General features: G+C 27.9%; 50 protein-coding genes and 1 rRNA gene (1 of these 51 running past the window's edge). 32 read left to right on the forward strand and 19 right to left on the reverse strand.

From position 1 onward, the window contains the following. Nucleotides 1–323: 323 nt before the first annotated feature. The 5 genes from ACMZI9_RS00915 to ACMZI9_RS00935 form a co-directional block, all read right to left on the reverse strand. Nucleotides 324–1,070, reverse strand: coding sequence for a PQ-loop domain-containing transporter (locus ACMZI9_RS00915; protein WP_323680319.1), 747 nt, complete (start codon nucleotides 1,068–1,070; stop codon nucleotides 324–326). 119 nt (nucleotides 1,071–1,189) lie between these two features. Beyond that, complete coding sequence (locus tag ACMZI9_RS00920) at nucleotides 1,190–2,017, reverse strand: Cof-type HAD-IIB family hydrolase (protein ID WP_323176765.1); 828 nt, start codon at nucleotides 2,015–2,017, stop codon at nucleotides 1,190–1,192. A 4-nt stretch (nucleotides 2,018–2,021) separates the two neighbouring features. After that, nucleotides 2,022–2,354, reverse strand: coding sequence for a histidine triad protein HinT (gene hinT, locus ACMZI9_RS00925; protein WP_323176764.1), 333 nt, complete (start codon nucleotides 2,352–2,354; stop codon nucleotides 2,022–2,024). Then, nucleotides 2,354–3,583, reverse strand: coding sequence for a HinT-interacting membrane complex lipoprotein P60 (locus ACMZI9_RS00930; protein WP_416099060.1), 1,230 nt, complete (start codon nucleotides 3,581–3,583; stop codon nucleotides 2,354–2,356). The genes hinT and ACMZI9_RS00930 overlap by 1 nt, the downstream gene beginning before the upstream one ends. Further along, nucleotides 3,583–5,736 carry a HinT-interacting membrane complex protein P80 gene (locus ACMZI9_RS00935; protein ID WP_416099061.1) on the reverse strand — a complete coding sequence of 718 codons (2,154 nt, stop codon included), beginning with the start codon at nucleotides 5,734–5,736 and terminating at the stop codon, nucleotides 3,583–3,585. The genes ACMZI9_RS00930 and ACMZI9_RS00935 overlap by 1 nt, the downstream gene beginning before the upstream one ends. 89 nt (nucleotides 5,737–5,825) lie before the next feature. Here ACMZI9_RS00935 and ACMZI9_RS00940 point away from each other — a divergent pair, with 89 nt between their 5' ends. Beyond that, a complete protein-coding gene (locus ACMZI9_RS00940) occupies nucleotides 5,826–6,371 on the forward strand; it encodes a hypothetical protein (RefSeq protein WP_416099062.1) in 546 nt (181 codons plus the stop codon). 55 nt (nucleotides 6,372–6,426) lie between these two features. Here ACMZI9_RS00940 and rrf read toward each other — a convergent pair. The 4 genes from rrf to rpmH form a co-directional block, all read right to left on the reverse strand. Beyond that, nucleotides 6,427–6,532: ribosomal RNA gene (gene rrf / locus ACMZI9_RS00945) — 5S ribosomal RNA — on the reverse strand. Nucleotides 6,533–6,610: 78 nt separating this feature from the next. Beyond that, nucleotides 6,611–8,659 (reverse strand): membrane protein insertase YidC, encoded by a 2,049-nt coding sequence (gene yidC / locus ACMZI9_RS00950; RefSeq protein WP_416099063.1) that lies wholly within the window; start codon nucleotides 8,657–8,659, stop codon nucleotides 6,611–6,613. After that, nucleotides 8,659–8,982 (reverse strand): ribonuclease P protein component, encoded by a 324-nt coding sequence (gene rnpA / locus ACMZI9_RS00955; RefSeq protein WP_416099064.1) that lies wholly within the window; start codon nucleotides 8,980–8,982, stop codon nucleotides 8,659–8,661. The genes yidC and rnpA overlap by 1 nt, the downstream gene beginning before the upstream one ends. Before the next feature lie 9 nt (nucleotides 8,983–8,991). Next, entirely contained in the window at nucleotides 8,992–9,138 is a 147-nt protein-coding gene (gene rpmH / locus ACMZI9_RS00960; RefSeq protein WP_257089135.1) for a 50S ribosomal protein L34, read from the reverse strand. 208 nt (nucleotides 9,139–9,346) lie between these two features. Here rpmH and serS point away from each other — a divergent pair, with 208 nt between their 5' ends. Further along, nucleotides 9,347–10,612 carry a serine--tRNA ligase gene (gene serS / locus ACMZI9_RS00965; RefSeq protein WP_416099065.1) on the forward strand — a complete coding sequence of 422 codons (1,266 nt, stop codon included), beginning with the start codon at nucleotides 9,347–9,349 and terminating at the stop codon, nucleotides 10,610–10,612. Nucleotides 10,613–10,739: 127 nt separating this feature from the next. Next, nucleotides 10,740–11,867, forward strand: a complete 1,128-nt coding sequence (locus ACMZI9_RS00970; RefSeq protein ID WP_323176758.1) for an HAD family acid phosphatase — start codon at nucleotides 10,740–10,742, stop codon at nucleotides 11,865–11,867. A 35-nt stretch (nucleotides 11,868–11,902) separates the two neighbouring features. On the opposite strand, the gene ACMZI9_RS00975 is transcribed toward ACMZI9_RS00970, so the two are convergent. The 3 genes from ACMZI9_RS00975 to ACMZI9_RS00985 all read right to left on the reverse strand — a co-directional run bounded on the left by ACMZI9_RS00975 (nucleotide 11,903) and on the right by ACMZI9_RS00985 (nucleotide 14,775). Continuing rightward, nucleotides 11,903–12,115: an RNA-binding S4 domain-containing protein gene (locus ACMZI9_RS00975; protein ID WP_323176757.1), complete on the reverse strand. Its 213-nt coding sequence runs from the start codon at nucleotides 12,113–12,115 to the stop codon at nucleotides 11,903–11,905. A gap of 2 nt (nucleotides 12,116–12,117) precedes the next feature. Next, nucleotides 12,118–13,245: a DNA polymerase III subunit beta gene (locus ACMZI9_RS00980; protein WP_323176756.1), complete on the reverse strand. Its 1,128-nt coding sequence runs from the start codon at nucleotides 13,243–13,245 to the stop codon at nucleotides 12,118–12,120. A gap of 123 nt (nucleotides 13,246–13,368) precedes the next feature. Then, entirely contained in the window at nucleotides 13,369–14,775 is a 1,407-nt protein-coding gene (locus ACMZI9_RS00985) for a DnaA ATPase domain-containing protein (protein ID WP_323176755.1), read from the reverse strand. Between the two features lie 263 nt (nucleotides 14,776–15,038). Here ACMZI9_RS00985 and ACMZI9_RS00990 point away from each other — a divergent pair, with 263 nt between their 5' ends. From ACMZI9_RS00990 to ACMZI9_RS01015, 6 genes are all read left to right on the forward strand, one after another. Next, nucleotides 15,039–17,321, forward strand: coding sequence for an AAA family ATPase (locus ACMZI9_RS00990; protein ID WP_323176754.1), 2,283 nt, complete (start codon nucleotides 15,039–15,041; stop codon nucleotides 17,319–17,321). Next, the gene (pth, locus tag ACMZI9_RS00995) at nucleotides 17,321–17,878 is read left to right on the forward strand and encodes an aminoacyl-tRNA hydrolase (RefSeq protein WP_323176753.1); all 558 of its coding nucleotides are present in this window, start codon (nucleotides 17,321–17,323) and stop codon (nucleotides 17,876–17,878) included. The genes ACMZI9_RS00990 and pth overlap by 1 nt, the downstream gene beginning before the upstream one ends. Continuing rightward, nucleotides 17,859–18,734: a tRNA lysidine(34) synthetase TilS gene (tilS, locus tag ACMZI9_RS01000; RefSeq protein WP_323176752.1), complete on the forward strand. Its 876-nt coding sequence runs from the start codon at nucleotides 17,859–17,861 to the stop codon at nucleotides 18,732–18,734. Before pth ends, tilS begins: the two co-directional genes overlap by 20 nt. A 57-nt stretch (nucleotides 18,735–18,791) precedes the next feature. Next, nucleotides 18,792–20,888, forward strand: coding sequence for an ATP-dependent zinc metalloprotease FtsH (gene ftsH / locus ACMZI9_RS01005; protein ID WP_323176751.1), 2,097 nt, complete (start codon nucleotides 18,792–18,794; stop codon nucleotides 20,886–20,888). Between the two features lie 93 nt (nucleotides 20,889–20,981). Further along, entirely contained in the window at nucleotides 20,982–29,390 is an 8,409-nt protein-coding gene (locus ACMZI9_RS01010) for an ABC transporter permease (protein ID WP_416099066.1), read from the forward strand. After that, a complete protein-coding gene (locus ACMZI9_RS01015) occupies nucleotides 29,390–30,343 on the forward strand; it encodes an ABC transporter ATP-binding protein (protein ID WP_323176749.1) in 954 nt (317 codons plus the stop codon). Before ACMZI9_RS01010 ends, ACMZI9_RS01015 begins: the two co-directional genes overlap by 1 nt. Nucleotides 30,344–30,476: 133 nt before the next feature. Here ACMZI9_RS01015 and lysS read toward each other — a convergent pair whose 3' ends face one another. Both lysS and ACMZI9_RS01025 read right to left on the reverse strand, forming a co-directional pair. Then, complete coding sequence (lysS, locus tag ACMZI9_RS01020) at nucleotides 30,477–31,940, reverse strand: lysine--tRNA ligase (RefSeq protein WP_323176748.1); 1,464 nt, start codon at nucleotides 31,938–31,940, stop codon at nucleotides 30,477–30,479. Nucleotides 31,941–32,151: 211 nt separating this feature from the next. After that, on the reverse strand, nucleotides 32,152–32,688 hold the full coding sequence (locus tag ACMZI9_RS01025; RefSeq protein ID WP_323176747.1) for a hypothetical protein: 537 nt from the start codon (nucleotides 32,686–32,688) through the stop codon (nucleotides 32,152–32,154). A gap of 61 nt (nucleotides 32,689–32,749) precedes the next feature. On the opposite strand from ACMZI9_RS01025, the gene ACMZI9_RS01030 reads away from it, so the two are divergent. Beyond that, entirely contained in the window at nucleotides 32,750–33,364 is a 615-nt protein-coding gene (locus tag ACMZI9_RS01030) for a ribonuclease HII (RefSeq protein ID WP_323176746.1), read from the forward strand. 65 nt (nucleotides 33,365–33,429) lie between these two features. On the opposite strand, the gene ACMZI9_RS01035 is transcribed toward ACMZI9_RS01030, so the two are convergent. After that, nucleotides 33,430–33,714 (reverse strand): hypothetical protein, encoded by a 285-nt coding sequence (locus ACMZI9_RS01035; RefSeq protein ID WP_323176745.1) that lies wholly within the window; start codon nucleotides 33,712–33,714, stop codon nucleotides 33,430–33,432. A 209-nt stretch (nucleotides 33,715–33,923) separates the two neighbouring features. On the opposite strand from ACMZI9_RS01035, the gene ACMZI9_RS01040 reads away from it, so the two are divergent. From ACMZI9_RS01040 to rplS, 9 genes are all read left to right on the forward strand, one after another. Continuing rightward, on the forward strand, nucleotides 33,924–34,478 hold the full coding sequence (locus tag ACMZI9_RS01040; protein WP_257089104.1) for an inorganic diphosphatase: 555 nt from the start codon (nucleotides 33,924–33,926) through the stop codon (nucleotides 34,476–34,478). 128 nt (nucleotides 34,479–34,606) lie between these two features. Beyond that, complete coding sequence (locus ACMZI9_RS01045) at nucleotides 34,607–34,894, forward strand: hypothetical protein (RefSeq protein WP_323176744.1); 288 nt, start codon at nucleotides 34,607–34,609, stop codon at nucleotides 34,892–34,894. A 332-nt stretch (nucleotides 34,895–35,226) separates the two neighbouring features. Further along, nucleotides 35,227–36,024, forward strand: a complete 798-nt coding sequence (locus ACMZI9_RS01050; protein WP_323176743.1) for a GNAT family N-acetyltransferase — start codon at nucleotides 35,227–35,229, stop codon at nucleotides 36,022–36,024. Between the two features lie 84 nt (nucleotides 36,025–36,108). Continuing rightward, nucleotides 36,109–36,909, forward strand: a complete 801-nt coding sequence (locus tag ACMZI9_RS01055; protein WP_323176742.1) for an energy-coupling factor transporter ATPase — start codon at nucleotides 36,109–36,111, stop codon at nucleotides 36,907–36,909. After that, complete coding sequence (locus tag ACMZI9_RS01060) at nucleotides 36,900–38,147, forward strand: ATP-binding cassette domain-containing protein (protein ID WP_323176741.1); 1,248 nt, start codon at nucleotides 36,900–36,902, stop codon at nucleotides 38,145–38,147. The genes ACMZI9_RS01055 and ACMZI9_RS01060 overlap by 10 nt, the downstream gene beginning before the upstream one ends. Then, nucleotides 38,147–39,172 (forward strand): energy-coupling factor transporter transmembrane component T, encoded by a 1,026-nt coding sequence (locus ACMZI9_RS01065; protein ID WP_323176740.1) that lies wholly within the window; start codon nucleotides 38,147–38,149, stop codon nucleotides 39,170–39,172. Before ACMZI9_RS01060 ends, ACMZI9_RS01065 begins: the two co-directional genes overlap by 1 nt. Nucleotides 39,173–39,293: 121 nt before the next feature. Then, the gene (gene rpsP, locus ACMZI9_RS01070; RefSeq protein ID WP_257089094.1) at nucleotides 39,294–39,542 is read left to right on the forward strand and encodes a 30S ribosomal protein S16; all 249 of its coding nucleotides are present in this window, start codon (nucleotides 39,294–39,296) and stop codon (nucleotides 39,540–39,542) included. Next, a complete protein-coding gene (trmD, locus tag ACMZI9_RS01075; RefSeq protein WP_257089092.1) occupies nucleotides 39,542–40,228 on the forward strand; it encodes a tRNA (guanosine(37)-N1)-methyltransferase TrmD in 687 nt (228 codons plus the stop codon). Before rpsP ends, trmD begins: the two co-directional genes overlap by 1 nt. Beyond that, nucleotides 40,218–40,574, forward strand: coding sequence for a 50S ribosomal protein L19 (rplS, locus tag ACMZI9_RS01080; protein WP_257089090.1), 357 nt, complete (start codon nucleotides 40,218–40,220; stop codon nucleotides 40,572–40,574). Before trmD ends, rplS begins: the two co-directional genes overlap by 11 nt. Before the next feature lie 76 nt (nucleotides 40,575–40,650). Here the strand turns inward: rplS and ligA are convergent, their stop codons facing one another. Then, nucleotides 40,651–42,795, reverse strand: a complete 2,145-nt coding sequence (gene ligA, locus ACMZI9_RS01085) for an NAD-dependent DNA ligase LigA (protein ID WP_416099067.1) — start codon at nucleotides 42,793–42,795, stop codon at nucleotides 40,651–40,653. Between the two features lie 130 nt (nucleotides 42,796–42,925). Here ligA and ACMZI9_RS01090 point away from each other — a divergent pair, with 130 nt between their 5' ends. The 5 genes from ACMZI9_RS01090 (at nucleotide 42,926) to rpmA (ending at nucleotide 46,743) form a co-directional block, all read left to right on the forward strand. Continuing rightward, nucleotides 42,926–44,071, forward strand: coding sequence for a trigger factor-related chaperone (locus ACMZI9_RS01090; protein WP_323176738.1), 1,146 nt, complete (start codon nucleotides 42,926–42,928; stop codon nucleotides 44,069–44,071). A gap of 220 nt (nucleotides 44,072–44,291) precedes the next feature. Then, nucleotides 44,292–45,674 (forward strand): YitT family protein, encoded by a 1,383-nt coding sequence (locus ACMZI9_RS01095; RefSeq protein WP_323177729.1) that lies wholly within the window; start codon nucleotides 44,292–44,294, stop codon nucleotides 45,672–45,674. Between the two features lie 54 nt (nucleotides 45,675–45,728). After that, nucleotides 45,729–45,971, forward strand: coding sequence for a hypothetical protein (locus tag ACMZI9_RS01100; protein WP_323177730.1), 243 nt, complete (start codon nucleotides 45,729–45,731; stop codon nucleotides 45,969–45,971). 204 nt (nucleotides 45,972–46,175) lie between these two features. After that, the gene (gene rplU, locus ACMZI9_RS01105; RefSeq protein ID WP_257089080.1) at nucleotides 46,176–46,475 is read left to right on the forward strand and encodes a 50S ribosomal protein L21; all 300 of its coding nucleotides are present in this window, start codon (nucleotides 46,176–46,178) and stop codon (nucleotides 46,473–46,475) included. A 7-nt stretch (nucleotides 46,476–46,482) separates the two neighbouring features. After that, nucleotides 46,483–46,743 carry a 50S ribosomal protein L27 gene (gene rpmA, locus ACMZI9_RS01110; protein WP_257089078.1) on the forward strand — a complete coding sequence of 87 codons (261 nt, stop codon included), beginning with the start codon at nucleotides 46,483–46,485 and terminating at the stop codon, nucleotides 46,741–46,743. A gap of 56 nt (nucleotides 46,744–46,799) precedes the next feature. On the opposite strand, the gene ACMZI9_RS01115 is transcribed toward rpmA, so the two are convergent. Beyond that, nucleotides 46,800–47,525: a DNA-processing protein DprA gene (locus ACMZI9_RS01115; RefSeq protein WP_416099068.1), complete on the reverse strand. Its 726-nt coding sequence runs from the start codon at nucleotides 47,523–47,525 to the stop codon at nucleotides 46,800–46,802. 167 nt (nucleotides 47,526–47,692) lie between these two features. Between ACMZI9_RS01115 and ACMZI9_RS01120 the strand changes: the two genes are divergently transcribed. From ACMZI9_RS01120 to ACMZI9_RS01130, 3 genes are read left to right on the forward strand one after another with little or no spacing between them, the layout of a single operon-like run. Beyond that, nucleotides 47,693–48,730, forward strand: a complete 1,038-nt coding sequence (locus tag ACMZI9_RS01120) for an NAD(P)-dependent oxidoreductase (protein WP_416099069.1) — start codon at nucleotides 47,693–47,695, stop codon at nucleotides 48,728–48,730. After that, nucleotides 48,708–49,799 (forward strand): aquaporin, encoded by a 1,092-nt coding sequence (locus tag ACMZI9_RS01125; protein ID WP_416099070.1) that lies wholly within the window; start codon nucleotides 48,708–48,710, stop codon nucleotides 49,797–49,799. The genes ACMZI9_RS01120 and ACMZI9_RS01125 overlap by 23 nt, the downstream gene beginning before the upstream one ends. Nucleotides 49,800–49,856: 57 nt before the next feature. Then, entirely contained in the window at nucleotides 49,857–51,998 is a 2,142-nt protein-coding gene (locus tag ACMZI9_RS01130; RefSeq protein ID WP_416099071.1) for a Tex-like N-terminal domain-containing protein, read from the forward strand. 43 nt (nucleotides 51,999–52,041) lie between these two features. Here ACMZI9_RS01130 and ACMZI9_RS01135 read toward each other — a convergent pair whose 3' ends face one another. Together ACMZI9_RS01135 and ACMZI9_RS01140 are read right to left on the reverse strand one after the other, a co-directional pair. After that, the gene (locus ACMZI9_RS01135; protein WP_323176731.1) at nucleotides 52,042–52,731 is read right to left on the reverse strand and encodes a ribonuclease HIII; all 690 of its coding nucleotides are present in this window, start codon (nucleotides 52,729–52,731) and stop codon (nucleotides 52,042–52,044) included. Continuing rightward, nucleotides 52,731–53,639: a Cof-type HAD-IIB family hydrolase gene (locus ACMZI9_RS01140; RefSeq protein ID WP_323176730.1), complete on the reverse strand. Its 909-nt coding sequence runs from the start codon at nucleotides 53,637–53,639 to the stop codon at nucleotides 52,731–52,733. The genes ACMZI9_RS01135 and ACMZI9_RS01140 overlap by 1 nt, the downstream gene beginning before the upstream one ends. Before the next feature lie 311 nt (nucleotides 53,640–53,950). Between ACMZI9_RS01140 and pyrH the strand changes: the two genes are divergently transcribed. The 5 genes in view from pyrH to rsmA are tightly spaced (at most 54 nt apart) and all read left to right on the forward strand, a layout consistent with a single transcriptional unit that may run on beyond the window. Then, a complete protein-coding gene (gene pyrH, locus ACMZI9_RS01145) occupies nucleotides 53,951–54,670 on the forward strand; it encodes a UMP kinase (RefSeq protein WP_323176729.1) in 720 nt (239 codons plus the stop codon). Beyond that, the gene (gene frr, locus ACMZI9_RS01150) at nucleotides 54,670–55,221 is read left to right on the forward strand and encodes a ribosome recycling factor (protein WP_323176728.1); all 552 of its coding nucleotides are present in this window, start codon (nucleotides 54,670–54,672) and stop codon (nucleotides 55,219–55,221) included. The genes pyrH and frr overlap by 1 nt, the downstream gene beginning before the upstream one ends. 54 nt (nucleotides 55,222–55,275) lie before the next feature. After that, nucleotides 55,276–56,643 carry a tRNA uridine-5-carboxymethylaminomethyl(34) synthesis GTPase MnmE gene (gene mnmE / locus ACMZI9_RS01155; RefSeq protein WP_323176727.1) on the forward strand — a complete coding sequence of 456 codons (1,368 nt, stop codon included), beginning with the start codon at nucleotides 55,276–55,278 and terminating at the stop codon, nucleotides 56,641–56,643. A gap of 1 nt (nucleotide 56,644) precedes the next feature. After that, nucleotides 56,645–57,448 (forward strand): TatD family hydrolase, encoded by an 804-nt coding sequence (locus tag ACMZI9_RS01160; RefSeq protein WP_323176726.1) that lies wholly within the window; start codon nucleotides 56,645–56,647, stop codon nucleotides 57,446–57,448. After that, nucleotides 57,448–57,671: the 5' portion of a 16S rRNA (adenine(1518)-N(6)/adenine(1519)-N(6))-dimethyltransferase RsmA gene (gene rsmA / locus ACMZI9_RS01165; protein ID WP_323176725.1), read on the forward strand. Its footprint extends 556 nt past the window's final position; only the first 224 of its 780 coding nucleotides appear in the window; its start codon is at nucleotides 57,448–57,450; the stop codon falls past the right edge of the window. The genes ACMZI9_RS01160 and rsmA overlap by 1 nt, the downstream gene beginning before the upstream one ends.

The raw sequence follows: 57,671 nt of genomic DNA on the forward strand, positions 1-57,671 counted from the left end.
CTTTAGGGTTGTTTCTTTTATATAAAATGTAATTGCTCATTCCTTAATTATACACTATTATCATTGTAATCATTGTAAAAAATAAAAATTTTTTGATTTTTTACTTATATACATAGTATATAAGTAGAGTTTAAAAATTATAAAAATGAGCTTCCAACTTGGAAACTCAGGATTAGAATACTTTTATGGTGAAGACTTCTCTGATACTGTACGTTCAAATATGACTTTTGGAAAGCTTACACAAATATAATCAAAATTACCTACACAATATTTGTGTAGGTTTTTTGTAAAAAAACAACCAAAATTGGTTGTTAATTCAATTATTAAGCACGGTGTGAATGTCTTACTGTTGTTTTTTGTGTTGTAAATTTATCGTGTAATGTAAATCCTAATTGGATTGAGAATAGTGTTAATGAAATTGATTGTCATACTAATCCACCGATAGCTGATGTGATTGAGTACCCTTTAGATTTATTAATAAGGATTAATAAAATTCAGTAAACTATTCAAATAATGTTGTTTACAACATATAAAACATACATTCAGTATGAAACACCTTGTCATTGTTTTGTTTTAAACGATGTTATTAACTGAGGCAAGAAAGCAAATGTAGTAAATGCTGGGAAAATGAATCCCATAACAGTTGAAATTGAATCATGTAATTTTCCAATTATATATGGATTATTTTGGCTACCATCTCTACCATAATCAATAATGTAAAATACAGTAAATATTCCAGCAATAATTCATGTAGCTAAAACAGCAAGATATCCTTGTAATTTTTGTTTATTAGTAAATTCTTTTTTGTAGTAGTAAAGTAAACCTGTCATAATTCCGTTTACAAGTATACCCACTCCATCTGCGACCATAACAGTTATGAATTTTTCATTATTCTTATCTGTTGCACCTCAAATTACTCAAAGTAAAATCCCAATATGGAAAATTCAGAATGACACAAAGTTAACAGGTCCTGTCTTTTTATCTTTAAGAATTTTCAATAATTGAGGAATACTTAATGAGATAACAGTAATTGCACAAATTCATTTAATAATTTCAAATGCAGTTGACATAGTATTCCTTTCAAATATAAATTTTGTCCTTTAATATGATGTATATTTTATATTATTTTTTATTTTAAGTAAATAAAATAAAAAAGCACAAAATTTACTTTTGTACCTATGTATATGTGTTAAAAGTTTTCTGAAATGAATTGTCCAATTGTGTTTGTGTCATTATCACCAATAACAAAGTTAGCAGCTGATTTTGCTTCAATTGTTGCATTCCCCATAGCTACACCCACGTGTGCTTCAGAAAGCATGTGAACATCATTTCCACTATCACCAAACGCTACAACTTGATAATCTTTTAATTGTTCTAATTCAACAATTTTCATAATTCCAGCTCACTTAGAAATATTTTTAGGGTTAATATCTGTATAAACTGAGTTTGTCAAGTAAACTTCACAATCGAAATCTTTTAAACTACTCATAATGTTTTCTGTAGCTTCTTTAGCATTGTGTTCTTGGTTTCTCATAGCCATTTGAGTTATTTTTGTTTCAGGATTACTGATTGCTTCTTTTACTTGTTCAATTGTAGCTTCATTAAAAATGTTCATATTTTTAACTTGCTGTGGTGACATTCATTTTGGATAAGCTCCATTAGGTAAAATTGAGCCATTATAGTTATTTCCATCAACTGAAAGAACTAAATCATATTTAAGTGCATGTGCGTGAACTGTATCTAACATTTCTTTTGATAATTCACCTAATGTGTATGTTGTATTAGTTTTCATATTGTGAACTAACGCACCATTTGAACACACCAAATAATCAACAAATTTGAATGTATCGTGATTTAATGCAAGCATCTTAACTAAACCACGACCTGTTGCAATAACAATTTTATTTCCTTTAGCTTGCTCTTGAAGTAAAACTTCTTTTGTTGAAGGATGAATTGTTTCGCTTTTTGTAAATAATGTACCATCTAAATCGAATGTAAATATTTTTGTCTGCTGCATAATTTTATTCTCCTTGTTCTTTGTACGGAATTACGTGAATGTGTGTGTGGAACACAACTTGTCCTGCTTCTTTACCTGTGTTGATCAATATTTTAAAACCTGGGATGTTGTTATCTATAACTCTTTGCTTAGCTAACATTCTAGCAACTTTCATAGCGTGTAAGAAAGTTGCTTCATCGTGTTCTAAAATATTAGATTTCTGCTCTTTAGGAATAACTAAGAAATGCCCTTCTTGTTGTGGAAATGCATCTAAAATCGCAATAACAACATTATCTTCATAGATGATGTTTGAAGGGATTTCTCTTTTAATTATTTTTGTAAAGATTGAATCATTCATTATTCAAGACCTGCTGTTTTATCTTTAAGTTCATCAATAGATGAAATTTTGTAACCCATTGTAATGTAAGCTGCTTTTGCATTTTTGTATAAGTTTTCATCACTGATTGAAATGAAGATAGCTAATTTATCTAATGAATCTTTGTAAATTGTTTGGTCGAATGATAAAACTGTTTTTTCTTCTTTTGTGCCGTTTTCGTTTGTATCAACTGTAATTTTTTTAGCAACTGGAACAATTTTAGCAAAGTAAGCTACTTCGACTTTTTTACCATCTTTTGAAACAGGAATCGCTTCAGCTAATTGTCCATTTTCATCAACTGAAACTAATTTACCATTTGTTAAGTTATAGAAACCAACTAAATTTTCAGGTGATGTTGCTTTTAATAATTCATCGACAGTGTAGTCTGATTTGTAAGGGTTAGATTTAATACCTTGGTATCCACCCATTGTAGCTTCAAATTCAGCTTTAGCAGGAACATTATTGAAAATTAAATCTGCTGTTGCAATGTTTTGAGCTTCTTTAGAATTCTTTAATAAGTTATTGTAATCTAAAACGTGTTTAATAACTTTATTAGCATCTGTATACATTTCATTTACATTATCATTTGTGTAACTTCATAATTGAACTGTTTTATTTGAGATAACATATTTAATTAAGTTAAATTGCTTGTTATCGTATTTTTTACCATATAAATTAAATGAACTTGGATCGATTTTTTCTAATGTAACAACATCTGAAATAAAGAAGTAGTTTTTAACTAAAAGAAGTTTATTAACTGTGAAAGCCACACCTGTATTTTCGTTGTTGTATAAGATTTGGAATTGTTCATTTGTTAAGTTAATGTTGTAAACATCTCTATATAAAGAGTTCAATGCAGCTAATTCAGTTTCATTGAAAATTCCGTTTGATTTTCACTTGTTTAATTGAGTAGCTAAATATAAGTTATTCTTTTGTGATTCTGTAGCTAAAAATCCTTTGTAAGCAATTAGAGCTTCATTAAAGAATTTTTCATTTGAAAGTAAGTTTGTATTTTTTTCAACTTTATATTGGTCTTGTAAAACAGATTTTAATCATAAGTTTTCTGCAATAGTTGAAACTGCAGGTTTATCAAATAAAATGATTTGTTTATTTTTTTCTTCTGTGTTTTTATCAACTCCACATGAAAGTGCAGCCAATGGTGTGAAAGCAACTGGTGCTAAATATAAAGATTTTTTAAATATATTTCTCATTATTTGCTCCCTTCATTTTTTTCGAAGATTGAATAAACTAAGTCATTAATAACTTCGATAGCTTTTTTATCGCTATATACATTATCGTTATGGTTGTAAACTATTTTTGTAAGACCTTTATCAACTATAAAATTATAGCTGTTTCCATAGTTTAATTGTTTTTGAATGAACTCACTTACTGATGTTAATACTGAAATTAATTTGTTTGTGTCTTCTCCACTTTTTACACTATTAACTTTTGCTTGCAAGCTTGTTACATCAGCATCTGTATAGTTTGCTCCTGTAGTTGTATTTGTTTTTGTTTTAAGATCTGCAACAAATTTTTCATCACTTAAAGCTAATGAAAGAATTTGTGAACTTGATAAGTTATTTGAAATTTGTGCAGGTGTGTTGAAGTATGAAACATTTCCTAAAGCTAAGTTTTTAGCATCCTCAGCAATAAATTGTTTGAATTTATCTAATTCTGTAATTTGTGAATATCTTACAATTTGCACATTACTATCTGTAATTATCATAAATGCATCTTTCATATCTGATAATTTGAAGACATAAGGAATTAATGGATTATTTGTTGTTTGTGCATCTTGCACTTTTGAAAACATATAGTCAGCAATAACTTTGTTAATTGTGTTGAATCTTGATGGTTCAAATTTTAAGTCTTCTAATTTCTTATCGATTTGAACATCGTAATCTTTAACAATTCTTGCTGCTTCATCAAAGTTTGTAGCTGATGTTAAATCAGGTTGATCTAGAATGTTTAAAGCACCTTTGATTGCGTCAATTAATTCTTTTAATGAGAATTCAGGTAAGTTATTTTGTTCGTTAGCAAAAATTGAAGTTGCATTTACACCTAATGCAAGATCTAAATCTTTAGCAAATAAGTTGATATTTGATGTTAAACCTGGTGTTGCTAATTTTTCAACATCAGAATTTGTGATTGATGATAAGAAGTTTTTATATTTTTGAACTCTACTTACAAATTCTTCTTTAGTTTCATTTTCTTTTTGGAATGCATATTCTTCTGCTTTATTAAATTTTGTTAATGATGCAACGTTTGATTCTGCAATAAATGAATCAGCTGTTGGAGTTACATTTCATTTTAATAAGTTAAATAATTTCACTTTGTCATCATCAGATGAAATTTTTCATGGATAAACTACATCATTTTTAGAAATGGTTCCTGCTAATTTGTAAACTGTAGGAATGATGATGTTATTTTTGTTGAAGTATTCAGAAATGAAGTTTGCTGGTGATTTGAATTCTGTAATGAATGATTTTGTTGTTAATAAAGTAACTTTTGTTGAATCTGATGATGGAGCAAAGTAATTAACATTTTCTTCTAAATATGGGAAAACTTTGTCACCTTTACTGAATAATTTAATTGGTTCACTGTTTTCACCTTTAACTTTGTTTCCGTTTTTATCAAGTTTATAAATATCTTTTGTAGCAGTTCTATTTACAAATGTTCTATCAACAACTTTGTATTCTAATTGATATCTACGTGTAGCAATTTCTTCAACTTGTTTGAATAATAAAAAGTTTGTTGCATCTGTTTCATTAGCTGAATTTCCGTATTCATATTTTTTAAGTTCTTCAAAAAATTGTTTTTCTCAATTTTGGAAACCATAAACTTTTTTGAAGTTAACTTTTAAATCTTCAAATTTAGCTTTAATTTGTCTTTTGATTTCATCTAATGATTTAAGTTCGATTGAATTGTTAACTTCTTCATCATTTTGTAATGAACTATTGTAAATGTTTTGATATTGAACTGATGCTTCAACTTCTTGTTCATACATATAGAAAATCGCTTCTCTGTATGCATTTTTGATTTCATCTGAAACTTCTTGACTTTGTGATTTTACTAAATCTGTTAATTTACCAACTGTTAATGAGTTAAGTTCATTGCCTTTTGCATCATTAACAACAAAAGCAGATTTTTCTCCATCAACTGGTTGAATGTAGTTAACCTTTGTAGTTGTAATTGTTAAAGGAATTGTAATAGATGCAATAACTCCAACTGTTAAAGCAGAAAAAATACCGATTAAGGTTTTAGATCTTTTTGATTTGTTAGTTGAAGTTTTATGTTTCTTCTCATCATGTCTATCATTTAACTCAACTAAACGTTCAAAGAATGATTTTTGTCTTTTAGCCATTAATACCTCTTAGTTTTATAAAATTTATTTATTATGTAATAATAAATATTGTTTTAATTATATCAAATTTAATTTATTATAATTTCACTATGAAACAAGCAGAAATTAAAAATGTTTTTGAGGAATTGCTCAAAATTAGCACGGAAGAAAAATTCATTTTCTCCCTATTCTCTAGCATTTTAAGTCAAATTAAAGAGAAAAAAGAGTTAACTAAGCCAATTCAAATTGTGATTGATGTTTATGCATTTTTGAAATTAAAAAACAAGTTCCCTGAGTTAATTAACATCTCTAATAAAATGAATAAAAACGAGAAATTTCTGCCTATTTTTTCTTTAAATAACACCGATATTATCCTTAATTTACTGATTCAATCAACTGATAATAATGCTAAAAAGATTAATTTAGCTAAGAAAATTGTTGAAAAAGAAAATAACAAACAAAACCAATATTGTCATGAATTGATTGAAGTTTTGTTTTCACAAAACCCAAATACAAGGTTTTTAATTTCTAGAGATAAGGAAGCTAAACTAGTTATTTCTAGAGTTAAAAATCTTAACCCGAACTACTATGATATAGTTGAATTTGATGATTTAAAACTTCCTTATTTTCATATAGAAAATGTTGATTTAGATTAAAAATACCACCTGAAAAGGTGGTATTAAATTATTATTTTTATAAAAGGTATAAAAAAAGCAGCGGCTCCCTATTTTCACTGTAAAGCTATCTTCGGCACTAAAGGGCTTAACTACTGAGTTCGGAATGGATTCAGGTGATCCCCTTTGCTATAACCACTGCATATATTATAGCACTATTAAAATAAAGTCAAGTAAATTTTTTATTTTTTTAATACTTATTATTTAAATGAAAAAGTTATTTATCGAGTTTTCTTATTTATGAATTTCTCTTTAAATTTCTTAGAATGTATGAGTTTGTGAATAATTAATGTTTGCATAATTGTTCATATTGAACCGAATAATCAATAAACTTGAACACCAGCAGTAAAGATTAAGGTAATTGCTGTGAACACAAGCATCATAATCTTTTGTGTTCTTTCAGATTTCTTAAGTGCTTCAGTTTCTGCGATTGTTGTTTTACGTTTCATTTTCTTTCTATTAAGAAGTCTTGGTAAGAAGCTTGAAAGTAATTGGAACCCAACAACAAGTACTAAAATTCATAAGTAAACTCATTCTCCCTCAAACAATCTCTTATATGATGTTGAGGCGAAGTTAATACCAAGCCATGTTGTTTGTTTGATTTCAGGAATACTTTGAATAACTCTTCACATAGCAAGGAAAATCGGCATAGTAAGTAACATATTTCCGAATTGGTCTAATGGATTTATGTTGTATTTTGTATATAAAGCTTGAATCTCTTGATTTTTCTTAAGTTTCATAGCTTTATTATCTTCTAAACCTTTATATTTAGCTTCAATAGCAGCTTTTTTGTATTTAAGTTCTTCCATTACTGATTGCATTACAGTTGTTCTAAATGTAAATGCAAGCGTAATAAGACGTGAAATAATGATTGCAACTATAATTGAGATAACAGAAGCTCATCCAAGCATATCAGGCATTGATTGACGCATTGATTGCACCAACACTGAAAGTGGATATACTAATAAACCGTAAAATGGCCCATATTTTCAAGCTTCACCTCAAGTTGTAATAGATTGTAATGGTAAATCACCTCTTAAAGGAAGTGTGTTAATGTTTTCAGAATAAAGAATATTTGTATTGTAGTCATATTTATCAGTTCTATTTAATTTGTATTGATTTTGAACTTTTTCTCTTCTTTCTTTATATTCTTCAGAAGATGTGTTAGGAACTTCTCCATTAAAGAATCCTAATTCATTCATGTATGACTGCATTGTATTTTGATATTCAATAAGCAATTGGTATTGTTCTTGAGTTAAGGTAAATAATGTGTTATTGTGTTCTGAGATATTTTCTTCTTTAACATTTGCCGGAATGTTATCAACTAATTCTTTAATAAATAAAGAAGGTTCTTTACCTAATTTTGCAGCAAATTTAGATCCTTCACCAAATGAATATGTATATAACATTTGGAGAATATCTCTAGCAAACTTATTAGAAACAGATTCGTTTTCTGATGTGTAGTCATAAATTTTTTGAATACCTGAAATGTATGTAATTTCGTATTCTTTTGCATCAGTAAGAACAGGGATTATTTTATCTACTTCTTGTTTACCATTGACTTCTTTGTATTTTTTTTCTGTTTTGAAAGTCATGTAACTTTGAAGTTTACCTTTATCGTAGTTATTTTTTTCATCTTGTGGGAAAGTGAATGGGAAAATAAAGATATCTTTAGGTTCTTTTACAAAGTTGTAAGTTTTATCAGATGCTGTTGCAAATAAATAATTTTTAGCGTCATCTGAACCTGTGTAAATTAATTTGAATTTTTCATCAAATTTATATCCTGCGTTTTTAAGAATTTCAGAATCAAATGGAATTCTTAAAATAGACATGTATCCACCAGGGGTACCATATTCACCCTGATGTGATTTTGTTTGTTCTCTAAGTTTGTCTAATATCTCTTTATCAGTAACAAAAATGTTTGATTCAGTATCAAGTGCTAATCTGTCGTATTCAAATACTTCAGATGTTTTGTTTTCTCCGTTTGGATCTTGAAGTGTTACTAAATCTCTTTTTTGATTTGTGCTCTTTAAAGTATTAACTCTAGGTGCTATGTCACCTTTATCTCTATAAAACTCAAGTCCGTTACCTACGTTGTAAGAGTTTTTAATAACAAAGGATTGAACACACCCTGTTACAGTAAGTCCAAAAATTAACACATAGAAAACTATTTTTAATCATTTGAGGATTTTTTTAGTTAACTCTTTACGGTTAGTCTTTGGATCATTACCGTTAGTAAAGTATGAAAAATTTTTTGCGTTTTTCTTCATTATTTAAATTTCTCAAAGAGTTTTGCTATATGTTGTTTTTTGATAGCAAAATCTTCCTTCATAAATTCTTTACGAACAATTAAAACAAAATGATATTTGAGGTGATATAAATTCAACTCATGCATAATTGCTCTTAATTGTCTTTTAAAAAAATTACGACCTACAGCTTTTGCGAATTTTTTTGGAACTGTAATTCCTGCAGCGAAGTTTTTACGTCTCTTGAAATAGATGATTAAATATCTATTTGAAACAAAGTTACCTTGTCTTGCATTAATTACATCTTCAAATTCTCAATTCTTCTTTAGTCGATATTGTTTTTTCATTGTTTAGAATTATTTATCAGAAACTGTTAATCTTTTTCTACCTTTAGCTCTTCTTCTTGCTAATACTTTTCTACCATTTGCTGTTTTCATTCTAGCTCTAAAACCATGAACCTTAGCATGTTTACGCTTGTTTGGTTGATAAGTTCTTTTACTCATAATTTCCTCCTTATGTGAATAATTTTATATATTTTATATAAGCGTGTTTAAATTATAGCAAATGACTAATTTTTTAACATCTATTTTTTTAGTATCATTTTTTGAATTATTTTGCTTAATTTAAGGGTTAAAAAATCTATTTTCAACATAATAATTCATTAACTCTTTATTAATGTATAATTTAAACAATTCAAATTACGAGGTCGAAATGCTAGATATAAAATATGTTTTAAATAATGAAGAAAAAGTAAGAAAAAACCTACAAAACAGAGGTTTTAAAATTGAAATTTTTGATCAATTTGTTTCATTAGCTAAACAAAGAGGTAGCGTGATGAAACAATCACAAGATAAAAAAAGTGAATTAAACAATCTTTCAAAACAATTTGGTTTATTTAAAAACGATAAAGGTAAATTAGTTGAATTAAAAGCACAAATTGAAGTGGTTAAAAACGAAGATTTAACTTTATCTAACCAAGAGCAGGAGTTAAATAGCAGAATTAATGAATTAATTTTACAAATCCCTAACGAAACTTTAGAAGAAGTTCCTGTTGGAGAAGATGAAAATCAAAATGTAATCATTAAAGAGCATGATAAATTAGGTAGAGGTCTTGTTAAAGATGTGTTACCTCACTATGAAGTTGCTAAAAATTTAGGTATCTTAGATATTGAAAGAGCTGTTAAATTATCAGGTTCAAGATATGTAATTTACAAAAACAATGGTTCAAAATTAGTTCGTGCATTAATTTCATTTATGTTAGATTTACACACTTCAAAAGGTTATCAAGAATTCACAACACCTGTAATTGTTAAAGATAAAATGTTATATGGAACAGGTCAATTACCTAAATTCAAGGAAGATTTATATAAATTAGAAGGATTAGATGAATATTTAATCCCTACTGCTGAAGTTACATTAACAAACATTTACAATGATGAAATTGTTGATTTATCAACCCCTTTTAGAGCTACAGCATATACAGAATGTTTTAGATCTGAAGCAGGGAGCTCAGGTAAAGATACAAAAGGTATCTTAAGACAACATGAATTTAAGAAAATTGAACTTGTAAAAGTTACATCTGCAAAAGATGCTATGGTTGAGTATGAAAAAATGGTTGAAGATGCTAAAGATGTGCTTGAAAAATTACAAATTCCATATAGAGAATTACTTTTATGTACTGGTGACTTAGGGTTTTCTTCAAGAAAAACAATTGACTTAGAATTATGATTACCTTCAGAACAAAGATATAGAGAAACATCTAGTGTAAGTTATATGGGTGATTTCCAAGCTCGTAGAGCTATGATTAGATATAAAAATGATGAAGGTAAAACTGAATATGCTCACACAATGAATGGTTCAGGTTTAGCTGTTGATAGAGTAATTGCAGCTATCTTAGAAAACTACCAAAACCCTGATGGAAGCGTTTCTGTCCCTGAAGTTCTTGTACCATATATGGGTGGATTAAAATTATTATAGTAACGCTTATGCGTTATTTTTTACACATTTTATGAAAAAAATAACTATTTACTTAACTTATAGTTAAGTATGTAATAAAATGAATTTATATTTATTATTTTATTTACTCAATTTACTAAGGAGATTTATGAAAAAATTAAAATACTTATTGTTTGGAGCAGGTTCAATTATTTTAACTGCTGCACCTGTTGTTACTAACTCATGTCATTCAGAAAAAACACCTGAAGCGCCTAAAGTAAAAACATACACAGAAGAAGAAGTTGCTGAAAAAATTAAAGCAGCTCAAACTTTAATCGCAAATGGTGCAGGAATCGGTAGTTCAAATGCATGAAACTCATTCTCTGGAGAAAAACATGCTATGGGGATGCAAGTTTACAAAAATGCTAAAGCTGCTTTTGACAAAATGATTACACAACCAAATGTTGATTTAACTAAAGTTAATATTTCTGGTGATGAAATTGTTGTTTCAGCACCAGAAGAAGGTAAATTCATTCCGGTGGTATTCATGGATTTAGATGAAACTGTTTTAAATAACTTTAAATACCAAAACTATTTATTCCTTAACAATAAATCATACGATGGACGTGCATGAGATGATTTTGTTAGTCAAGCTATTTCTACAGAAGTTCCTGGGGCAATTGATTTTATTAAGCATGTTTACTCAAAAGGTGGAGTAGTATTCTTTAACTCTAACCGTTCTCAAAAATGACATAAAGAACCAAGTAAAACAAACTTAATTAATTTAGGGCTTGAGGCTAAATATATGCCTGATTTCATTTGATGAATGCAAGGTGTGGATTTAGCTAATAAACAAAAACCTTATTCATCAACAACCTCTACAAAATCAGAAAAAGAAGAAAGAATGCATCTTGTAAATAATAATAAAATTACAATTGGTGAAACACCAGTTCAATTCAAAGTTGTTATGAGAGTTGGGGATGATATTTCTGATTTCAATGACAACTTCACTAAAAAATCAGGTGTAACTTCTGAACAAGTTGTAGGTGAACTTAAATCTGATTCAAATAGATATGGTGACTTATTCGGAAATATGGATATTTCTGTAATGGGAACATACTATAACAAAGAAACAGGTGCTTGAGAAGATGAAACTCACTCTGAATCATATGTTTTAATTCCTGGAAATTCATCATATGGAAGTTGATTATCACATTTAATTGGTCAAAAAGGATACAACTACGCTAAGATTACCGAAAAATTAAAAGGATTTATTTACGTTCCATCAAAAAGTTAGTTAATTTAATATAAAAAATAAACCAATAAAATGGTTTATTTTTCTTTTTCAATTACATAAATTTGGTCGTTTATTCAAACAACATCACCTGGGTGTATTTTTGAAGATCTACCTTCAGGTTTTTTATTATTAATTTTAATATCATTTGTCTCGATAAAGAATTTAGCTTGACCACCTGTATCAGTCTCATTGATTTTCTTTAAAAATTGACTTAACTTGATTGAATCACCTGTTATTTTAATTGTCATAATTAATTGTTATAAAACTTTCTTAATGGTGTAATTAACTGAATATGTGAATTATCATTTTCTGTTAATAAAAGTACTCTATCTTCTTTTTCAGAAATGAAAATATTAATATTACCTGGTTCTAACTGTGAAACCGCATCCTTGATATAAATGTAGTTAAAGTCCATATCAATAGGTTTTCCTTCTAAAATTTGAAATTTATTCGAAACAGCCTTTCCTGTTCCGATTTCAGGAACTTCAAATAAAACTTTAATTTCATTTTCATTGAATGAGAATTCCATTTTTCTGTCTTTTTCTGTGATTTGGAATAAAGCTGTATTAATAACTTTTAATAATTCATCTTTTTCAATAAAAAATCTTCTTGTATATTTTGTTTGGAATAATGACGAAATATCGATATATTGAATTTTACTTACAGAAATATAAATTACTGTGTTTTCGTAAGAAATACCTATTTTATGCTCATCAAAGAATAATTGAACTTTTTCTGGTGCATCTTTTGTGATAAGTTTTTTAAGACTTTTTGCGTCAACTGTTAAATCGATGTCAACTTTTTTATCAACTTTTAAAATTTCAGTTGAAAGTCTATATGAATCAGTTGCTACAAATCTTACATTTTCTGAATTTTTAGATGTTATATTAATACATTTAAAAACTATTGAGTTTAATTTATCATTACTTATTGTTGTCGAAATAGAAACATTGTTAATAATTTTATCTAATCTCTGAGCGTCAATTTCAAGAGTATTTTTTTGATCTTCAAAATTTGTGTCAATATATTGTGTAATGTCATTTGTTGTTAAAGTAAATGAAGTTGAACCTTCATAGATATCAATTAAATTACCTCTTTGTTTAAAAGTGATTTCTTTATTAAATTTCTTAATAATGTTTTTTAATAAAGAAGCTAAAATACAAAGTTTTCCTGCTTTTTCAACTTTAATTTTATCTTCATCAACTTTGATAACTTTTCTAGCTGCTATAGATGCGTTAGCTGCTGTTAAAACTAAGTTTTGACTATCTAATTCGATCTTAATTGTTCTTGATAAATAATGCATATCATTATTATCAATATAATTAGAAATAAATTCAATCAATTGATCTATTAAATGTTTTGAAATTGTAAATTTCATATCTTCTCCTTAATATAAATATTAACAGTTGTTAATATGTTTATAACTTTCAAAAAGTTAAATTTTAGTGTGTTTTTCTATTATTTTTTAAGTTTTTAGTTAAAAATAAATGTTTATAAATTATTAATAATTCTTGCGCATCTTATCTTCTACTTCATTTATAACTTTTTTAACTTTAATGTCATCTTTAGTATTTATTTTCTTTAAAGCACTTAATATAGTTGAATGATCTCTTTTAAATAATTTACCTAATTCATTGGATGAATAATCTAAATGCTTTTTAATCATATAAATCGCAATTTGTCTTGCTAAAAAGATATTAGATTTTCTCGATGTGCTTAAAATATCTTTAACTGGTATTTTGTAATACTCTGAAACAGCTTTTAAAATTATGTCATCAGTAATTTCTGCTTTATCTTTAATAAAATCACCAAAAATATTTCTAATTGTTTTTATAACTAAAGTTTTTGGTAATGATTTAATTTCTTTTTCATAGAAACTTAATCTTTTTACAGCACCTGTAAGTGTTCTGATTGAATTTGAATGATTTCTTATGATGAAATCTTTTGATTCATCGTCTAATGTGTTTGTGTCGAAGTTGTTTTCTGTAAGTAAGAAATCCAAAATCTTATGTAAATCTTCTTGTTCAGGTTGTTTGATTTTTGTAATAAACCCAGATTGAATTCTCGAAACAAGTCTTTCATCAAATATTTTAGAAATTCCGTTTATATCTGTATCTGAACAAAAAATGGTTAATTTACCTTTTTCCATTCTACTATCTAGAACTTGAAAAATATAATCCTTTGTAGCTTTTTTATTCCCTGAACCATACAATTGGAAATCGTCAAACATTAAAACGTCGTAATTATCAATCAATTTCTTCTGAAATTTATTAAGAACATCAACTGAATTTTCTTTTAATAAAGGTTGAATTCATCGAATAAACTCAGTTGCATTAACAAGAAATGATGATTTACCTTCTTTGTTTAAAGCATTAGAAATAGCTTTTAAAAGGTGAGTTTTACCTAAACCAGAGTTACCTGTGATAAATAAAACTTCTAGTTTGTATTCATCATCAATAATTGATTTGCAAATATTTAAAGCTTCATCATTAAATGAACCATGAATATAGTTGTGAAATGTATATTCAATACCATCTGTTTTCTTTTTATTTGTTGTAGGTATCTGAATATTTAAGTTTTTACTTTGTTTTTCAGTTTCTTTAAGTGCATCTAAAGTCTCTTTATCAATTATTCTGTAAGCAACATTCGCTCCAAAAATTTCTTTGACCGACTTGTCAAAAACATTTTTGTAATAATTTTTAAATGAACTTAAATTAGGATGGACTTTAGGGAAATAAATAACAACTTCATTGTTTTTGAAACTAAGAATTGTTAAATTTTTAAAAAACGTTTTAAAAGCGAGATTATCTTGAATTTCATTCTTTATATACTCGATATAAAGTTCATTGTAAGAGTTTAATTTCGCTTCTTCTTTGTTTTTTTCTTCATCGAAATTATTAATATTCATAGCTAAATTTTATTACTATATAAAAAACATATTTAAAAATAAGTTATAAACAACTTTAACAACATAGTTATGCAAAAGTTATCCACAACTAAAGTGTCTAAAATGTAAGTAAAAAAGTACTTATTAACATATTTATATTTTATTGTTTTAAGTATGTGGATAACTTATCAAAAATAATCCAATTTGACACCTAAAATAAAGGGTGATATATAAAAATTAAATCTTTATAATTTAAATAAATAGATAGAAAGTAAGGAGAGAAAATGAAGGGTAAATTTATTAAGCAAATTAAAGGTGGTAAAGAATTAGGTTGAGCACTTATGTTGTTTTTACCTGAAGGTAAAAGTCAAACATTCTTAGTTTTTGTTACAAATGTTTTTCCAAATTTATATAAAAAATATGAAGTTGAGTTCGGAGACAATCCTAAAGCTAGTTACAAAAACTCAAAAATTATTAAGAATTTAGAGTTGATAATCGAAGATGTGCAAACAGATTGAGTTGATTATCTTTCAAAAAATGTACCTAACATCGGAAAATTAACTGCTAAAAAAATAATTGATGAATTTGGACAAGATTTATTTACTAAACTAGCAGATATTGAAAATTATAAAGATGAATTATTAAGTGTAATTACTGATAAACAACTAGAATCATTAGTTAAATATTATGAAGAAAATAGTGCAAGATTAAAATCACTACTAAACTTAACTGAAGAAGATAAGAAAAATATAAATTTATTTAATAACCCAAGAGTTAGTGATTTAGTTGAAAAATTAGCAACTATTCACGGTTCTAGAGAATTTAACTTCATTGAATATTACAAAAACAATTCTCCTTATTACTTGTTTATAGATAAAGTAATTGATGATATTTTTAAAGTTGATACTTTTGCATTCTTATTGAATTGAACTAAAGAAAATTACCAAAGATACATAGCTTACTTATATAAAGTTGTTTGAGATTTAGAAACTCAAAACAGTACAATTTTTGATTTAGATACATTGCAAGTGAAATTCAAAAAAGCTATTGAAGATGCGAATATAAAATGAAATTCATTAATAAATGAAGAAGAAAGTGATTTTGCATTCATAAAAGACGAAATTGATGTAGATATCATTTTTGAAAGATTTATTAGAGATGAACATTTAATTCAAGTTTTACCTGGTTTCTTTACTTTGAAAGCCACATTTGATAAAGAAGCATATATTTACAACAGATTAATGAAATTAGCTAATTCAGAATTAATTTGCAAATTAAAACCTGAAGCTATGATTGATTTGAAATTCTTATCAAAGCAACAAAAAGCTGCTTATGATAATTTCATAAACAAAAATATTTCAATAATAAGCGGTGGGCCAGGAACAGGAAAAACATTTGTTATTAAGCATATTTATGAAACATTAAAGAAAAACAAGGTTAAAGCAAATGAATTCGCTATCTTAGCGCCAACAGGTAGGGCTGCAACTAATGTTTCTATAAAGATTAAACATCAAATTAGAACAATTCACAGCTACCTACAAATAGCTAATACTGATGAAAAAATTTCTGTAACTAATTTAGAAGAAATTGTTGATTTAAGAATTTTAATTATTGATGAGTTTTCAATGATTGATGTTAACTTATTAGATAAATTGTTAAAAGCAAGTCCTAAATTAGAAAAGATCGTTTTAATTGGGGATGCTTTCCAGTTACCAGCAATTGGACCAGGTAACCTATTAGATGATTTAATTTTTTCACAAAATATACCTACAACATACTTAACTAAGTTTTATAGAAGCGATTCAGAAACAATTTGAAAACATTTTTCAAATATTAACAGAGGTGAAGTTGATGATTCAATGTTTAAACCTTCTGAAGTTGATTTAGTTAAAGTAGATAACAAAAACTTTCATAATGATTTATTAACGCTATATACAAAAGAAGTTGAAAAATTCGGAATTAATAACGTTATTATCCTTATTCCAACTTACAGACACCAATATGGAATTAATGAAGTTAATAAGAAAATTCAAAATGCAATAAATAAAAATGATGTTTTTGCAACAAATTGAAAAAACTATAGTCAAATTGAATATAGAATAAACGATAAAGTTATGCAGTTAGAAAATAGAAATAACGAAAATATTTCTAATGGTGATATTGGTTATATAACTGATGTTGTTTATGAGGATGCAACCTCTAAATCAGGTAACAAAAAAGTTAAGAAAATTAAAGTTACTTTCTATAGAGGGGATGAATGAAAAAAAGAAATTGAGTATTCATTAAGAGAATTTCAAGAACAAATTCAACTTGCATATAGCACTACAATTCACAAATTCCAAGGTAGTGAAATTGACTCTGTTATTATGGTGGTTCATAATGAACACGCATTTATGCAAAGCAAAAAAATGCTTTATACAGGTGCATCAAGAGCAATTAAACACTTGCAAATATTTATTGACCAAAGTGTTGATTACAAAAGTTTAATTGAAAGAATACACGCAACAAGTGCTAATCAAGTGCATACAAACTTAAGATTCTTTATCCAAACAGAAAGAAGGGTGTAATGAAATTAATAGTTGGTTTAGGAAATCCAGGAGATAAATACAAATACACTAGACACAATGTTGGTTTTATGGTTATTGATAAAATCTGTAAGCAAATGGGTGTCGAGTTAAACAAATCTAAATTTAATGGTGAATATGTTAAGTTAGATGATTTAATAATTGCAAAACCAATGACTTATATGAATAAATCAGGTGAATTCGTTCAAGCAATAGCTCAATTTTTCAAAATTAATCCTGATGATATTTTGGTTATTCATGATGAAAAAGACTTTCCACTAGGAAAAAGTGCAATTAAAATTGGTGGTTCAGGAGGAAGTCATAACGGTGTTTTAAACATTGTTCAAATGCTTAATACTAAAGAATTTAAAAGATTAAAAATCGGAATTAATACAGAACACAGAGAAACATTAAGAGATTTTGTTTTAGGTAATTTTACACCTGAACAAATGTTGGTTTTAGAGCCTGTGTTAAATAAAGCAGCAGAAGCTTCAATTTCATTTGTCTACAATGATATCCTAACTGTTATGAATAAATACAATGTCAAATCAAAAAACTAAATATTTACTAGCTGTTAGTGGTGGACCAGACAGTATGTTTATGTTGAATGAATATAAAAACAAAAACATAATTGTTGCTCATGTTAATTACAATCAACGTACTGATAGTGGTTTGGATCAAAAAGTAGTTGAAGATTTTTGTAAGAGTCATAATATCAAGCTCTATGTTTTAGAGTTATCTAAAAATGATTATGTTAAAGGTAACTTTCAATCTTGAGCTAGAGAGCAGAGATACAAATTTTTCAAAGAAGTTTATGTAAAAGAAAATTGTGACAAATTGTTAATTTCTCATAATAAAGATGATTTTTTCGAGACTGCATATATGCAAAAGCAGTCTAAAAGAAATGTTTTATTCTATGGAATAAAACAATCAAATCTTATTGATGGAATTAATATTTATAGACCTTATCTATTTAAGTATTTTAAAAATACAATAACAAAGAAAAATCAAAAAAATCACACACCTTTTTGTTTTGATTACACGAACAATTTACCTAAGTATTCAAGAAATAAAATAAGGTTAGATTTCGCTAAAAAAACACTCTATAAAAATACATTTATAGCTTGTAAACTGGTAAAAAACTTCTTTTTAAGTTTCAAAAGAAAAAAAATTCAAAAAGAATTTCAAATTTGAAAAGAATCAAGATTTAAGCAAGGTGTTTTTGAAAAACTCAAGCACAAAAAACATTTAGTTTATCAATACATTCACACATATTTTTCTGATGAAAACATTGAATTAAGCTCATCGAAAATCAAATCAATTATTGATTTTATTCTGTCTAAAAACAGAACTTCAAAATACCTTTTAAAGAACGGTTTATATTTTGTCAAATTAAAGGGTGAATTGCTAAATTAATAGGGTATAATATAAAAAAATATTAAATAATAAAACATCTCAAAGAAAGGAGATAAAATGCCAAGAAAAAGACGTTGACCTGGTATATTAATAGCTTTTGTTGTTGTTTTAATAATATCAGTTGGACTTTACTTAATTATCAGTAAGTTAACAGGTCCTCAAAATATTTCAACAAGCAAATTTGTTGAATTCATCAAGGATGCAGCAAATAGTCAAGATGATGGAACATACTTTAAATTAATTAAGTTTGATCCCTTCACTAACCAAATGCACGGTACCCTTATAAAAAATAATAGTCAACTTGAGCTTGTTGCACCTGGTTCATTCAACTTCATAAATGAAGTGTTTGAAATCAAAGATCCTCTTAAAGAAGCGACAAAATTTGTAAATAATGGTGTGGTAAGTTCAGGAGAAATTCAAAATGCAGCAGCACCACAACCAGGATTCTTCTCAACATACATTCTTCCATTTATTCCTACATTATTATTCCTAGGAATAATGTTCTTTATTTTTAGATCACAAGCTAAAATGATGTCAGGGCAAGGTGGGGCTATGTTTGGTGACAATAGTCCTGCTCAAATTATTAAATCAGATAAAAAATTCTCTGATATTGCAGGAAATAAAGAACCAATTGAAGAAATTTCAGAAATAGTAGATTACTTAAAAAATCCTAAAAAATATGAAGTTTCAGGAGCTAGAATGCCTAGAGGTATCCTTTTAGGAGGTCCTCCTGGTACAGGAAAAACTTTATTAGCTAAGGCGACAGCAGGAGAAGCTGATGTTCCTTTCTTCTTTGTATCAGCATCTAACTTTGTTGAGTTATTTGTTGGTATGGGGGCTAAAAGAGTAAGACAAGTTATAGCAGAAGCACGTAAAAATGCACCAGCAATTATTTTCATTGATGAGCTTGATGCTATTGGTAGAACAAGAGGAAGTGGTATTGGTGGAGGGCACGATGAACGTGAACAAACACTTAACCAACTTCTTGTTGAAATGGATGGTATTAAAGAAAACTCAGGGTTATTATTTATTGCAGCTACAAACCGTACAGACGTTTTAGACCCTGCTTTAACAAGACCTGGACGTTTTGATAGGGTTATTACAGTTGGATTACCAGATGTAAAAGAACGTGAAGCGATTTTAAAACTACATGCTAAAGGTAAACGTATTTCAAATGATATTTCGTTTGAAAATGTTGCAAGAAGAACACCTGGTTTCTCAGGAGCTCAATTAGAAAACGTAATTAACGAATCTGTTCTTTTATCAGTTAGAGAAAATACAGGTATTATTACAAGAGATCAAATCGATGAGGCAATCGATAGAGTTATGGCTGGTCCAGCTAAAAAATCTAGAACTATTACTAAGGAAGAATTAACATTAGTTGCTTATCACGAAGCTGGACACGCTGTTGTTGGTATAAAAGTTCCTGGTGGTAATAAAGTTCAAAAAATTACTATTATTCCACGTGGTCAAGCCGGTGGATATAACTTAATGATGCCTGAGAATGAAAAATACAACTATACTAAAGAAGAATTATTAGCTTCTATAGCAAGTTTTATGGGTGGTAGAGCAGCAGAAGAAATTATTTATGGAGAAGATAAAATTTCAACAGGTGCTGCAGATGATATTTCGAAAGCAACAGCAATTGCTAGAAGAATGGTTACTGAATTTGGTATGTCTGATTTAGGTCCGATTAAATATCAAGAAGAAGAAGGATCTCCATTCTTAGGAAAAACTTTAGCTACAAGTTCATCAATTTCTAACCAAATTAGTCACGAAATTGATCTTGAAGTTAGAAAAATAATGTTAGAAGCTAAAAATATAGCTACAAAAGTTATTAAGAAAAATAGAGAACTTTTAGAGCTGATTAAAACTTCATTACTTGAAAAAGAAACAATTGTTGCAGAAGAAATCGAATACATTGCTAAAAACTTACAATTACCTCCTGAAAAAGAAAAATCAGAAGAAAAAGCTAGTGCTGTAGGTTTAGATGAATTAATTGAAATGACTTCTGACCCTAATATTGGACAAAGTACACAAACTGATTTTTACGATAATAAAGAAGAAAGTATTTCTGTTGACTTAGTTTCAGATGGAGTTATTGATAGTGATAATTTAGTTACAGAAGATGGAACTGAAATTGAAAAATTATAGTGATTAAACAACTGGTTTTCCGGTTGTTTTTTTATACAAAAATCCTTTATAATTAATAAATTAATTATAAGTAAATTTTTAAAGGTGGATTTTATGAAGAATTTGTTTAAAGAAGTCTTTAAGTCATTATTTAAAAACAAAGCTACTGTTATAGGGTTAACTATCCTTGTATTTTTAACGGCAGGAGTTTTCACTGTTTTAAATGATGCTGCTAAATCAATGAAGCAACAATATGAAGCTGCTAAGAAAAAATCAGTTTCACACAATATTACAATCGATTTAAATCTATCAACAAATGCGAAAGCATACAATGATGGGTATTTTGTTAACGGACTTTCTAAATCAGATTCACTTGTTTACGAAAATAAAAGTGTTTATGATAAAGGAATTAACTATATAACGGATAATTACAAAAAAGAAGGTTATGTAATTGACTTAACAAGAATTACAGATTCATTTATTCCATTAAGTTTATTTGTTGATGAGGAAAAATATAAAGACAAATACATTGATAGAGTTGACTTTATAAAAATCTACAACACTTATGACTTCAAGAATGAAAACGCAAGTTCATTAACATTAGATTTTGATAAAGCCATCAAAACAATGAGAATGAAAACTGATTTCATTGTTAACTTATACAAAAAAGAAAATGACTCATATTCACCTGTTACAACACAAGTTGTTTTAAATTTAAATGACCACTTTGTGCTTGATAAAACTTATAAATTAGAAGATATCGGATACATTACAACAGATACTGAAAGTAATGTTATTCTTTCTCAAGTTAAAACTTTATTCTTAAATATTGTCACAAAAGAAGCTACTTTTGACATGGTTAAAGGTAAAGAATGAATGTATGAAGGAGTTTGTTTAAGTGTTGAACCAGCAACACTTGCTGACAAACTTGGTTTTGATAAATATCAAAATAACAATTACATTTTCATTCTTAATAAAGATAAAAACTCAACTTTAATTAACATTCCAGAGGATGCTAAACCAACTGATGTTGTTAATGTTGAATTAAATTCAGAATTTGATTATTCATCTTTATATGATGAATCAAGAACATTAGACAAACCAATTCCATTTGTTTTTGAAACAAATCATACTTACAACATTCCTTTAAAATGAGCTGCAAAACAAGAGGAATACACATACTACCAAAGAAGAGTTTATGAATCAACATATGTAGATCCATTCAAGAAAAACTGAGATGGAGCATATGTTACATTTATGGAGAATTTAATTAAAGGAAACAATGGTGAATTACCATCAGAATTTAAAAAATTCTCATATTGAAATAAAAACTCACTTAAATACTTTATCCACTTTGATGAACAAGGTGTTTTAAAAGAAAACAAAGAGTTAATTTATGAGAACAATTCAGTTCTTACATATGATTTAACATACAATGAGCAACTTAGATTAGCTGATTTATCAGACCAACCAGGTTATTTAGATAGAGACTTTGCTATTAAAGAAATTATTATTAATGACTTAAAAACTCTTATTTTAAAAATTTATAACTTCACAAGAAAAGAAGTTGACAACCACCCAGAGTACAAGAGTAGAGTTCCAGAAATTGATGCATTAGCTAACGATGTAAACACAAGATTGCAAACTGCATCAATTAACAAATCACAATCAGTTTCAGAATTAACTGATATTTACAACAAGTTACTTAATGATGTAAGTGTTATTGTTCCAAACAATGTTTTACTTTTACCAGTGTTAAATTATGAAAAGAGAACGAAGATTCCTAATTATGCAGAATATGCATTTGATGGATATAAAACAATTGCACAAATTGAAACATCAAGAGATAGATTAACAGAAGAAGAATTTGACAAGTTATCTAATAAAAGAATCTGAGATATCACATTCACAAAAATTAAAAATGGTGCTTTAGATATTGTTAAAAAAGATATCTACAACCAAGTTTCAGAAAAAGTCGGTGTAGATAACATAGGTATCAAGAAATCAATCACAATTGATGCATTCGACACATCTAAAAATGAAAAATTCGTATATCACTTTGTTAATATGGGTGATAATGAACAAAAGATTGATGGAATCAAAAACAATGTAAACAAACTTTTCAATGAAATTGATAATCCAACAGGTTTATTTAATCTTTATTCAAATGTTGATGGTTACTTCAAAACTAGAGAATTACCATATTATGCAATTCACAATATTTTAACCCAAATTATTGGTAACGTCATTCCATATGAAAAATACGTTTCATTAGATATGACATATGGACAAGTGAAAATTTATCAAAACTACCCAGAAACTAAATTATTTGAAGTTTGAGATAGATCGAAAATTTATAAATTAGCAAAATTTGTTGGATCAGAAACAGATGCACAAGGTAATTTATTACCTGATAGCGACTTTAATCAATTTGCTGAATTAGGAATTACTTTTGATCCATCAAGAGAAGAAGATACATACTACATAATTAAACCTGTTTATGATGCTAATAAAAAGTTACTTTACTGAAAAAATGTTTCATTATCAAAAAAAGGTGTTTCTGAATTTGATAAAGAACGTTTATCAACTGGTAGATTAACTTTAAAAGAAACAGATTCATACTTAGAAAACAATAAATTGACGTTAATGGCAAAAATCAATCCAGAAGGATGAGTTGAACATAGTAATGAATTTGATAACGTTGTTTATTTACCTTTTGGTTATAGAGCACCATTAAGTGATGTTTTAAATGAAGCAGCTACACAACAAACTTTAAATAAAGCTTTTGAAAATATACAAAAAGTATTGTTAGATAGCGATTTAACAAAACAAGGATTTTTCACTAAAGACATTATTTATGCATTTATCGAAGCTTCTGAATATTCAGTTAATATAAATAAATTTGCAACAATTTTCTCATCAGGACGTATTGATTTAGGGATTATTCCTAAATTGTTCCTTGATTTCCTTTACAAGTTATCACACAATGTAAATGGTGATTATGCAAACAAACTTATTGTTAACTTATTTACAAACTTAAGAAGATTTATTGCACAAAAAGATACTCTTGAAGAAAGAAAACAATATTTAACTGAACAAATTCAAGAATTATTTAATGTTTTAAATGTACTTGGTGTAGAAGTGCCGGTTAAAGTGGGGACTTTATCAAAATTTATTAAAGATCCTGTTGTTATGCTTGATTCAATTATTGGAATTATTGAATCAGTTAACTTTGTTAAGTTCACAGAGCAATCAAACAACTTTTTCTTAAATGAACATGATCATTTAGTTGATAGAGAAATTACAAAAGCCGATGGAACTAAAGAAATTGTTAAGTACGTAAGAAAATTATCAACGCTTGAATTAATTGAATGATTTATTAGATCAGTTGATCAAAAAGCATTTAAAACGCATTTATTTGACTTATTAGAGAATATTAACATTGCCTTATTAGCTGATGTTAATGATCAAGCTAACCCATTATATGACGTATTTAATTCATTTATGCCTCAACTTAAACCTATTTGACAAATTATTAACTTGTATCCAGGTTCAGCTGATAAATCATTTAAAAACGTTATAGATTGAACTAAGTATGTAATTAACTTATTTGATTTTGACATCTTTATTGATGCTGTTTTAAGCAAAAAACAAATGTTCTACACTGAACATCAAAGTGTAGATAGAGTAAACAAATATGCGACATCAGGAGTTGGATCAAAAGACTTTATTTATGCACTTATTAAATCATTATTTGCATTACCAGGTTCAAATAAAACATTTAAAGAATCAATAATTTCAATGTTTAACGTTTCAGACAAAGGGACAAATATTGAAATTGATGACAACGGATTATATTTAACAATTCCAGTTGCAGATGATGAAAAATTAGACTACTTTGACCTTCTCAACATCTTTATATCTCCTCAACCTTCTTCAACAACTGAAGCAGGAGCAGATACTAATACATCTACATCAACTCAAAATTCATTAAGTTTATTTGACAAACTTTACAACTTTGTTCACTCATACAAAGTTAGATTTGAAAATTGAAACGGAAACACAGTTTCACTAACATCATTCCCATCATCAGAAACAAATGATGCTATGGGTGTGTTTGGATTTACTAAAGACAAAAGAGAAATACCTTTAAGCGAAGCTAAGCAATTAGTTAATGAATGAATTCAAGTTCTTAACTTAGTTGTGCAAACAACTTCAAATGTTAAATTACAACCTAACTTATCAATTGGAGATATTTACAAATACTTTGCAGAATACAAGCCAATTGAAAACAATTCAGTTCATTCATTAGTTCAAGAAGCTATTAAGAAATTCTTAGATATTTCCAACAAAAATAATGACCCATTCTTCTATGTGAAAGAAGCATATCCATTATTCAAAGTTTGAATGAAAATGTTTGATAAATCAGTAAATTCTGACAGTGCAAAAACTAAAGAGTTTGCTCTTGAATTATTAAAATTAGCTAACAATTCAGAAATATTGTCTGATTTTAGTTCATTTGAATTAATTCAACCATCATCACAAAACATTGTTTCATTTGAAAAAACAGGATTTGGTATTACTAAATCACTTGCAAATACTTTAAAACTTAAAGAAATCTTCTTCGCAAAAGATGAACAAGGGAACTATACAAATTCATTATTAGCTGAATTAATTAAAAAATTCGCTGAATATAAACAATATGTGCAAGATAATGAGTTAGAAATTATTCAATCATTTGCATACATTGCAACATCTGAGTTATACGGTAAATTCAACCCAGAGCACTTCAAAGATGTTTATACATCAGAATTTACAAACATTGATTCAGTTGTGTTAGAAAACTTAATTAAAGGTGTATTTTCAAACGAATTATTTGTAAAACACTTTAATACATTTAACATTTACTTAAGTAACTCAATTAATGAAATTCCGGTTGTTAGATTAGGAATTTCAGATGCATTGTTACACCCGTTAACAATTGTTAAACATCCTGAAGTTGCAGTTTGATTCTTAACAAACACAAACAACCTAGGAGAAAGTGGTAAAAATAAAGCAAATATTGCTTACTTGATAATGGATAAGGTTATTAACTTTGAGGAATTAGCTAGAAATGATGTTGAATTAAGTGAATTTATTAGTTCATTCGAAAAAGGAAAACCTGTGTTTGCAACTATTGGTAAAGAATGACTTTTAAATGTTGCTTTTGACAACGAAATTATTCAATACTGATATTCAAAAGTTGGAAACAACATTGAAAATTATTCGCCATTTGGTGTAAACATTATTAAACTTATTGAAGATGTTTTAAACACAATTACAGGTGTTAACAAATTAGATAACACACTTAAATTTGACCAAACAAGTTCATACATTGCAAAAGTTAACTATGTATGATTAGCTAAAAACAAGAAGAAAATTTACGATGGTGAATTACCAAATAATCCAATCGGAATGGTTGAATTAATCAAAAATCTTCCTGAAGATTACAAAATTAATGTAAATGGTTCAGAATTTATCATTATTGGTGACGATTATACATATGATAATATTTATCCAGTTGTGGATGAAGCAAACTTACAAGTTAATACAAATAACCAAGCTATTGTTTACGTTAACTCACAAGGGTTTGACAAAATTGCACAAGCTTACAGAGGAAATGTTGTTAAAGAATACTTGCTTGTTAAGAATTCAACAAACTTAACAAATGAAGAACTTAAACAAGAATTAATTCAAGTTGTTAATAAAGCAACAAATAACTCAAATGATTTACCTAGAGTTTATCTAGATGATGAAATTGATGGAATTAACCCTGAACGTGCAATTAGAATTACTGCAGTTAAAAACTTCATTAAAGTAATCGGATTCGTTTCAAAAATCTTATTATCTATCTTAATTACATTAGTTGCTATCTCAATTATTTTCATTATTAAGAGATACATTACAAACAAAAACAAAGCTATTGGTATTTTAGTTTCTCAAGGTTATACACCATTAGAAATCTCATTATCAATGACTGTGTTTGCGTTCTTTACAATCATTATTGGAGGTATCGCAGGATACTTAACTGGTTTCTTAATACATGCTGAAGCTGTTAAGTTATTAAGTGATTATTGAGCTATACCGATTCAGACGCTAAACTTCTCAATAGTTTCATTTGGAATAAACATCATATTACCACTTGCAGCTATGTCTATACTTATTATTGTTGTTTCAATTCGTTCATTAAGATATAAATCAATTGACTTAATGAGTGGAATAACAGAAGTAAGTACAGGTGACTTCCACGCTAAATATGCAAACTTATTCAAGAAGAGAAATATTAAAACTAAATTTAGTGCTTCATTAATCTTCCACAGCTTCTGAAAACTGGCATCATTTGGTATTTCAATCATTTTAGTTGCTATAACTACATTGTTCGGAATAGCAACCTTTGGTGAATTCGAATCATCAATTAAAAAAACATATAAAAACAGAAGTTACAATTACAAATTTGACTTAAGAACACCTACAATAGAAGGTGGTGGAATTAATTTATTCACAGCACAAGATTTAGAAAACACACTTTATGTACCTGTTGGAGATATTGCTGAAATTAACCAATATCAAAACGATTACTTCAAACCAGGTATATCAACAGCTGTAAATAAACTTGCAATCAAAAACTCTGATGGAACTACATCATATAGATATCCAAACGGAAATCCTACAGATTTTGATGGACACGTAATTTCACAATTCTCAGTTAACATTAAGATTGATTCATCAGTTTCAATTGACCCTTGAGATCAAGTTTACAATTCATTACCCGACTCACAAAAATCAAGAATTACATCAGTAAGAAATGAAATTGGTAGAAGACTTGAAAGAACACAACCAAACTTACATTACAAACAAGATGGTGATAGAAAAATTCTTGATATGACTAAAATGATTGAGTTAGTTCAAGCAGGAACGGTTTCAGGATTCTTCCGTTATGTAGAAAATGAAACTAGCCCAGAATTAGGTAAATTTGTTTATCTTCAAGCTAACAAAAATAAAACTGATTTTGATGAAATAATAATTTCAACATCAGCTTATAGAGATGAATATAGAGAATTCTTAATTAATGGATACAAACAAATCTATAAAGAAAATGGTAAGTTATTAAAACGTAATCCTAATGCATCAGTTGTAAGTGACTTCTTAGTTTCATTTGGTGGCTTATATTTTGACCCTGAATTTGATGAGCTTTACACATACGTAGATGCAAATCAAATTAAGAGAGGTAAAATCAAGAACGAAACTATTAAGTTATATGGTTACCAAGAAGATTCAAAACAAATTAAGATTAAATCTACTAATGGACAAGATTTACTTAAATTAATTAATGACGAGTTTAGTCAAAACGGATTTGATGTTAACGATAAACCTATTCCACTTATCATTAACGAAGTTTCATCAAAAGCATTTAACTTATTAGTTGGATCTAAATTTGAAGTTGTTGTAAACAATAATGTAAATAGATTCAAAGATAAGATAAATGAATATTATGAGAAATTAGATAACCCTGAATATAAAGAACCAGAGAGACAAACTTACAAATTCATTGTTAGAGGTATAAATCCAACATATATTAATAATGAGTTTATTATTCCTAAAAAAGCTGCTGATATACTTACAGGATTAGATAAAGTTAAACATAACCCTAAATATGAAGTGTTTAACGGTATTATGTCTAAACACCCATTACCAATGCAATTATTATCATCAGCTGGATTATATTCAAACAGTGGTTACTGACCAGCTATCCAATCATTTGACACATCTACTTTAACAACTAAATATCTTGAAGATATGTTTGATGCATTATTTGGATCAAGACAAACAGTAGATAACTCAACAATCGATGGAGTAATGAGTACTTTAGGATATTCAGACTTACAAATTGCTAAATTTATAAATCCTGAATATAAAGAAACTGAAAGCATCAAAGATAACTACTTATTAGCAAGAGCTAATGCAGAACAACACATTAAGAAGTTTGCTAATATATTCAATAACGACTTATATATCCCTATGGCTAATACTTTAGATTCTAAAGTTATTGAAGTGGGTTACACAATGTCTATTGCACAAACAGTTCAAAAAATTGTAACTATTGTAACAATCTTAGCATTCATAATTTCTATAGTTATATTGGTAATCATTTCAACAATTCTTATTGGAGAAAATGAGAAGAATATAGCTATCTGATCAATTCTTGGATATAATGAAAAAGAAAAAATTAAGATTTTCTATGGAATTTACTTACCATTTATTCTTATATCTATCTTAATAGCTATCTCATTAGCATTTGGATTTATATCAATCTTTAGTGGTTTCTTAACATCAGCTGCATCTATTGCAATTCCTATTGTTATTTCACCTCTAAACATATTAGTGACAGTATTAGTTATTCTAGGAGTATTCTTAGTAACGTCAATATTATCTTGAATCGGAATTAACAAAGTTAAACCAATTGATTTATTGAAAGGTAAATAATGGAAAATAAAAACGTAAATGTAAACAATGACACAAATAAAGACACTCAAGAAGTTGTTGTTTTAACTAAAAAGACATCAGATGTCAAAATTACAAAGAAAAATGTATTTGACATTCTTGATGCTGATGGTGGAAGCAACAAAGTTGTATTAGACAGATCAATTGCTAGAGTTATTAGAAAAGCTTCAAACAAAAAGAGATCTAAAGATGGTAATGAAAAACTTAAAAACACAGGTAACGCAGTCATAGAAGTTAAAAACGTAAGTAAGTTTTACTTGTCAGGAACTACAGCTACTAGAGTTTTAAAGAATGTTTCATTAACAATTAACAAAGGTGAATTTGTTATGATCTTTGGTAAATCTGGAGGTGGAAAAAGTACATTACTTAACCTTATAAGTGGACTTGATAGACCAAGTAGAGGACAAGTTATTGTATGTAATCAAAACTTACCTTACTACTCAGATTTAAAACTTACTTTATTTAGAAGAAAACACGTTAGCTTTATCTTCCAAAATTACAACTTATTACAAAATCTAAATGGTTATGACAATGTTGAAACTGGTGCTTACTTACAAAAAGATAAAAGCAAAAGATTAAACATTGATAAGTTATTTGAAGAATTTGAACTAGAAGATGTTAAAAACAAATATCCATCACAAATGTCCGGGGGACAACAACAACGTATTTCAATCCTACGTGCATTGGCTAAAAATGCTGAAATCATTTTCGCTGATGAACCCACAGGAGCACTTGATGATGCTACTTCGAAGATTGTTTTAAATTACTTATATGACATTAATAAAAAATATGGTGTTACTATAGTTATGGTTACTCACAACCCTCTTATAGCACCAATTGCTGATAAAGTTTTCACAATCAAAAACGGAAAAGTTGCTAATATCACAGTTAACAAAACTACAAAACATCCAAAAGATATTGATTGAAAAGAATAATTAATTATGTTGAATAATACTTACCACAAAATAGTGGTGAGTATTTTTTTATACCTTGGAGACTATGGAATAAGTACAATTGGAATACAAAAAGTATAATAAAAACAGACTTTAAAAGTCTGTAATTTAAATACTATTTACGTTTCATTGTAGGGAATAAAAGAACATCACGAATTGAATCTTTTTCAGTTAATAACATTGTTAATCTATCAATTCCAATTCCACATCCACCTGTAGGTGGCATTCCATATTCTAACGCTTCAACGAAATCTCAATCAATGTCACTAGCTTCATCGTTTCCATTGTTCTTTTCTTTTAATTGATCTTCAAAACGTTCTAATTGGTCAATTGGATCTGATAACTCAGTGTACATATTTGCATATTCTTTTGTGTTAATGAACAATTCAGCTCTTTCAACGAATCTTGGGTCTTGACCTTTAGCAGTAAGAGGAGAAATTTCTAATGGATGTCCATATACAAAAGTTGGTTGTATTAATGTTTTTTCAATAAGTTCTTCAAAAAGTTCATTAATAATGTGACCTAATTGATGGAATTTTTGAATTTTAATACCATATGATTTAGCAACCTCAACAGCTTCATCAAATGAAATGTTTCTAAAATCTTTACCTGTAGCTTTAGAAACAGCTTCAACCATATCAACTCTGTTAAATGGTTTTGTTAAATCAATTTCAATACCTTTGTTAATAACTGTTGATTTACCTAATTTAGCTGCAACTCTTTTAATAAGTTCTTCTGTACGTTGCATCATTCCTTCAAGGTTTGAGTAAGCTTCGTAGAATTCAATTGAAGTAAATTCAGGGTTATGAGTTGTGTCGATTCCTTCGTTTCTGAAAATACGACCAATTTCATAAACTCTATCAACTCCACCAACTAAAAGCTTTTTAAGAGGAATTTCAGTAGCAATTCTAAGAACAAATTCTTGATCTAATGCATTGTGATGTGTTTTAAATGGACGAGCAGAAGCACCTGATAAATAATCATGTAAGAATGGGGTTTCAACTTCCATATATTCTCTTTCATCAAAGTATCTTCTAATTTCACTAATAATTTTTGTTCTATTTCAGAACACTTGCATTGATTCATCATTAACAATTAAATCAACATATCTGTGTCTGTATCTTTCTTCAACATCAGCTAATCCATGGTATTTATCAGGAAGTGGTTTAAGAGCTTTTGTTAAAAGTTTAATATTTTGAACTTTAACAGTAACTGCACCTGTGTGAGTTTTCATAACATTACCTTCAACATAAATAATATCTCCTAAGTCTAAAGATGATACTAATGCATTAACAGATTCATCATGTTCTTTTTTGTTGAAGTAAGCTTGAATTTTTCCGTGGTAGTCTTTGATTAAAATGAAAGGTCCACGCATTGTTAAAATTCTACCTGCAATAGCAACAGAAACTGGATTTTGTTCTAATTCTTCTTTAGATACATTTTCGTATTTAGAAGTTAATTCATCTGAATATGACCTTTCTTTTAATCCATCTGCTTTTGCAAAAGCTTGAATATTATTTTCTTTGTAAAAGTTTAATTTATTACGTCTTACTTGTTCTTGTTCTGTATATTTTGTCATATCTTTTACTCCATTAATAAATATGTTTAAAGTATACCACTAATATTAAAAATATTAGTGGGGTAATATTAGAAACATAACTAATAAAATATTGATAGTAACACACGTATTTTTTTGAAATTATTTGATTTGAATTTTATTGTCTAAAAAAACAAAAAAACTACCGAAATAGGTAGTGATTTCAAAAAAAATTTTTTATAAAATGGTCGCTTTAGATTCTATCTTCTTTTACTTTTCTAGCTGAAATTGTTACGTGTTTTGGACAAGTTAACATTTTTTGATCTGGTGTGAATTGAACATATAAAACATTCTCATTATATTTACGGTCATATTTAACAGTTCCTTCAGGTCTTAAAAATTCTAAATGAACTAAAGGCACATTAAATACTTCTCTTTGTTCTTCAGGAATTCTTAAATCAACAATTGGGTAAATTTCTACTGAACCACCTCAAAGTATGTTGTTTTTAATCATATCTTTTTCTTCTTGAGGGAAGAATTCATCAACCTGTTTAAATGAAGTTTCTAAAACTTTATCTTGTTGTTCATATGATAAAGTTTTAAATTGTGGATCTTCAGCTAACTCTTTTCTCAACACTTCTTTATACACTTCAAAGTCTAATAAATATTTTTGTTCTCTAACCATTAATTTAATAACAATATCAAATGGAACTACATCAGCAATTGTTCCAAAAGCATATCTATAATCTTTATTGCACATATCACAATGTGCTGTAACTAATGAACCCATAATATCTCCTTGTTTGGAATAAAATCAATATATTAATTATATTTAACTTTATAATTTACTTATGTTAGATTTTGAAAAGAATTATTGAGACAAATATGATGTCATTATTGGTTTAGATGAAGTAGGAAGAGGTTGTTTAGCTGGTGAGTTAGTAGTTGCTGGTGTGATTTTTCCTAAAGGATACTCAAATAGCAAAATTAAAGATTCTAAACAGTTAACTGAAAAACAAAGAGAAGAACTTTATGAAGAAATAGTCAACAATTGTGTTGAATATGTCATTGAAGTTAGAACTCTTGAACAAATCAATAATTCAAATCCTAAAAGAGAATCAATTTTAGGTATGGAATCTATTGTTAAAAAACTTAAAAACAAACCTGATTTGATAATTACAGATTATGAAAAATTAAATTTAGAAAACTATGAACAAATTAATTTAGTTAAAGGTGATTCAATTTCAATTTCTGTTGCTGCTGCTAGCATTTTAGCTAAAGTCACAAGAGATAGAATGCTTAAAGAATATTCGAAAATATACCCTGAATATGATTTTGAAAATAACAAAGGTTATGGAACTAAAAAGCATTTAGATGCTTTAAATGTGTTTGGTCCAACTAAAATACATAGAACTAAATACAAACCAGTTGTAACATCATACGAAAAGCATCGAAAATATAGATAAATTGACTAGGGTCACCTAGTTTTTTTTAATAAAAAAAACACTCAGAAAACTAAAGTGCTTGAAAATTAAATTAAATCTATTTCATATTTTTTAGCTAACATTGAGCCTCCAAAACTAAAGATTGGACCAAATACACAGGCTAAAATATATAATACTGCTATTACAATATGATCTTCTGTTTTTCTGTGAAAAAGTCTAACAATAGCAATGATTTGCAAAAATATTAATATTATGTAAAGAATAAATATAATCGTTCCTATGATTGAGGCAATTATTTTTATTTTAGCAATTCATTCTGAATAATATGAATTTGAATAATATGAATAATAATAGTAACTTTGTTTTTGCATCGCAACAGCTGATCATATTATGTATATAATGAATACAGAAATAATAAATATTCAAATTAATGATAATCAGAATATTGGTCTCGTATAATACGTTTTGTTTCTTATTTTGTTTTCCATATATATCCCTTCGTTTTTATCTATATCCTTATTCTAAAAAAAAAAAAAAAAGCAAAGTAGAAAGTGAAATATTTTTGTTTTATAATATGACTATGAAAAAAGAAGTGCAAATTAAAATTGAAATTCAAAAAAATTCAAGAATCAAGTATGAATACAACAGAAAAACAGGACAAATTGAAGTAGATAGAATCTTACGTGAAGATTTTGTTTACCCTTGCAACTATGGTTTCATTCCTGAAGCATTAGACTGAGATGGAGACGAACTTGATGTATTATTATATTCATCAGAACAATTCATTCCAGGTTCATTATTAAATGCAAGAATTATTGGTGCTATGAAAATGATTGATGACGGTGAAACTGATACAAAATTAATTGCAGTTCACGCTGATGATTACAGATTAGATCATATTAACTCATTATCAGACTTACCAAGACCATTTTTAGATACAGTTAAAACATTCTTTAGTACATACAAAAACTGAAAACGTCCAGGAATTACATCGGTTGATGGATTTGAAGATGTTGAATGAGCTATTGCTGAATATGAAGAATGTGTTGATTTAATGAACAAATATGGTTCAATGGATAAAAAAGAATTCATTGAATTAATGAAACAAAAACATCCTGAAAAATATGTTGCTTAATTAGATATTTTTCTATCCTTTAAGGGATAGATTTTTTTATTTCTTAACAAAAAATCTTATGAAAAAAAGTTAGATTTTAAGTAAAAAAATAGTAAAAAATTAACTTTTTACAAAATAGAAAGAAAAATATGAAGAAAGTTTTGTTTTTAAATAGTAATCTTTCGTTTAAAGAAAACTCTTGCTTAAGTAAAGTTACAAATAATGTCATTAAGTATTATCAAAATAAATTAGGAATCAATCTTGAATACATTGATTTAAATGAAATAGAGTTTTCGCAGCACATAATGTCTCAAAACAATTTGAAAGATTTTAGTTACTCAATATTTGATAAAACCGCTATTAATTTGCAGAAATATGAAAATAAGGAATTTATGAATAAAAAAATTAACAAATTATTAAAGAAAATTGAAAATTAAGGAGAAATTAAAATGGTTAAATTAGGAATAACAACATTTAGCGAAACAACAAAAATCCATTCAACAGTAATATTGCAAAAAGAGTATTACTTATTGTTTATGCTGTAATCGGGGTAATTCATATTCATTTGCAAAATTGCTAATATATAGAACTACATTTAAATCATTTGGATATGATGAAGAAGTTGCGCCAATTGTTGGAGAATACTTTTAGAATAAAGATAATTCAAAAAATTAAGCACATAATTGTACCTTTTTATATAGCTCTACAAGCTATAAAAGTAAAATTCATAGTGATATAGTTAACTGAAATTTGTCAACTGAGGAGTTTTATGACTTTAGACTTATTAAAGGAAGAATGATTTGTAAATAATTACTATATTTTTCTATATGAAAATGACTTACTAGAAAATAAATTAGAAAATAATGGTTCTATTACCTATTTCGAAAATGGATTGGTAATTAACACTTTTAGAAATGATGCATATTCTGCATTTATATCTAATGTAAACTACAAAAAAGAAAATGTAGAGAAAATTATTAATTTGCTTTCAGATTTTTCACCAACTGTAATAACTTATGGCAATGCTTGCTTGAACTTGGTTCATCAAATCAGTAATCTTAATAATTATGAAATTTACAATCAAACTATTGCTGCATTAGATAAAGATGATTTTGCTTTTAGCGAAGCAAAGGAAGAAGCATTAGATAAAAAGATATTAATTAGAAGAGTTGATTTATTTGATTTTGATGAAATCAAAAAATTCCTCGAAGAAGAAAATTTTTATCCAAACTCAAGAAATCATTGAGTTGCTTCTTATAAAAAATATATTCTAGAAAATAACTTAAACTATGGTTATATAGCTTTAAAAGATAAAAAAGTAATTTCTCACGCTTGTGTTGTTTATACAAATTATAAAAACGCAGTAATTTGAGGAGTAGCAACAAATACAGAATTTAGAGGTCTAGGTTTAGCTTCGCATTTAGTTTCACTACTATGTAAGGATATATTAAACAATAATCTTGAACCACTTTTATATTACACAGAAGAAAAGATTGGTAACTTATACAAAAAGTTAGGCTTTAAAGATAAAGCACAATATTTTATAGCTTCAAAAGTGGAAAATTAGTTAAATAAATTAAATTTATTTAAAAATAATAATTTTCCAATAAGAAAGCTATCAAAATATTGCTTTTTTATTAAAATTATATTTATGATTAAGGTAGATAACATTACATTCAGATATAGAGAAACAGATACTCAACCAGCATTGAAAAATGTTTCTTTTTCTATTGAAAAAGGTGAGTATGTTGCTATATTAGGGCACAATGGTTCAGGTAAAAGTACTTTATCAAAAGTACTTGTAACTTTACTGAAACCTCAAAGCGGTTCAATTAGCATTGATGGAATTGAATATTCAAAAGAGAACTTACTTAAGATTAGAAAGAAAATTGGGATTATTTTTCAAAATCCAGACAACCAGTTTGTAGGTTCTAGTGTTGAAGATGATATTGCATTTGGATTAGAAAATAGAAACATTCCACACGAAGAAATGCATAAGTTAGTCAAAAAATATGCAGCAAAAGTTGATATGGAAAACTTACTTGAAAGAGAACCTGAAAGTTTAAGTGGAGGACAAAAACAAAGGGTTGCTATTGCTGCAATTTTAGCTTTAAATCCTGATGTTATTATTTTCGATGAAGTTACATCAATGCTTGACCCGAAAGGTAAATCAAGTGTTATTCAAATAATCAAAGAAATTAAAGAACAAAAAGATAAAACCTTAATCTCAATTACACACGATATGGATGAAGCAATTTTAGCTGATAAATGTTTAGTTTTTGCTAAAGGAAAATTAATTGCAGCTGGCTCACCAAAAGAAATATTAAAGAACCAAGAAATTATTGAAATAGCGAAAATTGAATCTCCATTTATTTACAGAATGAGCACAATGATTAATGGAATTGAACCAACATACAATGAAAGTGAGTTAATAGAAGAAATATGCAAATAAAAGTAAAAAAATTAACTCATACATTTAGTGTAAAGACACCTTGAGAGTTTACTGCATTAAAAGATGTATCTGCAACAATTAAGCAAGGTGAATATGTTGGTATTATTGGTGCTACTGGTTCAGGAAAGACTACATTAATCGAACATTTAAATAGATTACTAGAACCTACAAATGGAGTAATCGAATGAGTTTATAAGGATAATATTAGAAGAACATATAACTATGAACTATCAAAACTATTAGTTTCATTAGATAAAAAATATTCTGATAAAAACGATCCTAAATATAAAGCAGAACTTAAAGAAAAAAGTGCTCAAATTAAAAAAGAAATTAAAGCTAATGATAAGCAAATTAAAGAGTTAGAAAAAATCTATAAAAAAGAATACAAGATAGCTTACAACAAATTTAGTGAAGAATACAGTTATCATCAAACTGAAAGAAAATCAAAACTTAAAAACAAGTTTAAATTTTCATTTAGTAAAGAAGTTGAATTGTTCAAAAATGAATTTGATGCTAACTCTGAGACATTAAAGAAAATTAATGAGCTTAAATATGTTGAAGATTTTGTGACTCAACAAACCTACAAAAGCAAGATCAAATCATTAAGATCTATGCCTAAAAAAATTAGACAAAGAGTTGCTATAGCTTTTCAATTTGCAGAATATCAGTTATTTAAAGGAACAATAATTGAGGATATTGCATTTGGTCCGATGGCTTATGGTGTCCCAAAAATTAAAGCTTATGAAAAAGCTAGAGAATGTTTAAAACTTGTTGGATTAGGTGAAGAATATTTAGAAAGAAGCCCTTTTGAACTCAGTGGTGGACAAAAAAGAAGAGTTGCTCTTGCCGGAATTCTAGCAATGGAACCTGATTTCTTAGTTGTTGATGAACCTACAGCTGGACTTGATCCTCAAGGTGTTGATGAAATTTTAGAAATTCTTAATAACTTACATAAATCAGGAAAAACTATCATCAATGTAACTCATGATTTAGATAACATTTTAAAATACTCAAAACGTATTTTGCTTATGAAAAATGGACAAATTGTTAATGATGGTGAACCTTATGATGTTTTAAATGATGTTGAGTTTTTAAAGGAAAACAATCTTCAACCACCACATTTATTAGAGTTTGCCAATAAATTAAGAAAAAGAGGTGTAGATATACCTAAAGTAACATCAGAAGAACAATTGGCTTTCTATATTAATAAGCATATGGAAAGTAAGAAGGGAGTGTAATGAAAAGTGTATTTGGACGTTACATTCCAGGTGATGGATTTTTATATAAATTAGATCCTAGATTTAAGTTACTTATGGTTATTGTTTATATTGTAATGGTGTTTATGGTTAGATATTTCATTGATATGGTTATCTTACTTTTACCTCTTATTATTATTTATATTTACACAAATAAAAGAGTAAGACCATTACTTAAAATGCTTAAGTTACCTATCTTTGTGTCTGTTGTAATTTTTGCAGTCAACTTGTACACTATAACAAACGAAACAGTACATAATGATGTTGCTAATATGTTGAGCAAATCATATTTAAAAGATCATCAAGATGTAAATAGGTTAGCTCAAGCTTACTGGACGAATGGATTCTGAAGTTTTAACACTTCAGCAAGCAAAACTTTTTATAACACAATAATAGACACAAATGGTGTGTTATCTGTTTTTAAAGGTGAACATTCAAATGCTCTTATGCAAAAAGTTCAATATGGTGTTTCATTAGATAATATCAATAAAACATTGAGTTTATTTTTAAGAATTTACACAATGATTTTAATCACTACATTGTTAACAAACACAACAAGACCAATATTATTGACAAAAGCAATTGAAGATCTTTTATATCCACTTAAATTCATTTTTGTACCTACACACGTTATTGCGATGATTGTTTCAATCGCGCTTAGATTCATACCGACATTAATTGATGAATCAAATAGAATTATTAAAGCACAATCATCACGTGGGGTAGACTTCAAACATGGGAATATTAAGGAAAAAATTGATGCATTTACTACATTGATTATTCCTTTATTCGTTTCATCATTCTCAAAAGCTGAAGATTTAGCTAACTCAATGGAAACAAGAGGATACGATCCATATGCTAAGAGAACTAAATATAGAAAAATTAAACAATCTTGAATTGATTTAATTTCTTTATTAGTTATATTAGCTATATTATCATTCTTAATTGTAAATATTGTGTATCCAAATTACTTACCATTTGAGTACATTGCAACAAGAATTATTTAATTTTTAGGTCTATAAATCATACGTAAAAAAATGCGTGTGATTTATTTTTTTATATTATAATATATCTAAATTTATACAGCTGTAAAGCACTAGCGCTTTACACTTAATTAAGGAGGTAAAAATGGTTAAAATTAGATTAAAAAGAATGGGTGACAAGTTCAGACCAGTATACAAAATTGTTGTGGCTGACGCAAGATCACCACGTGATGGTAAATTTATCGAAGCTTTAGGACACTACAATCCATCTTCTAAAGAATTTGTTTTAAACAAAGAATTAACTGCTAAATGATTAAAACAAGGTGCACAACCTACAATTACTGTTGCTAACTTATTTAGAGCTCACAAATTAACTTCAGAACTTAAAAAATAATGAAAATTAATTTTCTTACTTTATTCCCTAGATACTATGAACCTTTTGTTAATGAAAGTATTGTTAACTTAGTCAAAGAAAAGGGACTAGTGGAATTTAATGTGGTTGATTTCAGAGACTTTTCTAAAGATAAACATAGAAAAGTTGATGATGAGATTTATGGTGGTGGTCACGGGCTACTTTTACAAGTAGAACCAATTGACTTAGCTTTAGAAAGTTTAGAAAATAACGGTGGATATAGAATTTTAGTTTCTCCACAAGGTAAACAATTCACTCAAGAAATAGCAGAGGAATTATCTAAAAAGGATCAAATCACTTTCATCGCCGGAAGGTATGAAGGGTTTGATGAAAGAGTACTTAATTTTGTTGACATTGAATTATCAATAGGTGATTATGTACTTACAGGAGGAGAGTTACCATCAATGGTAATGGCTGATAGTATTATCAGATTACTTCCAGGAGCCATTAGAGATGAATCACATCAAAATGAATCTTTCCAAGGTAGAGGTTTATTAGAACATCCACAATATACAAGACCAAGAGAATACAAAGGTTACTTAGTACCTGAAGTATTACTTAATGGTGACCATAAGAAAATTAAAGAATGAAAAGAGCAGGCTAGTTTAGAAAAAACTAAAAAGAATAGACCTGACCTTTATGAAAGGATAATTAAAAATGAGAAATAGATTATTAGAGTTAGTAGAACATCCACAATTACGTACAGACTTACCTGAATTCAAAACAGGAGACAACGTTAAAGTTCACGTACGTATCCGTGAAGGTGAAAAAGAACGTATTCAAATTTTTGAAGGTTTAGTAATCAGTAAAAAAGAATCAGGTACAAGAGAAATGTTCACAGTTAGAAAAATTTCTTACGGAATTGGTGTTGAAAGAACATTTCCAGTTAACTCACCTTTAATCGCACACATCGAAGTAGTTCGTTCAAACAAAGTTAGAAGAAAAAGACTTTACTACATGAGAAATCTTAGTGGAAAAAGTGCTCGTCTTAAAGAAATTAAAAAGAACAAATAATTTAATCACAATACCTTATTACATATGAAACCAGTTATAATGACTGGTTTTTTGTATAAAAAAATAGCAACAAGTGCTATTTAATCATTTCATATAAGTCTTGCTCACTTATAATCGGAACATTTAATTTGTTTGCTTTATAAAATTTAGTTGCCCCAACATTTTCTCCAGCAACCAAGTAATTTGTTTTGCTTGAAATTGAAGATGAAACAGTTCCTCCATTTTGCTCAATGATTTTTGAAAGTTCATCTCTAGAAATTGAATGTGTACCTGTAATTACAAAAGTTTGCTTTTTAAGTTTATCTGATTTAAATTCATTATTTGATGATTTGTAAATTAACACACTGTCTAATTTTTGTATTAATTCTTTATTTTTATTATTTGCGACAAAATCTTTAAGTGATTGAACTATTTCAGGTCCAATTGAATTAATTAAAAGGTATTCATCAAGGTTAATTTCGAATAGGTCTGAAAGTTTTGTTAATTTTTCTGAAATCATTTTTGCAACTACTAGACCTATGTTTTTGATTCCTAAACCAAATAATGCTTTATGTAATTCAACATTTTTTGCTTCTTCAATAGAAACTAAAATGTTATTTAATCTTTTATCAGCGATCTTGATTTTAACAACAGGATTTGATGAATTTTCTTTGAAGAATTCAAGAATTTCATCAGCTTTATCCTTTAGATTGAAAATTGAATATTGGTCTGTAATTCAACCTTTATCAAAGAAGAAATTAAGTGTCTTTTCGCTTAGTGAAACAATGTTAAGTGCATCTCTAGAAACGAAGAATGATAAGTTTCTAGTTAGTTTTTCATAACAGTTTGTATTTTCACAAAATTGATCAACAATCCCTGGATATTCAACTAAAACTGAATTACAAGAAGGACAATTTAGAACCTTAGGAAAAATTGAGTTTGTGTATTTAGTTTTTAACTCAATAATTTTAGGAATAATTTCACCAGATTTGATTAAAACAACTTGGTCACCTATGTTTATGTTCATATTAGAAATGAAATCATAGTTGTGAAGTGTTGCATTTGAAACTGTTGTTTGAACTAACTCAACGGGATCAAAACTTGCTACATAAGTTATTTTTCCGGTTCTACCTACTGTAGCTACTATCTTTTTAATAATTGGATACGCTTCTTCGGTTTTGTATTTATATGCAATTGCATATCTAGGGAATTTAGCAGTTTTACCTAATAAATCTCAATATTCAAGTTGATTCAGTTTGATGACAAAACCATCACAGTCATATTCAAATGAATCTTTAACTAATTCAAACTCATTAATTCTTTTGATTATTGATTGAAAATCTTTTTCTACATAGTGATATTGATGTGTAGGTAAGTTTAATGATTTCAAGAAATCAACAATCTGTGATTGTTCTTTTAGTCCGTGCTCTAATGGATCTACAATATCATACATAATGATTTGAAGATCTCTCTGAATGATTAATTTACCATTTTTCTGTCTTAAAGTACCTGCTGCCATGTTTCTGGTATTAGCAAAATAATCTTCTGTAGGTTGTTTTGGTTCCTTTGGAAGCGCTTTTATTTTACCGCTATTGTAATCATCTAATTTAGCTAAATAAGCTGGTCAAGTTTTATTAATAAATTCAAGTTTCTTCTCTTCGAATTCTTCTTTTAATTGTTGATTAATTTCAAGGAATTTAGATTTGTTAATATAAATTTCCCCTCTTATTTCAATTGGTTTTAGATAATTAATTGTTTTAGGAATGCTTTTGATGATTAAAGCATTTTTAGTAACATCCTCACCAACTTTACCATCTCCACGAGTTACTGCATTTGCTAATTTACCATCTTTGTAAATTAATGAGATTGATAGACCATCAATTTTTGGTTCAAGATTGAAGTTAATTTGTGATGAATTTATAGGTGCTGTAGCATTTTTAATAAAATCATTAACTTCTTCTTGTGAATATGCTTTAGCAAGTGAAAGCATTGGTTTTTGATGAGTATATTTAGAGAAGTTCAAACTTGGAACACCACCAATTTTAGTTGTGGGAGAATCCTCTTGAATAAACTCAGGATACTTAATTTCAAGCTCCTCAAGTTCTCTTAATTTACTATCATAAACAAAGTCATCAACAAGTGGTTTATCTAGATTGTAGTAAGCGTGATTGAGTTTATTTAACTCATTTGTAAGCTCAATAATGTAGTCTTTTATTTCGTTTTTTGTAGCAGGTATTTTCATATTTTTAAATTATATAGCTTATATAAAGTTTTAAACAAAATAAGCAAATTAGTAAGTTATTTGCTAAATTTTCGACACATTATTTTTATATTTGTATATAATTAAAATATTAATAGATTGAGGAGAAATTATGAAGTTCGAAATTAGAGAGTTCACAGTTGATAAAAAAGAATGATTAACTGTACAAAATAATGTTTTAAGTTACTTAGAATCAAATAAAAGAGAAGGTCAGAAAATTGATCAAAAACTCATTTTAACATCAGCATCAAACGCTTATATGGATTCAGTTAAACAAAAATTAATGGAAGAAATGAATCTTAAAGATGCAGATAAAATTGCATTTTTACCAGTTCCACAAGATGTTAAATTCACAATTGAAGATTTTTCATTTAAATTAAAAGTTTTCTATGAAAATAACCTTGAAAAATATAATTTAGATATTAAACCTGAACCATTTAAGTTATTATCAAATGACTATAATGCAAAAATTGATGAGTTTTATAACTTATTTATTTCAGGTTACAAATTTAAACTTAATGTTGATAGAGACGTAGTTGAAACTAACGATAATGTAATCATTGAAACTAAACCTGCTGATATGCAAGAAGCTAAATTTGAAAAATATCAAATTATTGCAAATCCTGAAAGTGAACATCAATTTGAAAAACAATTAATTGGTGCAAAACTAGGAGAAGTTATTACTGTAAATTATGCAGGAAGAGACTTTTTAGTTAAACCTATTCAAATTGTTGAAATTAAAGAAATGCCAATTACTGCAGAAAATGTTCATTTATTAAATATTGACCAAATTAAAAATATGGATGATGTTAGAAAATATGTTGAAAAAACAATTTTAGAACAAATTGTTAATGATTCTGTTTTTGCTTATGGTGAAAACATTTTAAGTCAATTATTAAAAGAATTTAATCAATTGCTTGAAATTGATGATGAATTAATTGAAAACGATATGAAAGAATTTAGATTTAAAGAAGACTTCGCAGGAGATAAAAGAGAAGTTGTTAAATCAACAATTATGAACTACTTCTGAACTATGTTATTCAATAAGAAAATAGGAATTAAAATTGAATATAGTGAAATGGAAGAAGAAAGACAAAAATTATTCACTATTTTTGGAGAAAAAGCTAACCAATTCGGCGTTCAAGCAATTTCAAATATTGTTTTACTTAAAAAACTAGGGACATACTACTTATCAAAAAATGAACCTGCAGTTTTTGAGGAAAATAAAGAATACCTACAAAAGTATTTAAGCAAATAAATGTATTAAATCAAAAACACCTCAATAATGCCACGAGGTGTTTTTGATTTTTTATAAACTGATTACAAAATCTTCTAGCTTGAACTGATTATATGTGTTTTTGTGTACTTAAAAATTAAAGTTTTATGACTATTTTGCAATTCTAATTATCATAAGAATATTACTTATATGACTAGGAATTTTTTAATTATTTAATGGATAATAATATAAAATATGTTTCATGAAGAATAAAGATAATTTTGCAAATGAAAATTGCAATAAAACTACTACACCAAAATCATCTTGAATTACTAATTATTTCAAATTTAAGTCAAAGAAAATTGACCTTATTAATAAAGCTTCAATGAATCTGGATGCTAATAATTCAGCAGTGATAATTAACCCTGCTGATATTAAAAAAGAAGAAGAAAAATTAAAATACAAGATGGCCAAGTATTTAAATAATTCAAAACAAAGTAAGCTTACATTTAAGACGTTTTGGGTTAAATATTGATTAAAACTAGTGCTTACTTTTGTATCAGCATTAATTTTTAACTTTGGAATTCACATCTTTTTATCAAAAGCAGACACGATTCCTTCTGGAATTACAGGAATTCCTACTATTTTGCAATATTTATTTCCTGTTTTAAGAAACTATTTTGCTTTAATTTATTTTGCATGTAATTTACCTTTATTCATTATATTTTGAAGAAAAGTCAAGTTTAGTTTTATAGGATTAACTTTATTCTTTATGCTTTGTTTACAATTAACAAACTTTATTTTCACAGAAGAGCATGTTCATTCATTCTTGTTTGAGAAAATCAATTTAGTTCCTATTGACTATGATAATTACAATATATCAATTAAAGATACTAAAGCAATTGTTGAAGTCGCTTCAACACCTGGGCAATCTAATTTAAAAGAATTAATTGATTTTAAACTAAACCCAAGTGCATTTAGTGCTGAGAAAGCTGCAGAATTTGAAAAATACGCTCAATATTCAATTGAACAATTAACACAATTAGCTTGATATTCAGATGGAATTAGCTGAGGAGTTTTACTTTATGGATGTCTTGGAGCAGTATTTATTGGTACAGGAATAGCTATTTCATGAAAAGCTGGTGGTTCAACTGGTGGAACAGATATTATTGCTTATTACTTTTCAACAAAACATAAGAAAAGCGTTAGTTTAATTCTTGTTATTGTTGGTTTCGTAACAGCAGTTACATTTGTACTTATTTATGGATTTGTTCGTCCGAATCAAAATGGTGAGTTATTCGGAATGAGAGAACTTTCAACATTCTCATACTTAATAGTTACTAACTTAGTTGTTGGTATGTTATATCCTAAATATAAGAAAGTAAACTTAACAATTATTTCATCAAATCCTGAAACAATTATTGCTTACTTCAAACTTATTAATTATTGACACAGTTACAGAATTGAACGTTTCAAATCAGGTTACACAGGTAAAACTTCAATTAAAATTGAAACTACAATTCTTCTTCTAGAAGAAAAAAACTTAATTGCTGATTTAAAAATAATCGATCCTACTGTTTGAGTTTCTTGCTCAAAAGTAGCTAAAGTTTCTGGTAATTTCAATACAAACTATGTAGAACAGTAAAAAAACTGTTCTTTTTTGATCAATTTTTACTATATAAATGAAAGGAGGCTAACTATGAAACTTAATGATCTAAAACCACTAGAAAAAGAAAAGTATTCGCAAATTCAACCTGGGTTTTCATTTGCTACTTTAGTTCCGTTAATTCCATCGATAGTTCAAGGCGCAATATCTATTCTTGGTTTATTTAAGACATTTACATCAAATTCAGGTTCAGTTAAAGGTAAAGATCAAGAATTCAAGTGAGATAATACTGTTAAGAAGACTTCTAATGTAATTGAAAATTACTTATTATTTTAAAGAAATCCTTATTCATAATTTTTCAATTTAAAGTCATCATTTCATTGAAAAAAATTTGTATAACTTCTATATTTTAAGACTAAAAAAACTTACTAATTTGACTTTATTACTATATAATAAGCATGTTACATTTGTAACCGTACTAAAGAGGTTCATCAAGTGCATAAGCCACCTCAAAGACGAGCCACATTTTGGAGGTATTGCATGTTTGCAATTATCGAATCAGGTGGAAAACAACTTTTAGTTAAAGAAGGTCAAACAATCTTCGTTGAAAAACTTGAAGGTCAAGAAAACTCAGAAGTTAAATTTGACAAAGTTTTATTAGTTAACGATAAAGTAGGGAGACCTTACTTATCTAATGCTGTAGTTTACGGAACAATCGAAAAACAAGGAAAAGCAAAGAAAATTGTTGTATATCGTCACAATGCAAAGTCTACTCACAAAAGAAAATTAGGACACCGTCAACCTTACACACGTGTTAAAATTACAAAAATCGAAGGGTAATTAGAATATGGCACACACGAAAGCCGGTGGTTCTACCCGTAACGGTCGTGATTCTCATAGTAAGCGTTTAGGTGCTAAATTAGGTGATGGACAATTTGCAACAGCAGGATCAATCATTTACCGTCAAAGAGGAACAAAAATTTTCCCAGGACAAAATGTTGGTCGTGGTGGAGACGATACATTATTCTCAAAAATCGATGGATACGTAAAATACGAAAGCAGAAGAAACAGAAAGTATGTTTCTGTATATCCTGAAAGACAAAACTAATTTTAATTTATATAGTAAAACGTGCCACAGCAATTATGTGACGCGTTTTTTTATTTCTAAATTTCAGTAACAGAAGTAATTAAAGTAGCTCCAGACTTAATAAGCTGATTATTCAAATCACCAAAATCATCACTAGGGAAACATTTTATATCCTTACCAATATCAGCAAAGTAATTTACTAACTGTATTGCTTTTGAGTCTCCTTTTAAGGAAAATGAAATAAATTGTTTGCTTAATAAAGAACTTAATAAATTTGCTTGTTTAAAATATTCTCTTCTAGGATGACAATTTAAGGGATACTGAGATATATAAAGTTCATTTGGTTTTAAGGTTTGTTTTAAAATCTCATCATTAAAACCTTCTTTTAGAATGTGAATAATAGAACCATTGTGATTTCTATAAAAATCAACAATAGATTTTTCGCTTTCTTTATAGTCATTGGTAATTAGCACGTGAGAATTAACCATATTTTCAAGCTGTTTTTCAGAATTAAAAGTATCTAGCATGTTTCTTTCATCAACTAAATAAACTTTATTTTTGTTTTTAAGTAGTGTAGTGTTTCCATACATATAAAGTACATAAGGTGGATATTTAATAATGTTTAAATTCAAAGGATATTCTTCATCTAAAATGGTGATGAACTTTATTTTCTTTTTCACATACTCTTTTACTCATTGTGTTAATAGATTCATATCGATTTTAGGAATGCTTTTAAGATTTTTATAAATTATGTAGTTATTTCCCTTGTGTAAGTTAGATAAATAAAATAATATTAAGTTCATTTTCTCCTCCTATTTACAATAGTAAATTTAGCTGAAAATGAACTATTTTTATACCTAGTACACTATTAGTTTAGTTTAAATAAAAAGCCTTTGTTTTAGTATAAATTTAATATAATTACTTTAAAAATTATTAGGTTTATTTTTATTCATTTTATCTAGGAGAAAATATGAGAATTGCATTTTTTGATTCTAAAGATTACGATATTAAATACTTTGAAAAATATAATGATGGAAGACACGAAATTACTTTTTTTAAAGAGAACTTAAACTTATATACAGTTAAGTTAGCTAAAGGTTATGATGCTGTATGTGGGTTTGTTAACACTTATGGTGACAAAGTAATTTTAGAAGTCTTAGCAAAAATGGGTGTAAAAGTTTGATTGCAAAGATCAATGGGATACAACAAAATTGATGTTGCTAAAGCTAACGAGTTAGGAATTCACGTCTACAGAATTTTCAACTACTCAGCTGAAAGTATTGGTGAATTTGCTTTTGCAGGATTATTAGCACTTAACAGAAATCTTTTAATTGCTAATAAAAGAGTTAAAGATTACAACTTCTCATTAAATGGACTTGATGGACTTTGTGTTGGAAATTCAACAATTGGGGTTGTTGGTTCAGGAAAAATTGGACAAACATTTATTAAAATTGCTAAAGCAACAGGTGCTAGAGTTTTAGTATTTGATGCATTTGCTCAAGATAACTTCCCTCAATTAGCTGAACAATTCGGATTTGAATGAGCTTCATTTTCAGAAATCTTACAAAACTCAGACTTTATTTCAATCCACTGTCCTTTATTACCTTCAACAAGATACTTATTTGATAAAGCTGCTATTGATATGCTTAAACCAGGAGCAATTATTATCAACACAGCCAGAGGAGAAATTATTGAATTACAAGCAATGATTGATGGGCTCAAATCAGGTAAAGTTCGTGGATTTGCAACTGACGTTTTAGAAAGAGAAGAAGGAAGATTTTACGAAGACATTTCATCAAGAATTAAAGAACTTAAAGAACAAGATCCTCAATGAGCAGAATTAATTGAAATGGACAACGTTTTAGTAACATCACACCAAGCATTCTTAACAGATTTAGCTTTAACTCAAATAGCTAAAACAACATTAGAAAATGCAGACGCTGCGCAAGCAGGAGATTACTCAAAAGCATTAGTTTTATTAGAGAATGGAAAAATACAAAATGGTTAATACACAGGAATTATTAATTAAGAAAAATAACTTTTTCAAAGATTTATTCAGCTTCTTTAAATTAAGAGCATCAGAAAGACAAAATGCTGAGAAACCAGCTGATTTAAAAACTTGAATCATCCACGGTTTATCAGAATTTATAGGAACAATCTTTTTATCACTTGCATTAGCAGGTCTATCAATTCACACATCTTCAGGTAAGATTGTTGAAGAATATATGTTACATAAAATCATTGTTGGATTTTATGCAGGATTTATTGCCGTTGGGGTAGTGTTATTCATCTTCTTACGTTGAAGTTGTGACCTCAACCCAGCTGTCACTATTTATCGTTATATAAACGGTAGAAATAATGGTTACTATGCTTTATATAAAATTGCAATTCAATTTTTAGGAGCATTTGCTGCTGCAGGATTTATCTATTTATTTGGATACTTATCAGTAGGGGCAGATAATTTACCTAATGCCCCAATTACTGCAATTGGCGCTTACAAAGCTTCTTTTGTTGCAGAATTAGAAAAAGGTTCAAATCCATCAGCAAACCACGTTTTAGCAAGTGGAACAGCGTGAATTTTCTTTGTTGAGTTAGTTATGACAGCTATCTTATTGTTCCCAATTTTTTCACCAAACATTAACAATAAATACCGTGATTTAATGATTATGTTCATCATTTCATTATCAGTATGAATGGGACTTTTAGGTGGGACAGCAGCTATTAACCCAGCTAGAGGATTAGCTCAACAATTACCTGCATTCTTTACATCAGAAACTCATGTTGGTGAACATTTAGGAAAAAAAATTACTGAAATAGCCCCTGATTTTGGCTTCGATACTTCAGTAACATTAGAACAATTAAAAAATTCATTTGCATTTGATTCATTAGTTTACGCAACATTTGCTATGTTATTAGGGGATTTATTAGCTCCAGTATTCTATGCATTTATTCAAGGATTCACACAAAGAGTTGTAAACCCATTTGTTGTTAAAGTTATCGCATTTAAAAACTTTAGAGCAGACTCAATGACAACACCAGAAAAAGAAGCAAATAAACCAAACAACAATAAACAATAATAATCTTAAGAATCACTTCTTAAAGTGATTCTTTTGTTTCTAATAGGAAAGGATAATATGAAAAATAACGAATTAGCCTTGGAGTTAGCTTCAAAAGAATTAAACATTCCTACAAATCAAGTTCAAATAGTTTTAGAAATGTTATCTAATGGAGATACAGTTCCGTTCATTTCACGTTATAGAAAACAACAAACTGGTGGGCTTAATGAAGAACAAATCTATCAAATTGAATCTATTTACAAATACAAAGAAGAGCTTTTAGATAGACAACAAGCAATTATTAAAATTCTAAGTGAAAAGAATTTACTTACAGACAAGCTTAAGGAACAAATCTTAAATACAACTGTCAAAAGTGAATTAGAGTCAATTTATGAACCATTCAAGGTTGGTAAAATCACAAAAGCAACAAAAGCCGTTGAACTCGGTTTAGAGCCACTTGCAAAGAGAATTTTTGAGAATAAAAACCCTCAATTTGATGTTGCAAGAGAAGCTAAAAAATATTTAACAGAACAAGTGCCTACAGTTGAATTTGCTATTGAGCAAGCTAATTTCATTATTGCACAGTGAATTTCACAGAATGTAGAAATTAAAAAACAAATTAAAGAATCAATCTACAATTTTGGAAGAATTAAAACAACAAAGTCAAAAAAAGTTAATGATGAAAATGATGATTTAGTATTCTTAAATTACTATGATTTTTCAACACCTATTAAATACATTAAAAACCACAATGTATTAGCAATTAATAGAGGTGTTAAATTAGATAAACTGAAACTTGAATTTGAGTACAAACACGAACCATTAGTTATTATCATTTTAAAAGCTATCGATAAAACAAGAAACAATAAAGACAATGTTATTGATGCGATTAATGATTCACTCAAAAGACTTATTTTACCTAGTTTAGAAAGAGAAATCTTTAGTGACTTATTTGAAATAGCTGAAAAAGCAAGTATTAATATATTTGCAAATTCAGTTGAAAAATTATTAACTGCTCCAGCAATTACAGGGCACAATATTTTAGCCATTGACCCTGCATATGTTAATGGATGTAAAATAGCTGGATTATCTGAAAATGGAGAAGTTTTAGGTATTGCTAAAATTTACCCTAACAAACCACAAGAAAAAGTTGCAGAAGCAACTAAGGTAGTTTTAGATTTTATTAACAAGTATAAAATTACTATTGTTGTTATTGGAAACGGAACAGCTTCAAGGGAAACTGAATTATTTATTTCTAATATTATTAAGCAAAACAATTTAAAAGTTAAATATGCTATTGTTTCTGAAGTTGGAGCTAGTGTGTATTCAGCTTCTCAAATTGCAATCGAAGAATTCCCTAACTTAAGTGTTGAAGAAAGAAGTGCAATTAATATCGGTAGAAAATTCTTAGACCCATTAAATGAGTTAGTCAAAATTGATCCTAAGTCAATTGGTGTGGGTCAGTATCAACATGACTTAAATCAAAAAGAATTAGAACAATATTTAAACTTTAAAGTTCAAAAAGTAGTTAATGAGTTTGGTGTTGACTTGAACACTGCTACAAAGCATATTTTGATGTATATAGCAGGTTTAAGCAAAAAGATAGCTCAAAATATTATTGAATACAGAAATAGTAAAAAAAGTAAGAATTTCGAAAACAGAAATGAACTTCTCAAAGTTCCTGGATTAGGTCCAAAAAGTTTTGAGCAATCAGTTGGTTTCTTAAGAATATTCACTTCATCAAACTTCTTTGATAAAACAATAATTCACCCTGAATCATATAAATTAGCATCAAGAATTGTTGAAAAATTTAACTTACAACCTAATGAGCAAGGGATAGATGTTTCCAACTTAAATGCACAAACAATTGCTGATGAGTTAAATTCGGACATTTATACAGTTGAATTAATACTTCAAGCATTATCAAGTCCTACTAAGAAAATTGTTGATAATAAATCAGGATTTATCTTAAAAGACAGTGTGTTAGATGTAAATGATTTAAAAGTTGGAGATACAATTCAAGGAACTGTTGAAAATATTACTGATTTTGGTATATTTGTTTATATCGGAATTAAGAAGAATCTATTTATTCACGTAAGTAATTTAAACTTAAACGGAAATGAATCGATTTTTGATAAGTATTATCCAGGTTTAGTGATTAACTCTGAAATCACTGAAATTGACTTACAAAGAAATCGTTTAAGTGGTAAAGTTTTATAGGACTAAAAAAATGAATAGACCAGTGTATAAGGTCTATTCATTTTTATTTAAGCTTAAAATTAAGTTTTAAAACAGAGTTTAATGAGCTTTCTCCATAAGTTTGTGTGAACTCGTGGATTTGAGCAACAACGTGCTTGCTAGCTCCAAGTAAGAAATTGAAATTTCAATTCTTGCATTGTTCTTCCATATATTGCAATAAATGGTATCTTGCAATAATTGAAGCACATGCAACTGATAAGTGAATATCTTCAGCTTTATTAACTAGCAATGTTGGTAATTGTAATTCATTTAATTTAGCTCAGTTATTTTCAATAAAGAATTTTTGATGATATTTTAATATTGAATTAGTTGTCGAATATTTATCAATAATAATTGCAGTTGCTTGAATTTTGTATTTTTTAGCTAATGAACTCAATGCACTTGCATGAGTGAAAAATTTAAGTTCATTAGCATTATAAGACTTGCTTAATTTGTTATATCCAGCTTGAGTAAGTGTGTAAACGGAATATTCAAGAAATTCCATTAATCTAGGAGCTAAAGATAAAATTTGTTTATCAGATAGTTTTTTAGAATCCTTTACACCTAATGAAGCAACAAATTGTTTAAGCTTATTTGGTAAATAAACTGCACAAGAAACAAGTGGTGTTCAGTAATCGCCGACCCCTGTTTCATCAACCCCGATTACTTGTTCTAAATCAACATTAAGTTGTTTGATATCATCAAGATATTTCATTATTCTTCCTCGATAGCTTGAATTTTTCTTTTACGTGCGTTTGATTTTTCTATCTCGGCTTGTGGATTGTCTAAGAATTTGTGAATGTATTCTCCAACTCCACCTTCTTTGTTTGTTTTAGAAATTCTAATTGATGCATATTTTTTAACGTCTTTTGAAGCATTAGCCATAGCTACTGAAATGTTTGCGATTTTAAACATAGGAACGTCGTTAAATCCATCTCCTAATGCAATTGTGTTTTCAACTTTAACGTCGTAGTATCTAATTAACATACTTAAAGCTTTACCTTTGTTAGCTGTAATGTTAGTCATATCAAAAACAGGTGTTAAACCTTCTCCTTTTGATCAGTATGAGAATTCAGCTAAGTCACCATATCTTGATTTAAGGTATTTTCTAAGTTCTTCAATGTTTGTTGTCTCTTTAACGTCAAAGATAATTCCTGTAGGCATCAAAGGAATTTTGTATAAGTCTAAACCGATACGTAATTTTGAACTTGTTTTAAATCCGAAAACTTTTTCAAGTTCTTCATCGCGGTGATCTAATTGAACTCAGTCTGGTCCTTCAATAGCGATGTTTGAAACTTCTTTTTTAACTTTAGGATCACCTAAAATGTATAATGCTTCATTTAAGTTTAAATATTTAATGTAAGGGATGAATTCTTGATCATATGGATGGTGAATATGCGCTCCATTGTAGTTAGCAACGATTGTGTCAAGACCTAATGATTCATAAATGAATTTAGTACTTCTTCAAGGTCTTCCTGTAAGGATACATACAACGTGTCCTTCCTCTGTTGCTCTTTTAATTGCGCTAAGTGTTCTGTCGTGAATAACACCTGTTGCACTAGATTGAAGTGTTGTACCATCTAAGTCAATAGCAAATAAAAATTTTTCTTTTTCTGCTGCCATAATCTACCTCTTTCTTTAAATTATTTTTGGAAAATTTTATTCCTATGGCATAGGAATATTAATTGAAAATACAACATATTTGTAAAATATGTTTATAAATTATAAAGTATTTTTTAAAAAACGGTAATTTGTGAGAAAAATTGTGAAAAATTCCATAAAAAAGTGAAAAATTGCAGTTTTTATCCTTAAATTTAGAGATTTTGTAAAAAGTTAAAAAAAATAGACTGAAAAATCTTTTTTCTATATAATTAGTTTAAACATTATTATTTATATTAAATAATAAAAACTTAACTTGTTAAATAGAGGTAGTGATGATTAAGTATCAAAGAATTCTTTTAAAACTTTCCGGAGAAGGTTTTGCAAACAAAGAAAAACATTTAGCAATTGACTATGATTTAGTTCACAAAATTGCATTACAACTTAAAGAAATTGTAGCTAAAGGTATACAAGTATCAGTAGTTATTGGTGGAGGAAACTTCTGAAGAGGTGCTTCTGCTGAAAAAAATGGAATTAACAGAAATAAAGCTGACTATATTGGAATGCTTGCTACAATTATGAATGCTATTGCCTTAGGTAGCGGTTTCGAGCGTGTCGGACTTAAAGCTAGAGTTCAAAGTTCATTAAACATTGATCAAAGAGTAGCTGAATATTACATTAATGAAAAAACAATCAAATACTTAGAAGATGGTGAAGTTGTTATCTTTGCCGGAGGGACAGGTCGTCCATTCTTTACAACAGATACAGCAGCAACATTATATGCATCAGAAGTTGGTGCTCAAGTTATTTTAATGGGTAAAAATGGAACTGATGGAATTTATGATTCAGATCCTAAGAAAAATCCTGATGCAAAACATTATGATCACATCACTTATGATGAAATCTTAGAAAAGAAATTACAAGTTATGGACTTAACAGCCACAAGTATGGCTAGAGACAACAATATTAATTTAATTGTGTTTAACTTATTAGAAGAAAATTCAATTTTAAATGCACTTGAAGGAAAAATCAAACATACAGAGGTTACTAAATAATGGAATTAGATATTTATTTATTAGATTTTGCTGAAAAAGCAGAAAAAGCACTTTCACATTACCGTTTTGAATTATCAAAAATTTCAACAGGTAGAGCTAACCCTCAATTGATCAAAGGCATTCGTGTCAATTACTATGACACACTTACACCACTTGAAGAATTATCAAACATTTCAGTTCCTGAACCACAACAATTATTAATTAAACCTTATGATATTACATCAGTTAAGGAAATTAATAAAGCTCTTGAAAAAGCAAACTTAGGTGTTATGCCAATTGATGAAGGAAGTCAAATTAGATTAAACTTCCCTCCTCTTACAACTGAAAAACGTAAGGAAATGGTTAAATCATTATCTAAGTTAACTGAAAATGCTAAAGTAGGTGTTCGTAATGCTCGTCAAGAAGTTAATAAAGCTATCAAAGCTGATGAAGAGTTATCAGAAGACGAACAAAAAAGATACTTAGATGTTATTCAAAAAGAAGTTGATAAAGAAATTAGTAAAATCGACAAAATTACAAGTGAAAAACAAGAAGAATTAATGAATAAATAAATGTCAAACTAGCTTTTTAGCTAGTTTTATTGTATTTATAAGAAAGGAGACAATATGACTAATGAAACAATTGCAGCAATCAGCTCAGGTTCTCATATAAATCAACCAATTTCAATTGTTCGTGTATGTGGTCCTGATGCAGTAAATGTTGTTTCTAAAGTTTTTAAAGGAAAAATTGGCGCAGATCACACAATTTCATATGGTTTCATTCACGATAATGGACAACTTATTGATGAAGTTTTAGTTATGTCATTTGTTGGTAAAAAAGATGCAAATGGTAATGATGTATTCAATAACTATGTTGGCGAACCTTTAATCGAAATTAACTGTCACGGTGGAATTGTTGTTACAAACAAAGTTTTAAGTTTATTACTTGAAAATGGTGCTAGATTAGCTGAACGTGGTGAATTCACAAGAAGAGCTTTTTTAAATGGAAAAATGGATTTAATTAAAGCTGAAGCTATTCACGATTTAATTATGGCTCAAACTTCATCTCAAGCACTTGCATCAGTTAATAAATTCAAAGGTAAAACTTCAGGTTTAATTGATGAGTTTTTAAATAAGATTGCTGTTTTAATCGGTCTTGCTGAAGTTAATATTGACTACCCTGAATACGATGATGTTGAACGTTTAGATTCAATTAATATGTCAGAGAAAATTTCTGTTTTAATCAGTGACCTAGAAAAAATAGTAAAAATTTCAGAGGATTCTAGATATGTTTTTGAAGGAGTTAAAGTTGCATTTTTAGGAAAACCTAACGTTGGAAAAAGTAGTATTTTAAATGCACTTTTATCAGAAGATAAAGCAATTGTTACAGATATCGCAGGAACTACAAGAGATTTAGTTGAAGCCACCTACAAAATCAATGATATGTTATTTAAACTTGTTGATACTGCTGGTTTAAGAAACACTCAAGAAATTATTGAAAAAATTGGTATTCAAAAATCATTAGATCAAATTGAAAAAAGTGATCTTGTAGTTCACGTTGTATCTGCAAATGAATCTGAAGATGATTTTGATAAATTAATTGAGCAAAAATCAAAAGAGTTAGGTAAGTTCTATTTAAAAGTTATGAACAAAAAAGACTTGCTAAAGTCAGATAAGTCATTAGATGATAACGTTATTTATATTTCTGCTATAAATAACGATATTGAAGCATTAGAACAAGGTTTAGTTTCGAACTTCCAGAATATCAACATTTTAGATGAGCGTATTTTTTCAAATACACGTCAACTTTCACTTATTAAGCAAGCTTTAAATTCGCTTAAGGATGCTAAAAATGCACTTGACAACTATGCGACTTTTGACATGATTATCATCGATTTATATGCAGCGTGAGATCAATTACAAAATATTAAAGGAAATGTAAACAGAGAAGATTTATTAGATGTTATGTTCAGCACTTTCTGTTTAGGTAAATAATATGAGTTCAAAGAAAAATAAATTTGTTGATGCACATAATCATTTATCAATGACCGCTTACAAACATGAAGAAATTATCGATATGATTTGCGAGCAAGCTTATGCTAATAGACTTGAATTTATGATTGTTAATGGTGGTCACGCTGAAGAAAATAAAGAAGTTATCAAGTTAGCTAAAAAGTATCCTGATTTAATTAAACCTGTTATAGGAATTCATCCTGAAGATGGAATTGATGAGAATGATTATTTAAGATATAAAGATTTAATTGATCAGACTATTGTTGGAATTGGAGAAATTGGATTAGATTATTTCTATGAAGAAGGTGTTCCATCAAGAGAAAATCAAATTAAATCATTTAGAAACCAAATCAAATTAGCACAAGAATTAAATCTACCCATTGTTGTTCACATTAGAGATAAAATCGACCAATACCAGGCTTACCAAGATGTTTATGATATTTTAAAAGAGTTTCCTAACATCAAAGTTATGCTCCATACATTTGCTGGAAATATGGAGTGAGCTAAGAAATTTTTAGAATTTAAAAATCTTTATTTTTCATTCAGTGGTGCTGTTACATATGGAACAACGAACCAAACTAGAGATATTATTGAGTTTTTACCGCTTGAGAGAATTCTTACAGAAACTGACGCTCCATTCTTAAGAGTTCATCCATACACAGAACAAAAAAATGAACCAAATACAGTTTTATTTGTCGCTTACTACATAGCAGGAATTAAAAAAGTGGGCATGGATAAATTCACAGATAGAATTAATAAAAACTTAAGGACTTTATTTAATTTATAATGCAAAATAAAAAAGAAGTTTATGCAAAAAAGAAGTTTGGACAAAACTTCTTAAAAGATCAAAACATTTTACGTAAGATAATCAACGTATTTGATGTAAAAGAACAAAAAGTGTTGGAAATAGGACCGGGTAGAGGTGCTTTAACTAATTATCTTTTAAATGCAGGTGCTTATGTAACTGCTTTTGAAATTGATGCTGATATGGTTGATGTTCTAAATAAAGA

The organism is Mycoplasma sp. 4079, assembly GCF_047785185.1.
Taxonomy (GTDB): Bacteria; Bacillota_I; Bacilli_A; order Mycoplasmatales; family Metamycoplasmataceae; genus Mycoplasmopsis.